43 protein-coding genes and 2 pseudogenes are annotated in these 52,359 nt (G+C 70.6%); 23 read left to right on the top strand and 22 right to left on the bottom strand.

What is annotated here, in order from left to right:
• The 4 genes and pseudogenes from ABZT49_RS09045 to ABZT49_RS09060 all read left to right on the top strand — a co-directional run.
• Positions 1 to 500: pseudogene (locus tag ABZT49_RS09045) on the top strand (hypothetical protein); the annotation flags it as partial.
• Between the two features lie 229 nt (positions 501 to 729).
• Positions 730 to 921, top strand: coding sequence for a hypothetical protein (locus ABZT49_RS09050; RefSeq protein WP_355285506.1), 192 nt, complete (start codon positions 730 to 732; stop codon positions 919 to 921).
• Positions 922 to 925: 4 nt separating this feature from the next.
• Positions 926 to 1,387 (top strand): YaiI/YqxD family protein, encoded by a 462-nt coding sequence (locus ABZT49_RS09055; RefSeq protein ID WP_109972616.1) that lies wholly within the window; start codon positions 926 to 928, stop codon positions 1,385 to 1,387.
• 80 nt (positions 1,388 to 1,467) lie between these two features.
• On the top strand, positions 1,468 to 3,801 hold the full coding sequence (locus tag ABZT49_RS09060) for an FdhF/YdeP family oxidoreductase (protein WP_355285509.1): 2,334 nt from the start codon (positions 1,468 to 1,470) through the stop codon (positions 3,799 to 3,801).
• A 549-nt stretch (positions 3,802 to 4,350) separates the two neighbouring features.
• Here the strand turns inward: ABZT49_RS09060 and ABZT49_RS09065 are convergent.
• From ABZT49_RS09065 to repA, 5 genes are all read right to left on the bottom strand, one after another.
• The gene (locus tag ABZT49_RS09065) at positions 4,351 to 4,815 is read right to left on the bottom strand and encodes an MgtC/SapB family protein (protein WP_355285511.1); all 465 of its coding nucleotides are present in this window, start codon (positions 4,813 to 4,815) and stop codon (positions 4,351 to 4,353) included.
• An 8-nt stretch (positions 4,816 to 4,823) separates the two neighbouring features.
• A complete protein-coding gene (locus tag ABZT49_RS09070) occupies positions 4,824 to 5,048 on the bottom strand; it encodes a hypothetical protein (protein WP_355285513.1) in 225 nt (74 codons plus the stop codon).
• Positions 5,049 to 5,108: 60 nt separating this feature from the next.
• The gene (locus ABZT49_RS09075) at positions 5,109 to 5,312 is read right to left on the bottom strand and encodes a hypothetical protein (RefSeq protein ID WP_355285515.1); all 204 of its coding nucleotides are present in this window, start codon (positions 5,310 to 5,312) and stop codon (positions 5,109 to 5,111) included.
• An 80-nt stretch (positions 5,313 to 5,392) separates the two neighbouring features.
• Entirely contained in the window at positions 5,393 to 6,388 is a 996-nt protein-coding gene (repB, locus tag ABZT49_RS09080) for a plasmid partitioning protein RepB (protein ID WP_407943472.1), read from the bottom strand.
• A gap of 92 nt (positions 6,389 to 6,480) precedes the next feature.
• On the bottom strand, positions 6,481 to 7,689 hold the full coding sequence (gene repA, locus ABZT49_RS09085; protein WP_355285519.1) for a plasmid partitioning protein RepA: 1,209 nt from the start codon (positions 7,687 to 7,689) through the stop codon (positions 6,481 to 6,483).
• A gap of 642 nt (positions 7,690 to 8,331) precedes the next feature.
• On the opposite strand from repA, the gene ABZT49_RS09090 reads away from it, so the two are divergent.
• The 5 genes from ABZT49_RS09090 to ABZT49_RS09110 all read left to right on the top strand — a co-directional run bounded on the left by ABZT49_RS09090 (position 8,332) and on the right by ABZT49_RS09110 (position 14,491).
• Positions 8,332 to 8,586 carry an acyl carrier protein gene (locus ABZT49_RS09090; RefSeq protein WP_093567728.1) on the top strand — a complete coding sequence of 85 codons (255 nt, stop codon included), beginning with the start codon at positions 8,332 to 8,334 and terminating at the stop codon, positions 8,584 to 8,586.
• Between the two features lie 2 nt (positions 8,587 to 8,588).
• Positions 8,589 to 9,797 (top strand): acyl-CoA dehydrogenase family protein, encoded by a 1,209-nt coding sequence (locus ABZT49_RS09095; RefSeq protein WP_355285565.1) that lies wholly within the window; start codon positions 8,589 to 8,591, stop codon positions 9,795 to 9,797.
• Positions 9,797 to 10,759, top strand: coding sequence for an amino acid--[acyl-carrier-protein] ligase (locus ABZT49_RS09100; RefSeq protein WP_355285521.1), 963 nt, complete (start codon positions 9,797 to 9,799; stop codon positions 10,757 to 10,759). The genes ABZT49_RS09095 and ABZT49_RS09100 overlap by 1 nt, the downstream gene beginning before the upstream one ends.
• 7 nt (positions 10,760 to 10,766) lie before the next feature.
• Positions 10,767 to 11,753, top strand: a complete 987-nt coding sequence (locus tag ABZT49_RS09105; RefSeq protein ID WP_355285523.1) for a DUF1839 family protein — start codon at positions 10,767 to 10,769, stop codon at positions 11,751 to 11,753.
• Positions 11,754 to 12,061: 308 nt separating this feature from the next.
• The gene (locus tag ABZT49_RS09110) at positions 12,062 to 14,491 is read left to right on the top strand and encodes a glycosyl hydrolase 2 galactose-binding domain-containing protein (RefSeq protein ID WP_355285525.1); all 2,430 of its coding nucleotides are present in this window, start codon (positions 12,062 to 12,064) and stop codon (positions 14,489 to 14,491) included.
• A gap of 245 nt (positions 14,492 to 14,736) precedes the next feature.
• Here the strand turns inward: ABZT49_RS09110 and ABZT49_RS09115 are convergent, their stop codons facing one another.
• Complete coding sequence (locus ABZT49_RS09115; protein WP_355285526.1) at positions 14,737 to 17,049, bottom strand: PAS domain S-box protein; 2,313 nt, start codon at positions 17,047 to 17,049, stop codon at positions 14,737 to 14,739.
• Between the two features lie 77 nt (positions 17,050 to 17,126).
• Positions 17,127 to 17,531, bottom strand: a complete 405-nt coding sequence (locus ABZT49_RS09120; protein WP_355285528.1) for a DUF1236 domain-containing protein — start codon at positions 17,529 to 17,531, stop codon at positions 17,127 to 17,129.
• A gap of 283 nt (positions 17,532 to 17,814) precedes the next feature.
• Here ABZT49_RS09120 and ABZT49_RS09125 point away from each other — a divergent pair, with 283 nt between their 5' ends.
• Positions 17,815 to 18,894 carry a replication initiator protein A gene (locus ABZT49_RS09125; protein ID WP_355285566.1) on the top strand — a complete coding sequence of 360 codons (1,080 nt, stop codon included), beginning with the start codon at positions 17,815 to 17,817 and terminating at the stop codon, positions 18,892 to 18,894.
• Between the two features lie 1,289 nt (positions 18,895 to 20,183).
• Here ABZT49_RS09125 and hutU read toward each other — a convergent pair.
• The 3 genes and pseudogenes from hutU to hutI all read right to left on the bottom strand — a co-directional run bounded on the left by hutU (position 20,184) and on the right by hutI (position 24,741).
• Positions 20,184 to 21,848: a urocanate hydratase gene (hutU, locus tag ABZT49_RS09130; protein ID WP_355285529.1), complete on the bottom strand. Its 1,665-nt coding sequence runs from the start codon at positions 21,846 to 21,848 to the stop codon at positions 20,184 to 20,186.
• Between the two features lie 139 nt (positions 21,849 to 21,987).
• Complete coding sequence (gene hutH, locus ABZT49_RS09135) at positions 21,988 to 23,523, bottom strand: histidine ammonia-lyase (RefSeq protein ID WP_355285531.1); 1,536 nt, start codon at positions 23,521 to 23,523, stop codon at positions 21,988 to 21,990.
• A pseudogene (hutI, locus tag ABZT49_RS09140) lies at positions 23,520 to 24,741 on the bottom strand (imidazolonepropionase). Before hutI ends, hutH begins: the two are co-directional and overlap by 4 nt.
• A 109-nt stretch (positions 24,742 to 24,850) precedes the next feature.
• Here hutI and ABZT49_RS09145 point away from each other — a divergent pair.
• From ABZT49_RS09145 to mqo, 4 genes are all read left to right on the top strand, one after another.
• Complete coding sequence (locus ABZT49_RS09145) at positions 24,851 to 26,209, top strand: formimidoylglutamate deiminase (protein WP_355285532.1); 1,359 nt, start codon at positions 24,851 to 24,853, stop codon at positions 26,207 to 26,209.
• Between the two features lie 253 nt (positions 26,210 to 26,462).
• Positions 26,463 to 27,206, top strand: coding sequence for a histidine utilization repressor (gene hutC / locus ABZT49_RS09150; RefSeq protein WP_355285533.1), 744 nt, complete (start codon positions 26,463 to 26,465; stop codon positions 27,204 to 27,206).
• 137 nt (positions 27,207 to 27,343) lie between these two features.
• Positions 27,344 to 27,850 carry a CYTH domain-containing protein gene (locus ABZT49_RS09155; protein WP_355285535.1) on the top strand — a complete coding sequence of 169 codons (507 nt, stop codon included), beginning with the start codon at positions 27,344 to 27,346 and terminating at the stop codon, positions 27,848 to 27,850.
• 459 nt (positions 27,851 to 28,309) lie between these two features.
• Positions 28,310 to 30,010, top strand: a complete 1,701-nt coding sequence (gene mqo, locus ABZT49_RS09160; protein ID WP_355285537.1) for a malate dehydrogenase (quinone) — start codon at positions 28,310 to 28,312, stop codon at positions 30,008 to 30,010.
• 216 nt (positions 30,011 to 30,226) lie between these two features.
• On the opposite strand, the gene ABZT49_RS09165 is transcribed toward mqo, so the two are convergent.
• A complete protein-coding gene (locus tag ABZT49_RS09165; protein ID WP_093569794.1) occupies positions 30,227 to 31,078 on the bottom strand; it encodes a LysR substrate-binding domain-containing protein in 852 nt (283 codons plus the stop codon).
• Between the two features lie 165 nt (positions 31,079 to 31,243).
• Here ABZT49_RS09165 and ABZT49_RS09170 point away from each other — a divergent pair, with 165 nt between their 5' ends.
• Together ABZT49_RS09170 and ABZT49_RS09175 are read left to right on the top strand one after the other, a co-directional pair.
• On the top strand, positions 31,244 to 32,278 hold the full coding sequence (locus ABZT49_RS09170; RefSeq protein WP_355285539.1) for a bile acid:sodium symporter family protein: 1,035 nt from the start codon (positions 31,244 to 31,246) through the stop codon (positions 32,276 to 32,278).
• Between the two features lie 271 nt (positions 32,279 to 32,549).
• Positions 32,550 to 33,785: an O-antigen ligase family protein gene (locus ABZT49_RS09175; RefSeq protein WP_355285541.1), complete on the top strand. Its 1,236-nt coding sequence runs from the start codon at positions 32,550 to 32,552 to the stop codon at positions 33,783 to 33,785.
• Between the two features lie 6 nt (positions 33,786 to 33,791).
• Here the strand turns inward: ABZT49_RS09175 and ABZT49_RS09180 are convergent, their stop codons facing one another.
• The 3 genes from ABZT49_RS09180 to ABZT49_RS09190 are packed head-to-tail and all read right to left on the bottom strand — an operon-like array spanning position 33,792 to position 34,551.
• Positions 33,792 to 34,235: a hypothetical protein gene (locus ABZT49_RS09180; protein WP_355285543.1), complete on the bottom strand. Its 444-nt coding sequence runs from the start codon at positions 34,233 to 34,235 to the stop codon at positions 33,792 to 33,794.
• Positions 34,236 to 34,246: 11 nt separating this feature from the next.
• Positions 34,247 to 34,405 (bottom strand): hypothetical protein, encoded by a 159-nt coding sequence (locus ABZT49_RS09185; RefSeq protein WP_355285545.1) that lies wholly within the window; start codon positions 34,403 to 34,405, stop codon positions 34,247 to 34,249.
• A complete protein-coding gene (locus ABZT49_RS09190) occupies positions 34,390 to 34,551 on the bottom strand; it encodes a hypothetical protein (RefSeq protein ID WP_355285546.1) in 162 nt (53 codons plus the stop codon). Before ABZT49_RS09190 ends, ABZT49_RS09185 begins: the two co-directional genes overlap by 16 nt.
• 186 nt (positions 34,552 to 34,737) lie before the next feature.
• On the opposite strand from ABZT49_RS09190, the gene hisS reads away from it, so the two are divergent.
• The 4 genes from hisS (at position 34,738) to hisG (ending at position 38,907) form a co-directional block, all read left to right on the top strand.
• Complete coding sequence (hisS, locus tag ABZT49_RS09195) at positions 34,738 to 36,273, top strand: histidine--tRNA ligase (protein WP_355285548.1); 1,536 nt, start codon at positions 34,738 to 34,740, stop codon at positions 36,271 to 36,273.
• Between the two features lie 258 nt (positions 36,274 to 36,531).
• A complete protein-coding gene (locus ABZT49_RS09200) occupies positions 36,532 to 36,690 on the top strand; it encodes a hypothetical protein (protein ID WP_355285549.1) in 159 nt (52 codons plus the stop codon).
• Between the two features lie 91 nt (positions 36,691 to 36,781).
• Positions 36,782 to 37,909: an ATP phosphoribosyltransferase regulatory subunit gene (locus ABZT49_RS09205; protein WP_355285551.1), complete on the top strand. Its 1,128-nt coding sequence runs from the start codon at positions 36,782 to 36,784 to the stop codon at positions 37,907 to 37,909.
• Entirely contained in the window at positions 37,909 to 38,907 is a 999-nt protein-coding gene (gene hisG, locus ABZT49_RS09210) for an ATP phosphoribosyltransferase (protein ID WP_355285552.1), read from the top strand. The genes ABZT49_RS09205 and hisG overlap by 1 nt, the downstream gene beginning before the upstream one ends.
• A 49-nt stretch (positions 38,908 to 38,956) precedes the next feature.
• Here the strand turns inward: hisG and ABZT49_RS09215 are convergent, their stop codons facing one another.
• The 4 genes from ABZT49_RS09215 to hemA form a co-directional block, all read right to left on the bottom strand.
• Complete coding sequence (locus ABZT49_RS09215; RefSeq protein WP_355285553.1) at positions 38,957 to 40,663, bottom strand: TadE/TadG family type IV pilus assembly protein; 1,707 nt, start codon at positions 40,661 to 40,663, stop codon at positions 38,957 to 38,959.
• On the bottom strand, positions 40,647 to 41,273 hold the full coding sequence (locus ABZT49_RS09220) for a TadE/TadG family type IV pilus assembly protein (protein ID WP_355285554.1): 627 nt from the start codon (positions 41,271 to 41,273) through the stop codon (positions 40,647 to 40,649). Before ABZT49_RS09220 ends, ABZT49_RS09215 begins: the two co-directional genes overlap by 17 nt.
• Positions 41,267 to 41,923 (bottom strand): TadE/TadG family type IV pilus assembly protein, encoded by a 657-nt coding sequence (locus ABZT49_RS09225; RefSeq protein ID WP_355285555.1) that lies wholly within the window; start codon positions 41,921 to 41,923, stop codon positions 41,267 to 41,269. Before ABZT49_RS09225 ends, ABZT49_RS09220 begins: the two co-directional genes overlap by 7 nt.
• 573 nt (positions 41,924 to 42,496) lie before the next feature.
• Positions 42,497 to 43,777 carry a 5-aminolevulinate synthase gene (gene hemA, locus ABZT49_RS09230; protein WP_355285557.1) on the bottom strand — a complete coding sequence of 427 codons (1,281 nt, stop codon included), beginning with the start codon at positions 43,775 to 43,777 and terminating at the stop codon, positions 42,497 to 42,499.
• A gap of 150 nt (positions 43,778 to 43,927) precedes the next feature.
• Here hemA and ABZT49_RS09235 point away from each other — a divergent pair, with 150 nt between their 5' ends.
• Both ABZT49_RS09235 and murA read left to right on the top strand, forming a co-directional pair.
• Positions 43,928 to 44,212, top strand: coding sequence for a hypothetical protein (locus ABZT49_RS09235; RefSeq protein WP_407943470.1), 285 nt, complete (start codon positions 43,928 to 43,930; stop codon positions 44,210 to 44,212).
• Positions 44,213 to 44,324: 112 nt separating this feature from the next.
• Positions 44,325 to 45,614: a UDP-N-acetylglucosamine 1-carboxyvinyltransferase gene (gene murA, locus ABZT49_RS09240; RefSeq protein WP_093569782.1), complete on the top strand. Its 1,290-nt coding sequence runs from the start codon at positions 44,325 to 44,327 to the stop codon at positions 45,612 to 45,614.
• A 217-nt stretch (positions 45,615 to 45,831) separates the two neighbouring features.
• Here murA and ABZT49_RS09245 read toward each other — a convergent pair whose 3' ends face one another.
• From ABZT49_RS09245 to ABZT49_RS09260, 4 genes are all read right to left on the bottom strand, one after another.
• Complete coding sequence (locus ABZT49_RS09245; protein ID WP_355285558.1) at positions 45,832 to 46,875, bottom strand: PAS domain-containing protein; 1,044 nt, start codon at positions 46,873 to 46,875, stop codon at positions 45,832 to 45,834.
• Positions 46,876 to 47,007: 132 nt separating this feature from the next.
• On the bottom strand, positions 47,008 to 50,427 hold the full coding sequence (locus ABZT49_RS09250; protein ID WP_355285559.1) for an acyl-[ACP]--phospholipid O-acyltransferase: 3,420 nt from the start codon (positions 50,425 to 50,427) through the stop codon (positions 47,008 to 47,010).
• A gap of 145 nt (positions 50,428 to 50,572) precedes the next feature.
• Positions 50,573 to 50,845 (bottom strand): YiaA/YiaB family inner membrane protein, encoded by a 273-nt coding sequence (locus tag ABZT49_RS09255; protein WP_048436865.1) that lies wholly within the window; start codon positions 50,843 to 50,845, stop codon positions 50,573 to 50,575.
• A gap of 44 nt (positions 50,846 to 50,889) precedes the next feature.
• Entirely contained in the window at positions 50,890 to 51,603 is a 714-nt protein-coding gene (locus ABZT49_RS09260) for a PspA/IM30 family protein (protein WP_355285561.1), read from the bottom strand.
• Positions 51,604 to 51,742: 139 nt separating this feature from the next.
• On the opposite strand from ABZT49_RS09260, the gene ABZT49_RS09265 reads away from it, so the two are divergent.
• Positions 51,743 to 52,359, top strand: a 617-nt coding sequence (locus ABZT49_RS09265) for a TetR/AcrR family transcriptional regulator (protein ID WP_355285563.1), incomplete at its 3' end; no start/stop codon positions are given.

Consider the following 52,359-nt stretch of genomic DNA (forward strand, 5'->3'; position numbering starts at 1 on the left):
CGGCGCTGCGGCCGACGCCACCACGTCAGGACAAGCTGCGCCGTGCGCACCAGACAGAACCTGTCGTTTGTGATCAGGCCATTGAGGAGGTGTTCCGCGCCCTCAAGCGCGATGGGCTGGGCCTGGACGAGACCCAGGTGCGGGTACCCGACAAGCTGTTCCGGCTGAGTGCCTTGGCGTTGGGGGCGGCCGTACGGATCCTACAGTTGGTGGATGCGCGCGACGGCAGCCGGCGACCGATGACGGACGTGCTGGACGAGGCCTGTCAGCCCGTCGTCGCAGAGTTGGGCCGGGCGTGCGAGGGCAGCACGGCCCGCCTGCGCAACCCACACCCCGCGGGTAGTCTGAGCTGGCTGGTGTGGATCGTCGCCCGCCATGGCGGCTGGAATGCCCCCAACACGCCACCCGGCCCCAAGGTCGTCGCGCGCGGTTGGGAACGCTTCTCCGCCATGCTCGCTGGAGCCCTGATCGCCCGCGACGCAATTCCGTCAAGGCCGTAGCCCGCAGAGGGGGGAGGGTTCAGGCGTCGAGCCCTCATCAACACACCGTTAACCCTCATCCGCGACCCTGGCCGGGCCGCGCCGGCTGCACGCCGGGGCGGCGAGAGCGGTGGTTCGGCGCGAGCCCCCTTCCAGCAGAGGACCACCACCCTCCCCTCCCCTGCTCGGGTACTCGCCGCGCCGCGCGAAAGCGTGCGATAAGTGCCTCCCCGCCCGCACAAGGATGACAATGCATCTCGTCGTGACCGCCCACACCGCCACCGGCCCGCTCTCGCACCAGCGCACCTCGCCGGAGGACGCCCTGGAGAAGGCGCAGGAACTCGAGGCCGAGGGCCACGACCGCGTTGTCATCACCGACATCACCGGCCGGGACTACGCGCCGCCGGAATTCGACAGCCTCTTCCTCAATCCCGGCACCTGACCCGATGATCACCGTCTACGTCGACGCCGATGCCTGCCCGGTCAAGGACGAGGTCTACCGCGTCGCCGGGCGGCACGGCGCGCACGTCGTGGTGGTGTCGAACAGCTTCATCACGATCCCCCGCGAACCATGGATCGAGCGGGTGATCGTCTCCGACAAGTTCGACGCCGCCGATGACTGGATCGCCGAGAGGGCCGGACCGCAGGCGGTAGTCGTCACCGCCGACGTGCCCCTTGCGAGCCGCTGCGTGAAGGCGGGCGCGAGCGTGCTCGCCCCCACCGGCAAGGCCTTCACCGATTCCTCGGTCGGCATGGCGCTCGCCACCCGCGACCTGATGCAGTCCTTGCGCGAGGCGGGCGCCGTGACCGGCGGCCCGAAGCCGTTCTCGGCCAAGGACCGCTCCGCCTTCCTCGGCGCCCTCGACCGGGCCCTGGTCCGGCTGCGGCGCAACGCGCAGGGCGGCTGAGACCGCTCCTTTCGAACTTACCCAAGCCCTGCGGGTTCCCTGTCCACGGCGGCCTTCGCCCGCCGCAGGGGAGAGCCGGCATGTCGGTCGAGGAGAACACGGTCCATTACGACAGCCCGGCCGGCGGCTGGGGCTCGGTGCGCGGCATCGCCGAGGTGTTCGGCAAGGAATGGGCCACGCCGCTCGCCACCGAGACCCTGTTTCGCCAGAACAAGCCGAAAGGCTTCATGTGCGTGTCCTGCTCCTGGGCGAAGCCGGCGAACTACCATCCCTTCGAGTTCTGCGAGAACGGCGCCAAGGCGACCCTGTGGGAGCTGACCACGCGGCGCTGCACCCCGGACTTCTTCGCCAAGCACACGCTCACCGAGCTGCGCGGCTGGAGCGATTACGACCTGGAGCAGACGGGCCGCCTGACCCATCCCTTGCGCTACGACCGCGCCAGCGACCGCTACGTCCCCTGCGGCTGGGACGAGGCGTTTCGCGAGATCGGTGCGGAACTCCGCCGGCTCGACCCGAAATCGGCGGTGTTCTACTCGTCGGGCCGCGCCAGCCTCGAGACCTCGTATCTCTACGCCCTGTTCGCCCGGCTCTACGGCAACAACAACCTGCCCGATTCCTCCAACATGTGCCACGAGACGACCTCGGTGGCGCTGAAGAAGGTGATCGGCGCCAGCGTCGGCACGGTCGTGTTCGACGATCTGTCGAAATGTGACGCGATATTCTTCTTCGGCCAGAACACCGGCACCAACTCGCCCCGCTTCCTGCACCCGCTGCAGGAGGCCTCGAAGCGGGGGGTGAAGATCATCACCTTCAATCCCGTGCGCGAGCGGGGCCTGGAGAGCTTCACCAACCCGCAGAGCCCGGTCGAGATGCTGACCCGCAAGGCGACGCCGATCAGCACGCAGTACCATCAGGTCCGGCCCGGCGGCGACATCGCGGTGATGCTCGGCCTGTGCAAGCACGTCTTCGCCGCCGACGACGCCGCCAAGGCGAAGGGCACCCGCGTCCTCGACGTCGACTTCATCGCTCAGCACACGACCGGGCTCGACGCCTTCGAGGCGAAGGTCCGGGCGACGTCGTGGGAGGAGATCGAGCGCGAATCCGGGATTGCCCGCGCCGATATCGAGGCGGCGGGACAGGTCTACGTCGAGGCCGAGCGGGTCTGCACCTTCTACGGCATGGGCCTGACGCAGCACGTGCACGGCTTCGAGAACGTCGCGATGGTCGTCAACCTCCTGCTGCTCAGGGGCAATATCGGGCGCGAGGGCACCGGGGTGTCGCCGGTGCGGGGCCATTCCAACGTGCAGGGCCAGCGCACCGTCGGCATCTCGGAGAAGCCGGAGCTGGTGCCCCTCGACCGCTTGGCCGAGCAGTTCGGCTTCACGCCGCCGCGGGAGAAGGGCGTCAACACGATCGAGGCCTGCGAGGGCATCGTCTCGGGCGAGATCAAGAGCTTCATCGGGCTCGGGGGCAACTTCGTGCGGGCAATCCCCGACCAGGACCGGATGGAGAAGGCCTGGACCGGCATGCGCCTCACCGTGCAGGTCGCGACGAAGCTCAACCGCTCGCACCTCGTCAACGGCGAGATCGCCTACTTGCTGCCCTGCCTCGGCCGCACCGAGGAGGACCGGCAGGCGAGCGGCCCGCAGGCGGTGAGCATCGAGGACACATTCAGCTGCATCTACGGCTCGCAAGGCCGCCGCACCCCGGCGAGCGATTTCCTGAAGTCCGAGGTCGCGATCGTGGCAGGGCTCGCCAAGGCGACGCTCGCACCGAATCCGAAGGTTCCTTGGGATTCCTGGGTCGGCGATTACGGCCTGATCCGCGACGAGATCGCCAAGACCTACCGGGAGGAGTTCCACGACTTCAACGAGCGGCTCTGGATTCCCGGTGGCTTCTACCGGGGCAACTCGGCGCGCGAGCGGATCTGGAAGACCGAGAGCGGCAAGGCGGAGTTCACCGCGCCCGAGGTGATGTCCGCCACGGGCTTCGAGGACGCGCCCGGCCGCTACCGGCTGATCACCATGCGGTCGAACGACCAGTTCAACACCACGATCTACGGCTACAGCGACCGCCTGCGCGGGATCGAAGGGACCCGCGACGTGCTTCTGATGAACCCGGAGGAGATCCGCCGGGCGGGCCTCCACGAAGGCCAGGTCGTCTCGCTGGTCAGCGACGCCGGCGACGGGATCACCCGCGAGGTGACGGGCCTCACGGTGACGCCGTTCTCGCTGCCGGACGGGTGCCTGGGGGCCTACTACCCCGAGATGAATCCCTTGGTGGCGCTCTCGCACCACGACATTCAATCGGGGACCCCGGCGGCGAAGTCGGTGCCGGTGCGGATCCGGCCCGAGGCCGGCGGCCCGAAGACGGACCGGCGCGAGCCGACCGGGCACGGGGCGCATCCGATCTGAGAGGCCCCTACCTGACAGGATGGTTTCGCGATTCCGATGGTGCGCGCTCGCCCTTTTCCCGAAGTCGATCGATGCATTCGGGAGAGATGCGCGAACGATATCGGAGCGCGGGATCCCCTCTCTCACACCTTGCAGCGATACCGGGCATGCCCGGTATCGCCTGGAGAGGGGAACGCGTCTCATCTTGCATCGAACAGAACAACGTGCGCGGGGTGAGGAGCGAGCCCGCGCCTTTCCGGTTGAACCGAACCGCCCTCCCCTCCCCCGGGCCACCCGCCGCTTGCGCACGAAAATGCCAGATGCCCGCGAATGACGCACAATTGTGCTTGTGCGGGCGCACATCGCCGGATACCAGTGTGATCACAGACACGAAAAAGGCCGCCCTTGAGAGCGGCCCGAAGTCTGGGGAGGAAGGCCCTCGTTGAGGGCGAGCACCGCCGCGACGCCATCGCGGCGGTGCTCGTATGTTGTCCCATGCCGGCGCAAGCGGCGCAATCCGTCCAAAAGGACGAGACCCTTGAGGCCGAGACCTTTGGGGCACCCCGCCGGTCACTCCTCCTCGCGGCCCGGCAGGCCGAAGCGGTCGAGCAGCCGCAACACGATCAGGATCGTCAGGCCGAACCCCATCGCAACCGCGAGCAGCGTGAATTGCGCCGCCCCGGCGACGATGCCGGCGGAGGCCGAGAACCAGACGCTCGCGGCGGTGGTCAGGTTCTTCACGGTGCGGCGGGCGACGAAGATCGTCCCGGCCGCGATGAAGCCGATGGCCTGCGCCAAACCCTGGATCACCCGCAGCGGATCGGCGTCGCCCCCTTCCTGCCGCACCACCGCGTAGAGGCTGAGTGCCGAAGTGGTGATGACCGCCGCGCTCAAGGCGACGAGAGCGTGGGTACGCAGGCCCGCATCCTTGCCCCGCCACTCCCGCTCGAACCCGAGAATCAAGCCGCACAGGGTGGCGGCGCCGAGGCGTGCGACGATCTCCCCGAGGGTGAAGGCGGTCGCGTCGGGCGGCATGGCACCGGTCAGGTCCCCTGCCCCGAGTCTGGCGGGTCCGGGAACGGCGTCCAATGGGTGAACGCGTCCGGCGCGTAGCCGTAATCGGTGGTGGCGACGTGCCAGGGCCGGCCGTCCCCGAGCCGCCCGGGATCCCAGCGGATCACGGCGCGCCGGTCCGGCTCGTCCCGGTGGATGGCGATGATCCAGCGCCCGTCCTGGGGCGCGCGGTCGATGGGCCGCCAATCAGTCATCGGATGCTCCGCCGCGAGTGCCTGTACGGCAACAACGCACCGGGCCGGCCGCCGTTCGCCTCAGCGAGGCGCAGGCCCCTGCTTCAGGCGCTCGCCAGCCTCGCATTCGCGCAGATACGTCGCGCGACTGTCGCCGGTGATCCCGCTGCTTTCGGCCTTGGCCTCGCAGGTCCGGCGCCCCTCGGCGGGGGCCGGATCGGGTGCGGTCCGGGCGGTCGCGACGACGGGCGCGAGCAGGGCGAGGAGCAGGAGGACGAGGCGCATGGCGGGTCTCGGGGCGGACGGGAGGACTTGTCCGGAGACAGGCCCGGCCGGGTGCTTCGGTTCCCGGCCGGGTACACCCGTCACGGCCGCGCGCGGCCGGAACGGTAGGCGGCCAGGATCTCCGGCAGCCGGTCGAGGACGTAATCGGCCAGTCCCGGCTCCAGGCTCTCGTCAAAGGATAGGGCGACCCGGTCGGGACTGCGCTCGATCCGGGCGATGCCGCGGCCGGCCTCATCGCTCCAGACCTGCGGCGCCGGCCGCTTCGCGGCGGGGGGCGCGAGCGCGGTCAGCACGGCGGCGAAGCGCTCGTTGGTCGGCTTCTCCCGGAAGCCGGGCTCGGCGAGGAGGCCGTCGATCCGGCCGGGCTTGGCCGTCTTGACCCGCTCGGCGAGCAGCATCCAGCGCGGGCGCCCAGCGGCCGGCGCCGGGCCGATCGCCCGCACGATCTCCGCCGGCACCGTGCGCGCCACCGAGATCAGGGTCGAGAGGTCACCCTTGCCGACGCCCATCGCGGCGGTGATCGTGGCCCGGGGAAATCCGTGCTCCTCGAGCCGGAGCGCGAAGAAGGCGCGCTCGATGTAGCTCAGATCCTGCCGCTCCAGGTTCTCCTTGCCTTGCGCCACCACCAGTTCGGCATCGCTGAGTGGGCGCACCACGGCGCGCACCGGCCGCGCGAGACGCCGCGCCGCCTGGATGCGGCGGCGGCCATAGGCGACCTGGTAGCGCTCCGGGTTCTCGGGGTGCGGCCGGACCAGGATCGGCACCTGCTGGCCGCTCTCGCGGATGCTCTCGACCAGGGCCGCGAGGCCTGGATCGTTGGCGTCGGCGACCCGGTCGGCGATGAAGGAATCGTCGATCCGCTCCGGCTCGATCTCGACGACGACGGTGCCGGCCTCGATCTCCGCCGCGGCGTCGGCCCGGGCGGCGAGCCCGCGCAGGGTGCTGCTCATCGCCCGCACTGGGCCGCTGCGGCTGCGCTCCGGAGCCCGGCTGTCCGGGTTACGGACCTCCGGAGAGCCGGCGTTTGCAGCTGCAAACCCGGGCTCGGGCGGCGGGGGGTTTGCAGCTGCAAACACCTCGGTCTCCGGCGCCGGCGGGGCCTCGGGGGCGGGTGCCGGCTTCGGCTGAGGCCGGGCGCCGAACAAAGCGTCGAGGTTCGACTTGCGGCTCATGGCCGACCCCAGGCGCGGCGGATCAGGCCCTCGATCTCGCCGTTGACCGCCTCCAGCGATTCGAGCGCACGGTCGTAGGTCGACCGGGTCACGCTCTCGCGGCCGATCTCGTAGAGGGTCTGCTTCGACAGGCCGGCGTCGGAGACGGCCGACGACTTCAGCATCGGCGCGGTCAGCACCGCGTCCTCGAACAGGGTGCGCAGCATGCCGACGATGCGGGTCTGCGGCGCGTCCTGCTGCTCGTAGCGGGTCACGAGGTAGCGCAGCCAGTCGTATTGCAGCCGCCCGCCGGATTCCGCCACGACGCCGAGCAGGTCCTCGGTCATCGCCAGGAACTGGCTCATCGAGGCGACGTCGAGCATCTGCGGATGCACGGTGATCAGCAGCGAGGTCGCGGCGCAGAGCGCCGAGAGTGTCAGGTAGCCGAGCTGCGGCGGGCAATCGATGACGACGACGTCGTACGACTCGGCCACCGTGTCGATCGCGTGGGCGACCCGGTCGAAGAACAAGGGCTCGCCGGCCCGGCGGCGGCTCAGCGCGCGGGGCGTCTCGTGCTCGAACTCCATCAGCTCAAGATTGGCCGGAACGAGGTCGAGACCGGTGAAGTAGGTCGGGCGCACCACGTCGCGGAGCGGCTTGGCGTCATCGTAGCGGATCGCGCCGTACAGGGTCTCGTCGGCCCCGACATCGAGTTCGGGCTGCACGCCCAGCAGGGCCGAGAGGCTGGCCTGGGGGTCGAGGTCGATGGCGAGCACCCGGTAGCCGCGCAGGACCAGCGACTGGGCGAGATGGGCGGTGGTGGTGGTCTTGCCCGACCCGCCCTTGAAGTTCGCCACCGCCACGACCTGCAGGTGCTCGGCCGCCGAGCGCCGCGGCTGATAGCGCCGGCCGCCCCGGGTATTCTCGTCGAGATAGGCGCGCAGGCCGTGAATGTCGGCCAGCGTGTAGGAGCGGCGCCCGTTGGCCGAGACCTCCGGCTGCGGCCCGAGCCCGTCGGCGGCGAGCTGCTGCAGCCGCGACACCGTCACGCCGATGATCCGGGCGGCCTCGGTCGACGTGAAGCGGCGCAGGCCCTTGGCAGCGGTGGGCGGAAACAGCCCGGAGGAGATCGCCTGCAGCTGCTCGCGGAGCGTCGCCGCGTGGGCGCCGATCATCGCGGCGGGCGCGACCGGTGCAGGGGGTTGCGGCGGCCGGTGCTGATTCATCCTCGCTGGCCCTGTTTGCAGAAAATTCGCCGGTTCGGCGTTGAAACTGCAATTGGCCCGTTTCCCACCCGATTCGCAATCGCCCGACCGGATGCGACGCAAGCCCCGCGCAAGCCAAACGCGCCTGTGACGTGCTTGGGGCCTCCCGCCGATGGGCCGTGCCACCGGCGGGGGAGGGGGGTTCCAGGCGTTGCTTTTCCACCCGGAGCGGCAGCGGCCCCCCCGGACGGGCAGGCGGACTACCTCGAAGTGGGGCAGCGGCGGCCGCTTCATCGCGGGTCCTGCCGGGTCTAGGGTCCGGATCGGCGCCAATCGACAGCCACCGAAACCAGCCCGCTCCACCCCGCCACCGGACGGCGGCACGACGCGAGATCCTAAGCCGCGCGGGGGGGCATCGAGCCCTCTTCCGACGAAATCCGTAAGCTTGACGAAATCCTGTCGCGCCATCGCCCCGGCGGTTTGCCGGCCGTTAAGCTGTTCAGAGTTTAGTGTCTCGCATCCACTCGGCTCCACTCCCCGCCGCCGCAATGGATCAGATCTTTCTCTAAAATAAACATCAGAAAATTTACCAAGCCTTGCGCCCGAGATTGCATCCTCATCTGCCAGATGCGACTCGTGCCTCAGACAGGAAGGTGGTGCCTCATGGTCGAGATCTCTGACATCCGGGACGTGCTGAAGTCGCTCGAAGCACTCAAGAACGTGGTCGATACGCTCTCGGACGACGACGACCTGTTCGAGAAGGGGCTGGATTCGTTCGGCTCGGTGCAGCTGATGCTGGCCCTCGAGGAGCGGTTCGACATCGAGTTCCCCGATTCGGCTCTGGGCCGGCGCTCGTTCTCGACCATCCGCATCATTCGCGACACCGTCGCGGGCCTTCGCCAGCAGGAGGCCGCATGAACATGCACGTCGAGGTCGCGGCGGCTCTGCCCGTCGCGGCACCTCCGGCCGGCGCCCTCGACGCGCGGGCCAAACGGGTGGCGGAGATCGCGGCCCGCCATGCCGACGCGGTCGACCGCGAGGGCCGGTTCCCGGCCGAGGCGGTCGCGGCCCTCAAGGCCGAGCGACTGCTCGGCATCCAGGTCCCGTGCTCCCTGCGAGGGGAGGGGGCCTCGATGAGCGAGATCGCCGAGCTCTGCGCCATCCTCGGGCGCGCCTGCTCGGCCTCCGCGATGGTGTTCGCGATGCACCACATCAAGCTCGCCAGCCTCGTCACCCACGGCGTCGACAGCGCCTGGCATTGCGGCCTGATGGAACGGATCGCCGACGAGCAGTTGCTCATCGCCTCCTCGACCACCGAGGCCGGCATCGGCGGCGACCTGCGCAACAGCCTCTGCGCCGTCGAGGCTGACGGCAACACCTTCCGCCTCACCAAGGAGGCGAGCGTCATCTCCTACGGCGCGCAGGCCGACCTGATCCTCGCCACCGCCCGCCGCCACCCCGAGGCCGCGACCTCCGACCAGGTGCTGGTGGCGTTGCTCGCCGACCAGATCACGCTGGAGCGCACCAGCGTGTGGGACACGCTCGGCATGCGCGGCACCTGCAGCGACGGCTTCCTGCTCAAGGCCGAGGGCCTGCCCCTGGTCCAGGTACTGCAGAAGCCCTTCGCGGAGATCGCCGCGCAATCGATGCTCGCCGCCTCGCACCTGCTCTGGGGCAGTGTGTGGTTCGGCATCGCCACTTACGCTGTCGACCGCGCCCGCGCCTTCGTGCAGGGCGAGGCGCGCAAGAAGCCGGGCCAGGTGCCCCCGGGGGCGCTGCGCCTCGCCGAGGCCGCCAACGCACTCCAGGCGATGAAGAGCACGGTCGTCGCCGGGCTCGAGCGCTACGAGGCCGCCAAGGGCGACCCCGACGCTTTGAGCGCGATCGGCTTCTCGATCATGCTCAACAACGTCAAGACCACGGTCTCGGCCCAAGCCGTCGACATCGTGCAGCGCGCCCTCTCGGTGGTCGGCATCCTCGGCTACAAGAACGGCACCCCGTTCAGCCTCGGCCGGCAGCTGCGCGACGTCCTCTCGGCGCCGCTGATGATCAGCAACGACCGCATCCTCTCCAACACCGCCAACCTCCTGCTGGTGCAGAAGGGCAGCGGCAAGCTCCTGAGCGCGTGATGGACCAGAGCCTCTCCTCCGACCTCCTCCCGGCCCTCGACGACGAGACCGACGCGCCTGCACCGCGCTCGTTCCTCGATCGCCTGTTCGACCGCGGCCTGCTGATCCGCACCGGGGTCGACGGCCTCTACGGCCGCTCCGGCGCCTTCGAGAGCGTGGTCGAGGCCCTCGACCGCCTCGTCTCGCGCATCGGCGGCGGCGACGGCGCCGAGGCCCTGCGCTTCCCGCCCGGCATGGCCCGCTCCAGCTTCGAGCGCAGCGGCTACCTCAAGGGCTTCCCGCATCTCGCCGGCACGGTACACAGCTTCTGCGGCAACGAAGCCGACCACGCGCGTCTGCTCGCCTGCCTCGATGCCGACGAGGACTGGACCGCCAAGCAGGCCGCCACCGACATCGTCCTGACCCCGGCCGCCTGCTACCCGCTCTATCCCGTCGCCGCCGCCCGCGGCCGGCTACCCGAGAACGGGCTGCTGTTCGACCTGCAATCCTACTGCTTCCGGCACGAGCCCTCGCTGGAGCCGACCCGCATGCAGCTGTTCCGCATGCGCGAATACGTCCGCATGGGCACCCCCGAGCAGGTGCTGGCCTTCCGCGAGCTGTGGCTTGCGCGCGGCACCAAGATGATGAGCGACCTCGGCCTGCCGCTCGCCATCGATCCGGCCAACGACCCGTTCTTCGGCCGCGCCGGCAAGATGCTCGCCAACAACCAGCGCGCCCAGGCGCTGAAGTTCGAGCTGAACGTGCCGGTCAACAGCGTCGAGAAGCCGACCGCCTGCCTCAGCTTCAACTACCACCAGGACCATTTCGGCTCGACCTGGGGCATCGACCAGGCCGACGGCTCCGTCGCCCACACCGCCTGCGTCGGCTTCGGGCTGGAGCGGATCACCCTGGCGCTCCTGCGCCATCACGGCCTCGACCTCGACGCCTGGCCGGCGAGCGTCCGCGACCAGCTCTTCGGCTGAGGCGGCGATGTCGGCCGCCCTCGCCCTCTCGATCGATGCGCCGCGGACTGAGACGTCCGCGGCCCTCCATCTCCCACACGCGCTCCACGGCGCCGACCGGACCTGGCCGGAGACGAATTGCTACGTCGATCTCTGGATCGAGCTTCTGCACCTGCGGGGCCTGAACCCTGAGGCGATGCTGGGCTTCACCCTGCGGCAGGATTTCGAGGGCGACCAGTTCACCTTCTTCAAGCCGAAGGCCGCCGATATCGAGGCGCTCTACGGCCTGGAGATCCTGGAGCTGGCGCTCTACGAGACCCTGGAGGGCCACAGCCTGGTCCAGGCGGCGCGGGGCCTGCCGGTGCTCGTCGAGGTCGACGCCTTCTACCTGCCGGACACCGCCGGCACCACCTACGGCCGCGAGGCCTCGAAGACCACGATCGCGATCCTCTCCCTCGACCCGGAGCGGCGCTTCCTCGACTACCTCCACAATGCCGGGCGCTTCCAGCTCGACGGCGCCGATTACGACGGGATCTTCGCGAAGGGTCGGCTCCTGCCCTACGCCGAGTTCGTGAAGCCGTGCGGCCCGGCGCTCACCGGATCCGCGCTGGCGGACGCCGCCCTGGCGCTGCTGCGGCGCCACCGCGCCCACGCTCCCGAGCGCAACCCGGTCACCGCCTTCCGCGAGACCCTGGCGGGGAAGCCCGACGCCTTCGTGCAGCGCCCGCTCTCGGCCTTCCACTCCTACGCCTTCAACACGACCCGCCAGCTCGGGGCCAATTTCGAGCTGTTGGGCAGCCACCTCGCCTGGCTGACGGCGCAAGGGGCGGGGCCGTTCGGCGAGGCGGCGGAGGCAGCAACAAGGCTGGCGCAGGAGGCCAAGGCGTTCCAGTTCCAGCTCGCCCGCGCCTTCGCCCGCGGCAAGCTCGCGGGGCTGCCCGAGCGCCTGGCGGCCGCCGAGGCGACCTACGCGGCGGTGTTCGCAGCGCTCGACCGGGCGCTCGCGGCGGGCTGAGAGCCTGTTTGATCGGCTGCTACGGAGGCGACACCCTCCGCGTCATCCCGGGGCCGCGCAGCGGAACCCGGGATCCATAACCGCTGACGATGCAGGGAGAGGCGGAGCGCGCTCCGACTTTTTCCGAGATCTCGGCGGTTATGGATCCCGGGTTCTCGTCTGCGGCGAATCCCGGGATGACGTGGAGGGACGTCAACCTGTGTGCCAGATCAATCATCGACCTATGAGCCCCATCAAACAGGTTCTCAGGATGGAGCCGTGGATGGGATAGCATCGACCCAATTCCTCACACAGGCACCGACACCAGCATGGCCCTTCTGCGGACCGTCGACCGGACCCTCGACGGTCCGTGGGAGATGATCGTGACCGCCCCCGGCGCCTGCGTCGGTCCCGGCGACCTCGACGGCCTCTCGGGCTTCTTCCCCGCGCCGGTGCCCGGCACCGCCGCGGGCGCGCTGCGCGCCGCCGGCCGATGGTCGGACCGCGAGCCGACGCCGCTGCACGGCTCCGACATCTGGTACCGCACGCCACTCTCAGGAATGGGCCGCGAGATCCTGCGCTTCGAGGGGCTGGCGACGCTCTGCGAGGTCTGGCTCGACGGTCATCTCCTCCTCACCTCGCGCTCGATGTTCCTCGCCCACGAGGTTGCGGTCGACCTCGACGGCCACCACAGGCTCGCGCTCGCCTTCCGCTCGCTGGCGCAGGACCTCGCCCGGCCGCACAAGCGCGGCCGCTGGCGGCCGCAGCTCGCCACACCCGGATCGCTGCGCCACGCTCGCACGACGCTGCTCGGATTCATGCCGGGCTGGTGCCCGAGCGTCGACGCCGTCGGCCCGTACCGGCCGATCACCCGGAGAGGGGAGGGGGGTCGGCCGACCGGGATCGACCTGCGGGCGAGCGTCGAGGACGGGACCGGGATCCTCGACCTCGCCTTGAGCCTGCCCGAGGCCGGCGGCCCCGTGACGCTCTGCTGCGACGGCCGCGAGACCGTGCTGGCCGAGACCGCGCCCGGCCGGTTCGCGGGCCGGCTCGCCCTACCGGACGTCGCCCTGTGGTGGCCGCACAGCCACGGCGAGCCGCGGCTGCACGCCGTCGCGGTCGAAGCCGGGGGCGAGACCTTCGATCTCGGCCGGGTCGGGTTCCGCACCATCACGATACTTCGCCCCTTCGCGGAGGGCCTGAGCCTCGCGGTCAACGGGGTGCCGGTGTTCTGCCGCGGCGCCTGCTGGACTCCGGCCGACCTCGTCGGGCTCCCGGGCGACCGCGCGTCGTACGCCCCGCTGCTCGCGCTCGCCGCCGAGGCCGGCATGACCATGCTGCGGGTCGGCGGCACGATGCTGTACGAGGCGCAAGCCTTTCACGACCTCTGCGACGAGCTCGGCATCCTGGTCTGGCAGGACCTGATGCTGGCGAATTTCGACTATCCGACGGACGATCCGGCCTTCCGGGCGGCGTTGGAGGCCGAGATCGCGCAGTTCCTCGACCGGTGCCAGGCCTCGCCCTCGCTCTGCGTCGTCGGCGGCGGCAGCGAGGTCGAGCAGCAGGCCGCGATGCTCGGCTTTCCCGAATCGGCCTGGCGAGCGCGGGCGGTGGAGGCGATGCTGCAGGAAGGTGTTGCCGCGCGCCGGCCCGACCTCGTCGTGGTGCCGAACTCGCCCTCGGGCGGCGACCTGCCGTTCTCCACGAATGCCGGCGTGACCCATTATTACGGCGTCGGCGCCTATTGCCGGCCGTTCGAGGATGCGCGCCGGGCCGAAGTGCGCTTCGCCTCCGAGTGCCTGGCCTTCGCCAACGTTCCCGACCCCGTCTCCCTGGACGAGGTGGGCCTGAGCGACCCGCGCGATCCCGCCTGGGCCCGAGGCGTCCCGCGAGACCGCGGCGCCGACTGGGATTTCGAGGACGTGCGCGACCACTATGTCGGCGCCCTCTACGGCGTCGATCCGGAAACTTTGCGCCGCGACGATCCGGAGCGCTACCTCACCCTGGGACGGGCTGCCGTCGCCGAGGTGATGGAGGCGACCTTCGCCGAGTGGCGCCGCGCCGGCTCGCTCACCGCCGGCGGCCTGGTCTGGCTCTGGCGCGACCTCGCGCCGGGGGCGGGCTGGGGCGTGGTCGACGTGGCCGGGCGGCCGAAATCGGCCTGGTACGCCCTCAAGCGCGCCTTCCGGCCGGTCCAGGCCCTGCTCTCGGACGAGGGGCTGAACGGCCTCCACGCCCACGTGGTGAACGAGACCGCCGAGGCCCTCGACGTCACCCTGGCGCTCACCTTCGCCACCGCCGCCGGCAAGGTCGCCGCCCGGGCGGAGCGGGCCCTGTCGCTGGCAGCCCGCGAGACGATCACCCTGTCCTCGGCCGCTTTGCTCAGCCGCTTCTTCGACGCGACCGCATCCTACCGCTTCGGCCCGGCGGCGCACGATCTGGCGCATCTGCGGCTCGTCCGCGCCGACGGGATGCTCCTGGCCGAGGCGTTCCATTTCCCGGCCGGCCGGGACGCGACGCCGCGGGAGATCGGTCTCTCGGCCGCCCTGGTGGAGGATCGGGACGACCTCGTGCTGCGGGTGGCGGCGGAGCGGCACGCGCTCGGCGTGCACGTGGCGCTCGACGGTGCGGGGCACCCGACCGACAACTGGTTCCATCTGGCGCCGGGGGGAGAGCGCCACCTCAGGCTCACCGGGACGGCGGGACGGCCGAGCGGGGTGGTGCGGGCGGTGAACGGGAGCGAGGTGGTGCGGTTCTGAGGGGCCACACGATAGTATGACGTCAGTGACTCCCGTGCATCCACTGACCACTCTCCACGTCATCCTGGGGTTCGACGCAGTCGAGAACCCGGGATCCATAACCGCTGACGATGCAGAACCCGGCGGTGACCGTTCCGCCTCGTCCTGAACCGCCGGCGGTTATGGATCCCGGGTTCCGCTGCGCGGCCCCGGGATGACCCGGAGGGAATGAATCCCGTGGGGCAACCGCGTCGAACCCGCGTCCCTCACTCCCCCCGCCGCAGCTCCGCCAGCGGCGCCGTCAGCGTGCATACCACCCCCTCGGGCGGGTAATGCGTGGCGACCTCGCCGTCGACGGTGCCGGCCAGCCCCCGTTCGATCAGGCGCGACCCGAACCCCTTGGCGGTCGGCGGGGTCACCGGCGGACCGCCATGCTCCTGCCAGCGCAGGGCCAGGACCGGCGCGTTGGTGCTATCGACCGTCCAGTCGAGGGTGACGTAACCCTCCGGCGTGCGCAGGGCCCCGTACTTGACCGCGTTGGTGGCGAGCTCGTGCGTCATCAGGGCGAGGGAGAGGGCCGCCGGCGCCCCGCACGGCACCGGGGGCCCGCTGAGCCGGAACCGGCCGGGCCGGCCGTCGTCGTGGATGGCGAGCGCGCTCGCGAGCACCGCCCGCAAGGAGGCGCTCTCGCCCTCGCCGGTGAGCAGGATGTCGTGCGCCTTGCCGAGCGCCACCAGCCGGGCCACCAGCGCCTCGCGGGCGGCCGCCGGGTCGGTGGCGTTGCGCAGGGTCTGCACGGCGATGGCCTGCACCATCGCCAGGGTGTTCTTGAGCCGGTGGCTCAGCTCGCGGTTGAGGATCTCCTGCTGCGCCTCCGCCGCCTTGCGGGCCGAGATGTCGTGGCTCACCGCCGCGAAACCCTCGAAGGCGCCGCCGGGTCCGCGCAGGGGAAACAGGCTGTAGCGCACCGGCGTGACGGCCCCGGTGGCGAGGTTGCACAGGCGGAACTCGCCGCTCCAGCTCCCGCCGGCCCGGATGGCGGGCAGGATCGTTCCTTGCGCGAATGGCAGGTCGTCGGGCGGGAAGACATCGGTCAGGCGCGCCCCCGACGCTGCGTCCTCGCTCAGCCCCACCAGGGCCCGGCCGGCCGGGTTGACGTAGTCGATGACCCCGTCGGCATCCGCGATGGCGATGAAGTCGCTCGATTGCTCGGCGACGAGGGCGAGGCGGCGGAGCGCCGCCTCGGATTCGCGCTGCTCGGTCACGTCGAGGAAGACCGTCACCGCCGCGCGGATCGTCCCGTCCTCATCCCGCACCGGGCTGCTCGAGACTTCGAGCAGGCGAAGCGCCCCGGTCGCGGCGTGGCGATAGCGCATCGCCTCGGCGGTCACCACCGCGCCGTGCCGCAGGGCGCGCAAGGACGGGTAGTCGTCCGGTGTGTAGGCGCGCCCGTCGGCGTGCAGGGCGCAGAAGGATTCGTAGCGGGAGAGCCCGGCCTCGCCGAGGGCGTGGCCGAGGATCGCCTCGGCCTGGGCGTTGATCAGGTTCGGCGCGCCCGGGCCGAGGCCGGCGACCGAGATGCCGACCGGCGCCTGCCGGAACACCGCTTCGAGCAGGCCGCGCTCCAGGTCGAGCCGGCGCTCGGAGTCGCGCCGCTCGGCCTCGGCGCGCCGGCGCTCGGTGAGGTCGAGCATCGCGCCGATCATCCGGACCGCCCGGCCGGCCTCGTCGCGGATCACCGAGCCGCGGTCGAAGACGTGGGCGAACGTGCCGTCGGCGCGCCGGAAGCGGTACTCGTCGCGCCACGCCGTCCCGGTCCCGTCGATGACGGCGTGGATCGAGGCGTCGATCCGGGCGCGGTCGTCGGGATGGATGTGGTCGATCCACCACGCGCCGGTCGGCTCGACCTCGGCGAGCGTGTGGCCATAAGCCGCCTCCAGCGCCTCGTTCCACAAAACGTGGTCGGTGGCAAAATCCCAGTCCCAGATCGCGTCGCTCGTGGCCTGCGCCGCCCGGCGGTAGCGTTCCTCAGTGGCCCGCGCCGCCCGCAGGGCCGCTTCCTGCTCGGCATTGGCCCGGCGAAGCGCCAGTTGGCCCATCACCTGGCGCGCCAGCGCCCGCAGGTCGTCGGCCTCGCTCGGCGTGAGGCCCTCCGGCCGCGGGACGTAGTCGATCACGCAGAGCGTGCCGAGCACGTGGCCCTCGGGCGTGCGCAGGGGCGCCCCGGCATAGAACCGGATGCCGGGCTCGGCGGTGACGAGCGGGTTGTCGCGGGTGCGGGGATCCCGGGTCAGGTCCGGGATGACGAGGAGCGACTCTGGCTGCGCCAGGGCGTGGGCGCAGACCGAGCGGCCGAGATCGGTCTGCGGCAGCGGAAAACCCGTCCGCGCCTTGAACCATTGCCGGGTACTGGCGACCAGGCTCACCAGCGCGATCGGTGCATCGCAGAGCCGGCCCGCCAGGCGCACGACGTCGTCGAACCCCCGCTCGGGCAGGGTGTCGAGGATCGCGTAGGAGTCGAGCGCGGCGAGGCGATCGGGATCGCACAGGGCGGTCGGCGGATCGGGAGGGCGTGACATCGCGAACCGGGGAGGGTGACCCCGGCTCTTAGCCCGAATACGCCCCTCGCGTCACGGACGATCGCGCGCCGCACATCTCAATCGATCACCTCGACGACGCGGCGCGTGCCCGGCTCGACCAGGACCGGGTGGTCGTTGACGATGGTGTAATTGAACCCCTTGAGGGCGAATTCGGGCGGCACGTCGTAGTAGATCACGCCCTCGGGCGGCAGCACCGTTCCGACGCGCACAGGCCCCTCGTGGCGGAAGGACGGCCGGTGCTCGCCGGCGGCGTAGATGCGGAAGCGCTCGCGCCGGTCGATGCCCAGGATGCTGTTGGCCGTGCCGACCGCGGCGCCGATGGCGCCCCCCACCACCGCACCGACCGGCCCGGCGATCGCCTCGCCCCGCGCCGCGCCGTCCTGCGCCCCGCGGGCGGTGCCCTGGGCGTGAGCGGTGGTGACGCCGGTGGCGAGGAGGAGGGCGGCGAGGGCGAGGCGCATGGCGGAGTCTCTGGTCGGAATCTCGAGAAGGCAGCTTGGCTGTTGCGGGAGAACGGCGGGCCGGCGGCGGAGGTTCCGGGGCCGGATTCTCGGATTCGACGTTAACCGCGATTGAAGAGGATTGGGGACGAGATCCGAAAACCCTGTTCCGTCCACGATTTGGAAGGCGGGCGGTCCCTAGCGTCGGCGCCATGAGAGTGATGCGGAACGACGGGACGGCAGGGGGCGGCACGGCGCGGGGACGGGCCTGCATGCCGGCCAGGGATGCGACACGGGCGTGACGATGAGCCATCGGCGCAACGACCAGATCGACATGGTGGTGCCCTTCGTGCACTTCCGCGACCAGCGGGAGACGATGGAGCGGCCGTTCTTCTCGATCGCCAAGCAGAAGCGCCTGAAAGAGATTGACTATACGAGCCCCGACGGCTCGGTCTGGGTGCGGGTGCTGCCGAACCAGGCCTACGGCATGGCGACGATCTGGGACGCCGACATCCTGATCTGGGCCGCCTCGACGATCTGCGAGATGAAGAAGCGCGGCCGCAACGACATCCCGCGCAAGCTCCACTTCATGCCCTACGACCTCCTGAAGGGGATCGGCCGCGAGACCGGCGGGCGGCAGTACAAGCTCCTGCGCGACGCCTTGTTTCGCCTGCAATCGACCTCGGTGCGCACCAACATCCGGGCCGAGAAGGCCAAGCGCAAGGAGCGCCAGTTCAGCTGGATCGACTCGTTCGACGACACGATCGACGAGGAGACCAATGCCAGCCGCGGCATGTCGATCACCCTGTCGGACTGGTTCTACGAGGGCGTGCTGATGGATGGCGGGGTGCTCGCCATCGACCCGGCCTATTTCGGCATCACCGGCGGGCGCGAGCGCTGGCTCTACCGCATCGCTCGCAAGCATGCCGGCGGGGCGGGGGAGGGGGGGTTCGCCATCAGCCTGCCGACCCTGTTCGAGAAGTCGGGCGCGGAAGGGACGTACCGCCGGTTCAAGTTCGAGATCGCCAAGATCGCCAAGGCGGACGAGCTGCCGGGCTTCGTCCTGCGGCTCGAGGAGAAGGAGCGCGGCGAACCGCACCTGCGGATGATCCGCCGCGACCTCGTCACCGACGAAATTCTGATCGAGGCGGCTCCGAAGCCGAAGCGAACCCGCAAGCCGAAGGCCGCACCAGCGCTACCGCTCTTCCGCCACCTCTCCGACGAGACGATCGCGCTCTGCCGCAAGGCCCATCCGGGCTGGGACGTATACGGGCTGAAGACCGAGTTCGACCACTGGCTCGAGGGCGACGCGACCCGCGAGCCGAAGCACTACGAGAGCGCCTTCTTAGGGTTCGCCGAACGCTTCGTGCGGGACGCCCATTGATCCACAGGCCCACCCGTTCCCGATGTACGAGGGAGACGGCGGACGGCAGGGGCGGCTCCGAGGGGAAATCCCCGGAATCCCTGTGAATGACTCAGGCTCAGTCGGCACTTCGGGAACGCTCCGGGGCCGGAACGGCACTTCGGGAACACCCACCGTGCGATCGGGAACGCCGGCACGGTACTTCGGGGACAGAAGGCGCGGTACTTCGGGGACGAATCCTCGGTACTTCGGGAACGGCCCACCCGCATTAAGCATTTGGGCGAGTTCCAGGAATCGCCGCCGCCCGAGCGCCTAAATCGATAAAGATTCCTGTAACACTCTAAGCGGTGCATTCTGGGGAAAAGCCGGACGGCGAGTCCGACCCCGAGTCGGAGACCGCAATCGCGAGTCGAGCCGGGGTCCACAGGGCACCCACAGGAGTCCACCGGACTCGCCGGAACGAATCACCCGCCCACGGCATCTGTCGAACGGGGGCGAGCGAGCTGGACTCGACTCGCGGAAGCTTTCCTGTGGGACTCTCCGGGGTGGAGGATCGGGATCTCGACTCGTCTGACCTCGCATCGTACGAGCGGATTCAGGGGATTGGTTGGATCGGTCGGCGTTCGCACGGGCGGGAGATCGGCGGGTTTCGCCAGGGTGGAGCGTTCGTGAAGTACGCCCCGGCGGGCGGTGACGAGTCGGATCGGCGATCGGGAGGCACAGCGGAGCGGGGAATGGTCGACGGTCACGATCCCGGTTCACGGGCGACGGCCTGCGCGTTGCCCGGGGTGGCGGGACGGGCGCGGCGCTACGCGGACGTATATCGGGAACAGCGGGGAGAACGACCGATCGGCGGGGGGGGTGCGCACGGTCTCCCCGCAATCCCGAACGCGGCGGGTGTGGACGAGATGGGCGCAGGACGGGCGATTGCAGGTCGGTGCGAATGAATTCGAGGTTCTGCGGATCTGGCATGTCCCGGAGCCTCCTGAAGCAATCGAGACGAGCAGACGCCAAGTTCCCGAAATACGTCGAGCAGGGTGCGGACAGCTCCTCCAAAACGATGGAGCTACGCCAACACCAGTTCCTTGGTTGTCTTAGAAAACTGGCAAATAGATCGACATCCCTCGATGTCATCCCGGGGCTCGCCGCAGGCGAGAACCCGGGATCCATAACCACTGACGGTGCCGGACGAGGCGGCTCGCGTTCCGACCTTTTCTGAACTCGCAGCGGCTATGGATCCCGGGTTCCGCTGCGCGGCTCCGGGATGACGCGGAGGGTCCGGACTCGGGTCGACCCGATCGACAATTCGCTCAGCCGAGCGACGGCAAATCCAGCCCATGTTCCCGGGCGCAATCCACCGCATCCTCGTAGCCGGCATCGGCGTGGCGCATCACGCCGGTGGCAGGGTCGTTCCACAAAACCCGCTCCAGGCGCCGGTCGGCGGCCTCGCTGCCGTCGCAGACGATCACCATGCCGGCATGCTGCGAGAAGCCCATCCCGACCCCGCCGCCATGGTGCAACGAGACCCAGGTGGCACCGGACGCGGTGTTGAGGAGGGCGTTCAGGAGCGGCCAGTCGGAGACCGCGTCGGACCCGTCGCGCATCGCCTCCGTCTCGCGGTTCGGCGAGGCGACCGAGCCGGAATCGAGGTGGTCGCGGCCGATGACGATCGGGGCCTTCAGCTCGCCCTTGCGCACCATCTCGTTGAAGGCGAGGCCGAGGCGGTGGCGGTCGCCGAGACCGACCCAGCAGATCCGCGCCGGCAGGCCCTGGAACCGGATTTTTTCCCGCGCCATGTCGAGCCAGCGGTGGAGATGGTGGTTGTCGGGCAGCAACTCCTTCACCTTGGCGTCGGTGCGGTAGATGTCCTCCGGATCACCCGAGAGGGCGCACCAGCGGAACGGGCCGACGCCGCGGCAGAAGAGCGGGCGGATATAGGCCGGCACGAAACCCGGGAAGGCGAAGGCGTCCTCGACGCCCTCCTCCAGCGCCATCTGGCGGATGTTGTTGCCGTAATCGACCACCGGCACGCCGGCGCGGTGGAAATCGAGCATCGCCCGCACATGCACCGCCATCGAGCGTTTCGCCGCCGCCGCGACGGCAGCGGGGTCGGTCTCGCGCCGGGCTTCCCACTCGGCGACCGTCCAGCCCGCCGGCAGGTAGCCGTTGACGGGATCGTGGGCCGAGGTCTGGTCGGTGACGCAGTCGGGGCGCACGCCGCGGGCGTAGAGTTCGGAAAAGATCTCGGCGGCGTTGCCCAGCAGCGCGACCGAGCGCGGCGTCTTGGTACGGCAGGATTCCTCGATCAGCGCGAGGGCGTGGTCGAGGTCGCGGGCCTGGACGTCGACGTACCCGGTGCGCAGGCGGAACTCGATGCGCGAGGCCTGCGCCTCGACCGCGAGGCAGGAGGCGCCCGCCATGGTGGCGGCCAGCGTCTGCGCGCCGCCCATGCCCCCTAAGCCCGCCGTCAGGATCCAGCGGCCCGCCAGGTCGCCGGCATAGTGCTGGCGGCCCATCTCGACGAAGGTCTCGTAGGTGCCCTGCACGATGCCCTGGCTGCCGATATAGATCCAGGAGCCGGCCGTCATCTGGCCGTACATCATCAGGCCCTTGCGATCGAGCTCGTGGAAATGCTCCCAGGTCGCCCAGTGCGGCACGAGATTCGAGTTGGCGATCAGCACGCGGGGGGCGTCGGCATGGGTGCGGAACACCCCGACCGGCTTGCCCGATTGCACCAGCAGGGTCTGGTCGTCGTCGAGGTCGCGCAACGCCGCCACGATACGGTCGAAGCTCGCCCAGTCCCGCGCCGCCCGGCCGATGCCGCCATAGACCACCAACTCGCCCGGCCGCTCGGCGACGTCGGGATCGAGGTTGTTCATCAGCATGCGGAGCGGCGCCTCGGTGAGCCAGCTCTTGGCGGTGAGGTCCGGGCCGTGGGGCGCGCGGACGATGCGGGCGTTGTCGATGCGGGTCATGGGCGGGGGCTTTCGGGTGGGAGGCTATCTTTGTTTCAGCGAGCAGAAGTGAAGTCCTCCATCGTCATCCCGGGGCCGCGCAGCGGAACCCGGGATGACGCGGAGGGTGTCAGGTCTGTGAGATCACCGGCATGGGTGATCAGCCGAGAACGGGCAGCGGCACGCCGTCCGCCGCCGCGACGAGACTCCCATCCCGCACCAGCGCCAAAGCCGCCGCGATGTCGGGGTGGAAATGCCGGTCGTCGCCGAGAGGAGGCACCTCCGCCCGCAGCCGCGCCCGCACCGCCTCCAAAGCCGGGCTGGAGGTGAGCGGCGCGTGGAAATCGCACCCTTGAGCCGCCGCCAGTACCTCGATCGCCACCACCGCGGCGGCGTTCTCGGCCATCGGCATCAGGCGGCGGGCGCCGTGGGCGGCCATCGAGACGTGGTCCTCCTGGTTGGCGGAGGTCGGGATCGAATCGACGCTCGCCGGCATCGCCCGCTGCTTGTTCTCGGAGACGAGGGCCGCAGCCGTCACCTGCGGGATCATGAAGCCGGAATTCAGCCCCGGCTTCGGCGTCAGGAAGGCCGGCAGGCCCGAGAGCGCCGGATCGACCAGCATGGCGATGCGCCGCTCGGACAGGGAGCCGATCTCGCACAAAGCCATGGCGATCATGTCGGCGGCGAAGGCCACCGGCTCGGCGTGGAAGTTGCCGCCCGACAGGGCCTCGTCGGTCTCGGGGAAGATGAGGGGATTGTCGGAGACGCCGTTCGCTTCCGTGGCGAGCGTCTCGGCGGCCTGGCGCAGAAGGTCGAGGCAGGCGCCCATCACCTGCGGCTGGCAGCGCAGGCAGTAGGGATCCTGCACCCGCTCGTCGCCGACGAGATGCGAGGCCCGGATGGCGCTGCCGGCCATCAGCGCCCGGAGCGCCGCGGCGGTCTCGATCTGGCCGCGATGGCGGCGAAGCAGGTGGATGCGCGGATCGAACGGCGCGTCCGAGCCCCGCGCCGCATCGGTGGCGAGCGCCCCGGCGACGAGGGCGGTGCGCAGCAGGATCTCGGCCTCGAACAGGCCGGCGAGCGCGTTGGCGGTCGAGAACTGGGTGCCGTTGAGGAGCGCCAGGCCCTCCTTCGGCCCGAGCGAAGCCGGCGCGAGGCCGGCCGCGGCCAGGGCCTCGGCGGCGGGCAGGCGGCCGGCGGGCGTGACGGCCTCGCCGACGCCGATCATGACGGCCGCCATGTGGGCGAGCGGCGCGAGGTCGCCCGAGGCGCCGACCGAGCCCTGGCACGGCACGACCGGGATCACGTCGCGGGCGAGCATCGCCCCCAGCAGGTCGAGGGTCGCGGGCTGCACGCCCGACGCGCCCTGCGCCAGGCTCGCGAGCTTGAGCGCCAGCATCAGCCGCACCACCGGCACCGGGCTCGGCTCGCCGACGCCGGCGGCGTGGGAGAGCACGATGTTGCGCTGGAGGGTGGCGAGGTCGGCGGCGTCGATCCGCACGCTCGCCAGCTTCCCGAATCCGGTATTGATGCCGTAGACCGGCTCGCCCCGGGCGAGGATGCGCGCGACCGAAGCCGCGCTCTCGGCGACCGCCGGGGCGCAGGATCGATCGAGGGTGGCGGGGGCGCCGCGATAGACCGCGCGCCAGCCGGCGAGCGGCACCGCGCCCGGCACGAGGGTGATCGTCTCGGTCATCGTGTCCCCCGGATGCGGGCGTGGAGCGGGTTGAAGCCCATGCGGTAGACGAGCTCGGCCGGCCGCTCGATCGACCAGACCGCGAGGTCGGCGCGCTTGCCGGCTTCGAGGGTGCCGGTCTCAGGCAGGATCCCGAGGGCGCGGGCGGCCTCGCGGGTGGTGCCAGCCAGGCACTCGTCGACCGTGAGGCGGAACAGGGTCGCGGCCATGTTCATGGCGAGCAGCAGCGAGGTCAGCGGCGAGGTGCCGGGATTGGCATCCGTCGCGACCGCCATCGGCACCCCGTGCTGGCGAAAGAGCGCCACCGGCGGCAGCCTGGTCTCGCGGATGAAGTAGTAGGCGCCGGGCAAGAGCACTGCGACGGTGCCGCTCCGCGCCATCGCGGCGGCGCCGAATTCGTCGGTATGTTCGAGGTGGTCGGCCGAGAGGGCGCGGTAGCGCGCGGCGAGCGCGGCGCCGCCGAGATTCGAGAGCTGGTCGGCGTGGAGCTTCACCGGCAGGCTTAAAGCCTGCGCTCGGTCGAACACCCGGGCGACCTGGTCGGGCGAGAAGGCGATCCCCTCGCAGAACGCATCGACCGCATCGACGAGGCCTTGCAGTCAGCGCCGGCAGCATCGTGTCGGCGACCTCCGCGATGAACGCGTCCTTGTCGCCGCCGGCCTCCGGCGGCAGGGCGTGGGCGCCGAGGAAGGTGGTGCGGATATCGACCGGCCGCATCTCACCGAGCCGCCGGGCCGCGCGGAGCGCCTTGCGCTCGCTGGCGAGGTCGAGGCCGTAGCCCGACTTCACCTCGACCGTGGTGACGCCCTCAGACATCAGCGCGTCGAGCCGCGGCAGGGTCTGGCGCACGAGGTCGTCCTCGCTGGCCTGACGCAGGGCGCCGACCGAGGAGACGATGCCGCCGCCGGCCCGCGCCAGCTCCTCGTAGGAGGCCCCGGCGAGACGCAGCTCGAATTCGTGCGCCCGGTCGCCGGCCCAGACGAGGTGGGTGTGGCAGTCGATCAGTCCCGGGGTGATCCAGCGGCCCTCGCCGTCGATCACCTCGGCCCCGGCGAGCGCCGCCCCCGGCAGGTCGGCCTCGAGGCCGGCGAACAGGATGCGGCCGTCGCGGATCGCGAGCGCCGCACCCTCCACCGCGCCGATGCCGGGGAGGCCGCCTGCGAAGGTGGCGAGCCGGACGTTGCGCCAGACCTGCGGCACGCCTTCACTCCCGCTCATGCGCGTCTCCTCCGTGATTCGCCGCATATGTATAGACATGAGCAATGCGGCTTGTATAGACATGATGGGACGCGCTGGAGCGCGACAGGCCCATGCAGGAGACGCGCCGATGACCGTACTGCACGCAGCGCAAGGTCTCACGCCCACGGGCTGGCAGGCCGATCTCCGGTTGACCGTCGAGGCCGGCCGGTTCGCCGCTGTCGAGGCCGGCCGGAGCCCTGAACCGGGCGACACGCGGGTGGCTTTGCTGGTGCCGGGCCTGCCCAACCTGCACAGCCACGCCTTCCAGCGCGGCATGGCGGGGCTCGCCGAGCGGCGGGGGCCGTCCTCCGACACGTTCTGGACCTGGCGCGAGACGATGTACCGCTTCGCCCTGCGGATGAGCCCGGACGAGGCCGAGGCGGTGGCGGCGCAGGCCTATGTCGAGATGCTCGAATCCGGCTTCACCCGGGTCGGCGAGTTCCACTACCTGCACCACGCCCCGGACGGGCGGCCCTATGCCAACGTCGCCGAGATGGCCGAGCGGATCGCCGCCGCCGCGTCTCTCACCGGGCTTCGCCTGTCGCTGCTGCCGGTTCTCTACCGCTGGTCGAATTTCGGCGGGCTCGCGCCCACGGAAGGCCAGCGCCGCTTCATCAGCGACCTCGACCTGTTCGCCCGCCTCGTCGAAGAGTCCCGCGCCGCCCTGGCGGCTCTCCCCGGGGCGACGCTCGGCGTCGCGCCCCACAGCCTGCGGGCGGTGACGCCGGAGGACCTGAACGCCGCGGTGGCGCTCGCGGGCAGCGGGCCGGTCCACATCCACGCCGCCGAGCAGGTGCGCGAGGTGGAGGAATGCGAGGCCTGGTCCGGCGCCCGGCCGGTGCAGTGGCTCCTCGACCATGAGGGCCTCGACTCCCGCTGGTGCCTGATCCACGCCACCCACATGAATGCGGACGAGACCGCCCGGTTCGCGCGGAGCGGCGCCGTCGCCGGCCTTTGCCCGGTGACCGAGGCGAGCCTCGGCGACGGCATCTTCCCCGCCCCCGGCTTCGTCGCGGCCGGCGGGCGCTACGGGGTCGGGACCGATTCGAACGTGCTGGTCGGCGCCGCGGACGAATTGCGCCAGCTCGAATACGCCCAGCGCCTCGGCAACCGGCAGCGCAACGTGCTCGCGGCGCCGGGCGCCTCGACCGGGCGGGCCCTGTTCGAGGCCGGCCTCGCCGGCGGCACCCAGGCGCTCGCCGCGGAGAGGGGAGGGCTCGCGGCCGGGGCGCCGGCCGATTGCGTGGCGCTCGCCGGGGCGGACCCGGCCTTGATCGAGCGACGCGGCGACGCCCTCCTCGATGGCTGGATCTTCGCCGCGGGCTCGCGGGCGGTGGAGTCGGTATGGGTGGATGGCCGCCAGGTGGTCGCGGGCGGGCGGCACGTGGCGCGGGAGGCGGTGGCGGCGCGCTATGCGGGGGTGCTGCGGCGGTTGATGGCGGAGTGAGTCGTCGTCGCCGGTTCCAATTCGCTCAGCTTTCCCAAGTCGAGCGCCTCTCCCCTTTCCAGGTGATGCCGGGCAAGCCCGGCATCACCTGGAAAGGGGATCCCGCGACTTTCCGTTGTCGCGTCGAGCCAAGTCGGAATCTCATGCGGCTTCCGTCGCCAAGCTCGGGTATGAGAGGCAGCCGGCCCTCCAGCAGATCGTCGGCAGGAGAAAGCGTGCGCGAGCGAGATCCCTTGAGCGGACCTGATCCCCGATGACCGCGCACGATCCCGCCCGCCGCGAGGCCCGGCCGGTCTCGCTGCACCAGCAGATCCTCTCGGAGCTCCAGGGCCACATCCTGTCCGGCCGCTGGCCCCCCGGCCACCGCATCCCGTTCGAGCACGAGCTGACGGCGCAGTTCGGCTGCTCGCGCATGACCGTCAACAAGGTGCTGACCCAGCTCGCCGCCGCCGGGCTGATCGAGCGGCGGCGCAAGGTCGGCTCCTTCGTGCGCCAGCCGCACTCGCAATCGGCGGTGCTGGAGATCCCGGAGATCCGCAGCGAGGTCGAGGCGCTCGGTCTGCCCTACCGCTTCGTCCTGCTCCAGCGCCGCCGCCGGCGCAGCACGCAAGCCGACCGCGCGGCGCTCGGGCTCGACGCGCCGGCCCCGGTCCTGGCCCTCAGCGGCCGGCACGAGGCCGGGCCGCGGCCGTTCTGCCTGGAGGAGCGGCTGATCCACCTCGCGGCGGTGCCGGAGGCCGAGGCGCAGGATTTCTCCGTCGAGCCGCCGGGGGCGTGGCTCGTCCACCACGTGCCCTGGAGCGCGGCCGAGCACCGCATCCGCGCCCGGAGCGCGGACGCCGACCTCGCCGCCACGATGGCCTGTCCGCCGGGGACGCCCTGCCTCGTCGTCGAGCGCCGCACCTGGAGCGCCGGGCGCCCGGTCACCGTCGTGCGGCTGACCTATCCGGGCGAGGCGCACGAGCTCGTCGCCCGTTTCGCACCGTCACGGAACTGACGTAACGGCCCTAGCCCTCACAGGCCCGATCGGCTATCAGCCGCCGCGCCCCGGCAACGGCCGGGCTTATCGGGCGTTCCGTACGGTCACCGCCCGGCGCCCGTCGCCGCGCGGCGGGGCACGAACGGTCGAGGGTGATGCGGTACGAGGTCGAGCGGAAGTTCCTGGTCGCCCATGCGGGATGGCGCGAGCGGGCGGTGAGCCGGCACCGGCTCACGGACGGGCTCGTGGGCGAGTTCGCCGGCGGCAAGGTCCGGGTGCGGCTCGACGACGAGCGGGCCTGGCTCACCGTCAAGGGCCGGCGTGAGGGCCTGTCGCGGCCGGAATTCGAGTACGAGATCCCGCGCGATGAGGGCGAGGACATGCTGCGCCTCGTCTGCGAGACCTGCCTGATCGAGAAGACGCGCCACTGCGTGCCGCATGGCGGGCTGCTCTGGACCGTGGACGAGTATGGCGGCTCCCTCGCCGGCATGGTGCTCGCCGAGATCGAGCTGGAGCACGAGGCGCAGGTCGTCGCCCTGCCCGACTGGCTCGGCCGCGAGGTCACGGCCGACAGCCGCTTCCGCCAGTCGACCCTGCTGCGGCTCGCCCGCGAGGCCGGCCGCCCGGTGACCCTGACCGAGGTGATCGCCGCGCGCCTGTGAGGATTCCGGCGCATCCGGGCGCCGGCGGGACATCGACTCGTCACCGAATCGGATCTGCCGGTGAGGAAATACCGGCATTCCACAGCACGGCCCCGCGATGAATGCTGCGGCCGGGCCCATTGCCGGGCGGTCGTTGTCCTTTGCCCGGGCATCGTCTATGAGGCGGCGCCAGAATCATCGAACCAAACCAGCCTGCGTCTTCCAAAGAGCCCCCGAGGCGGCCGTCAGGCCGCCGTGAAGAGCGGGCGAAGCGGACGCCGCCCCGCCCTCCGGCCGGTCCGGACGCGCAGGGGCGTGAGGCCGCGAGGGACCGACAGCGTCGGGGTACCGCGGCCGACCCTCGAGGAAACCACCCGAAAAGGCCTTGTGCGGCGAGCCGGCGGCTCGCCCGCGATCGGACGCCTGTCACGGCCGGGGGCGCGCGCGCCCGCCGGTCCTGTACCAGAACGGGGTTTGGCCATGCGTGCCGATGACAAGACCACCAGCGCGACCGGCGTGAGCCGGCGCCAGATCCTCGGCGGCGCGGCCGCCGGCCTCGCAGCGTCGGCGCTGCCCGATTCGCTCGCCCTGGCGCAATCGGCCGACAAGGTCGACGTGCTGCTGATCGGCGGCGGCGTGATGAGCGCGACGCTGGGCGTGTGGCTGAACGAGCTGGAGCCGGGTTGGTCGATCCGGATGCTCGAGCGCCTCGACAAGGTCGCGATGGAGAGCTCGAACGGCTGGAACAACGCCGGCACCGGCCACTCGGCCCTCGCCGAGCTGAACTATACCCCCGAGAAGAAGGGCAAGATCGAGATCGCCAAGGCGGTCGAGATCAACGAGGCGTTCCAGGTCACCCGCCAGTTCCTGGCCTGGCAGGTCAAGAACGGCGTGCTGAAGGATCCCAAGACCTTCATCAACTACACGCCTCATATGAGCTTCGTCTGGGGTGACGATAATATCGAGTTCCTCAGGAAGCGCTACGAGGCGCTGAAGGCGAGCCCGCTCTTTGCCGGGATGGAGTTCTCGACCGATCCCGAGCAGCTCAAGAAGTGGGTCCCCCTGATGATGGAGGGGCGCGACCCGAACCAGAAGGTCGCCGCCACCTGGTCGCCGCTCGGCACCGATGTCGAGTGGGGCGAGGTCACCCGCCAGTACGTCGCCCATCTCCAGCGCCAGAAGAGCTTCCGCCTCGACGTCTCGACCGAGGTCCAGGGCATCACGAAGAACGCCGACGGCTCCTGGCGGGTCACCGCGCGCAACCTCAAGGACGGGTCGCGCCAGGCGGTCGACGCCAAGTTCGTGTTCATCGGCGCCGGCGGCGGCGCCCTGCACCTGCTCCAGGCCTCCGGCATCCCGGAGGGCGAGGATTACGCCGGCTTCCCGGTCGGCGGCTCGTTCCTGATCAACGAGAACCCGGACGTCGCGACGCTCCACCTCGCCAAGGCCTACGGCAAGGCCTCGGTCGGCTCACCGCCGATGTCGGTGCCCCATCTCGACACCCGCGTGCTCGGGGGCAAGCGCGTCCTGCTGTTCGGCCCCTTCGCGACCTTCTCGACCAAGTTCCTGAAGGAGGGCTCATATTTCGACCTGCTCACCTCGACCACGACCAGCAACGTCTGGCCGATGATGCGGGTCGGCCTCGACGAGTTCCCGCTGGTGGAATACCTCGCCGGCCAGCTGATGCTCTCCGACGACGACCGCCTGGCGGCGCTGAAGGAATACTTCCCCGACGCCAAGAAGGGCGAGTGGCGCCTGTGGCAGGCCGGCCAGCGCGTGCAGATCATCAAGCGCGACAAGGACAAGGGCGGCGTGCTGAAGCTCGGCACCGAGATCGTCAACGCGAAGGACGGCAGCATCGCGGCACTGCTCGGCGCCTCCCCGGGCGCCTCAACGGCGGCGCCGATCATGCTCGAGGTGCTCCAGAAGGTCTTCGCCAAGAACGTCGCCACGCCCGAGTGGCAGGCGAAGATCCGTCAGATCGTCCCGAGCTACGGCCAGCGCCTCAACGACGATCCGGAGAAGGTGGCTCAGGAATGGGCCTATACCAGCGAGCAGCTGCAGCTGCCGACCCCGCCGGCGATCGACCGCGGCCCGCTCAAAGCCACGCCCGTGAGCGACACGGTGCTCAACAGCAGCGATACCCCGGTGACGGCGCCGGTGCACGATCTGGCGCCGTGAGCGTACCCGGGCGGCGGGGCTGCCCGGGGTAAGGAAAAGGCGCTGGATTTCTCCTCTCCCCGACAGATCCCGGGCTTGCTCGGGATCTGCAATCAAGGGACGAAGTCGGGCAAGCCCGACTTCTTGCGGGGAGAGGAGGAACCTGCGCTTCTTCTCTCTCCGGTCGTTCACGCCGCAGGCGAGGAGATCTCAGCCCCGGCCGCGCGGGAGACCGGATCAATCCCAGATATCCGCGTTCAGGATCTCGTGCGCCAGCGCCCGGCTCGGCTCGCGGTGGAGGCCGGGGCCGGACAGGACGAACTCGACGTCGGCGAGGCGCGGCAGGTCGGCGTGGGAGAGTTCCTGCAACCCGTCCGGGATCAGGCTGCGCGGCTGCGCCATCAGGCCGACGCCGGCGAGCGCCGCGGCGCGCAAGCCACTGAGGCTGGCGCAGGTGCAGGTGATGCGGAAGGCCCGCCCCTCCTGGGTGAGTGCCGCGAGCGCCACCGCCCGGGTGATGCTGGGGGCCGGGAAGCTCGCGAGCGCCACCGGCTCGCCCCGCTCCGGCAGCGCCGTGGGGAGACCGACCCAGACCAATCGGTCGCGCCGCACCAGCATGCCCTGCGTCTCGCCGACATGGCGCTTGCCGAGAACGAGGTCGAGCTCGCCCCGCGCGAGCGCGTCGTGCAGGAAGCCGGTCAGCGCCACGCTCAGTTCGAGGTCGACCGACGGATAGGCCTCGCGGAAATCGCGCAGCACCTCCGACAGCCGGCTCTGCACGAAATCCTCCGAGGCGCCGAACCGCACCTTGCCGCGCACCGGGCCGCCGGCGAGCGCCCGCTCCAGCCGCTCGTGCGCGTCGAGCACCGTGCGGGCGAAGCCGAGCACCGTCTCGCCCTCCGGGGTGAGGGCGACCGAATGGGTGTCCCGCGCCACCAGCCGGCGCCCGACCTGCGCCTCCAGGCGCTGGACGTGCTGGCTCACCGTCGACTGGCCGAGGCCGAGCTGCTCAGCCGCCCGGCTGAAGCTGCGGCTGCGCACCACCGCCGCCAGGGTGCGCAGCAGCACGGGATCGATCAGGCGGGTCATTTCAGGCGGGTCATTTCAGGGAGGATCATGGCGGCTCTCCGCATCCTGCATGAGCGGAGGCCATGCTATCGCATCTCACGATAACTGTAATCCTGGGCGCTGGCGTACCCATCCGACGCCGGCCCGATTAGGTAGGCGGGACCCTTCCAGACCATCCGGCCCGCCATGCTCTCGCGCTTCCGTCCCGATACCTTCACGCTGATGATCGTCGGCGCCCTGATCCTCGGCTCCGTGCTGCCGGTGCAGGACCAGGCCGCCGAGTGGCTCAGCGTCTTCGCCAACGGCATGATCGCGCTCTTGTTCTTCCTGCACGGCGCGCGCATCGACCGGCAGACGGCCCTGGCCGGGCTGGTGCATTGGCGCCTGCACCTCGTGGTCTTCGCCTCGACCTTCGTGCTGTTCCCGATCCTCGGCCTCGCCGCGGGCCTCCTCAGCCCGACCCTGCTGACCCCGGCTTTGGCCGCCGGCGTGCTCTTCCTCTGCGTGCTGCCCTCCACGGTGCAATCCTCGATCGCCTTCACGTCGGTGGCGGGGGGCAACGTGCCGGCGGCGATCTGCTCGGCCTCGGCCTCGAACATCCTCGGCATGTTCATCACCCCGCTCCTCGTCGCGGTGCTGCTGAACACGCAGGGCGGCCACCACGAGTTCGACTGGGGAGCGGTGGGCAAGATCATGGCGCAGCTGCTGCTGCCCTTCGCCCTCGGCCAGCTCTTGCAGCCGCGGCTCGGCCCGTGGCTGACCCGGCACAAGCCGCTGACCATGGTGGTCGATCGCGGCTCGATCCTGCTCATCGTCTACATCGCCTTCAGCCACGCGGTGGTGACCGGCCTGTGGAGCCGCACGCCCCTGCCGGCGCTGGCCACCATGCTGGTCGTCGACCTGATGCTGCTCGCCGCTGTGCTGGCGATCACGACCGCCGCGAGCCGCCTCCTCGGCTTCTCGAAGGAGGACGAGATCACCATCGTGTTCTGCGGCTCGAAGAAGAGCCTGGCCTCCGGCGTGCCGATGGCGAACGTGATCTTCTCCGGCCAGGATGTCGGCGGGATCATGCTACCCCTGATGCTGTTCCACCAGGTCCAGCTGATGGCCTGCGCGGCGCTGGCCCGCCGCTACGCCGCGCGCCTGCAAGCGGTGACGGCCGCCGGGGAGGGCCCGACCCGGGCCGGCGTCGCGCCTGCCGCCAAGCTCGCGGTGCGCTGAGCGGCGGACGGCGTTGACGAAAGATTCACGCCGTCGCGCCATTCTCAACGAGAGCCAAGTTGCGTACCGGCTCTGTTGAGTGTCCGGCCCCGTCGCGCGTTCCGCGGCGGGGCCGCGCCGTTTCTATGAGACGCTATGACAGGATGATGGTGAGAGATCATCCGGGAAGCGTTCGCCGATCGTTTTAAGCTTTCATTCACTCTGTCGCTTCAGCCGGCGCACACCATCCCGCCGCTAACATCCCGGGTGCCGTCACCCGAGGAGGCGCCCGATGGCCACGTTCGTCCTGCCGCGCCGCCATCTCGCTGCGGTGCCGGTCCTGTCGCTGCTGCGCGGCTTCGGCCACGCCCTGATGGCGGCGTTCATCTTTTTCGCCTGCTTCGCCTTCTCGGACACCTCGCCCTACGACATCGTGGCGATCCCGACGATCGTGCTCTGGGTCCTGCTCGGCGTGCGGCTCTACCGCGGCGCCGTGCCCGTGGTCCTGGTGCTGCTCGTCTTCGTCGGCGCCACGGTCGTCGCCCTGATGCCGTATCTCGATGAGGACCTCTCGGCGATCTGGACGGTGCAGCTCTGCTACCTCGCGATCACCGGCATCTTCTTCACGATGTTCTTCTCGGACGAGTGCGACCGCCGGGTCGAGGCCGCCCTCAAGGTCTACACCGCCAGCACGCTGCTCAGCGCAGTGCTCGGGATCGGCGGCTACCTCGAGCTGATCGGCAACGAGGACCTGTTCGCCAAGTACGGCCGCGCCGCCGGCACCTTCCAGGACCCGAACGTGTTCGGCTCGTTCCTGACCCTCGGCGCGCTCTACCTGATGCACAACCTGCTCACCGGGCGCGCCCGGCGCCCGCTCCTGTCGGGGCTCGGGCTCGGCATCCTGCTCGCCGGCGTGTTCCTGTCGTTCTCCCGCGGCTCCTGGGGCGGCACCCTGGTGGTGGCCGGCCTGATGGTCCTGATGGTCTACCGCACCAGCGCGCCGCGTTTACGCCGCCGCATCGTGCTGCTGGCGGCGCTCACGGCGGGGTTCGGGGCGGTGGCCCTCGTCGGCCTGCTCTCGGTCGGCAATGTCGGCGAGACCTTCGCCAAGCGCGCCGCCGTCACGCAGGATTACGACGAGGGCGAGACCGGCCGCTTCGGCAACCAGCTGCGCGGCATCGGCATGCTGATCGAGGACCCGCTCGGCATGGGGCCCCTGCGCTGGCGCCGCACCTTCAACCTCGAGCCGCACAATTCCTATATCGGCGCCTTCTCCAACGGCGGCTGGGTCGGCGGCGTCGCCTTCGTGTTTCTGGTGCTGATGACCGCCTGGGTCGGTTTCCGGCTGATGAGCCAGGACACGCCCTACCGGCGCCACGCCCAGATCGTCTTCCCGGCCCTCCTGATGTTCTTCCTCCAGGCGGTGCAGATCGACATCGAGAAGTGGCGCCACGTCTACATGATGCTCGGCATCGTGTGGGGGCTGGAGGCGGCGCGGGTCAGGTGGCTGGCGACCGGGGAGGAATGAGGCGCCTCACGCCGCGAGCGTCCAGCCCCGCTCGGTCTCGCGCAGCCGCAAGTCCGTCCGCGGCTGAGGCTCCAGGCCGGCGAGGCGCTCGACCATGCGGCGCACCGAGCCGTCGCCGCCGACGTATTCCGCGTAGAGCGCCCGCAGCAGGTGATCGACCGGCCCGGGCACCGCCTGGCCGCGGGCCTTCTCGTAGCGGCGCAGGGTCTGTTCCGTCGTGCCGAGGAGCCCGGCGAGCGACCGTTGGCTCAGCTCCATCTCGATGCGCAGGAAGCGCAACTCGGCACCCGTGAGTGGCGCGCTCGCGTCGATCAGGCAGCGGCCGATCGCGGCGTGCAGGCCGTGCACATCCTCGATCGATACGGCGGTGCCGTGGCTCGTCTCCAGCAGGTTGAAGCCGTTCTCGAGGTGGACGTTGTCCAGGCCGCTCTCGACGTAGTGGTAAGCCATCGCGAACTCCTTCAGAACACGGTCACGACCAGCAGCCGGCGCGGCAGATCGAATTCGACGACGCAGGTCATCTCCTCACCGGTGGCGTGCCGCGAGACGTTGCAGCGCCAAGCCCCGTTCGCGACCTGATACGGCCCTTCCGAGATCGAGCCCTTCAGCAGGCAATCCACGATCTGCTTGAACGAAATCGCGCGTTGACGACCGCGCTTGCGGCCGTGCGGCCGTGCGGCAGAACGAAGACGCGGGCGCTGTCCTGCGCGATCTCACGGATCAGCGCACGGGCGGCCGGGGCGGTGCGCAGCGCAGTGTCGTTCATGAACCTATCAACATGATAGGTCATTGCCTCGGTCAACGCGAGCCTTGGAAAGGGACCATCCGCCCCGGCGGGGCTGGAGCCCAGGCGGATATGGGCCTATGTGGGCGCGAGCCCACGAAACCCACGCGCGCTTGCCCCTGCCGCCCGGCGGGCCGCGCGCTGACCGATTCCTGCTTGCGAGACCCGATGTCCAAGCCCGCGAAGGCCGAGAAGGCCGCCACCCTCAAGCCCCGCCTGCCGCGCGGCCTCGTCGACCGCGGGCCGGCCGAGATCGCCGCCACCAACCGGATGCTGGACAAGATCCGCGAGAGCTTCGAGCTCTACGGCTTCGAGGCGGTGGAGACCCCGTTCATCGAGTACACCGAGGCACTGGGAAAATTCCTGCCCGACCTCGACCGGCCGAACGAGGGCGTGTTCTCGTTCCAGGACGACGACGAAGCCTGGCTGTCTCTGCGCTACGACCTGACGGCGCCGCTCGCCCGCTACGTCGCCGAGCATTTCGACTCCCTGCCCAAGCCCTATCGCAGCTACCGCGCCGGCTACGTCTTCCGCAACGAGAAGCCGGGCCCGGGTCGCTTCCGCCAGTTCATGCAGTTCGACGCCGACATCGTCGGGGCGCCGACCGTCGCGGCGGATGCCGAGATCTGCATGATGGCCGCCGACACCCTGGAGAAGGTCGGCATCGGCCGCGGCGACTACGTGGTGAAGGTCAACAACCGCAAGGTCCTCGACGGCGTGATGGAGGCGATCGGCCTCGGCGGCGACGACCAGGCCGGCCGGCGCCTCACCGTGCTGCGGGCGATCGACAAGCTCGACCGCCTCGGGCCCGACGGCGTGCGCCTGCTGCTCGGCCCCGGCCGCAAGGACGAGAGCGGCGACTTCACCAAGGGCGCCGGCCTCTCGGATGACGCGATCGAGCGCATCCTGCGCTACGTCGCGTTCCAGGCCGCCCCCACCGAGGGCGGCGACCGCCTCGCCTTCTGGGAGAACTTCTTCGGCGGCTGGAGCGAGGTGGTCGGGGAGTCCGAGACCGGGCGCCAGGGCATCGCCGAGCTGCACACGATCATGAAGCTGTGCGAGGCGGCGGGCTACGGCCACGACCGGGTGCGGGCCGATCCGTCGGTGGTGCGCGGCCTCGAATACTATACCGGCCCGGTCTTCGAGGCCGAGCTGACCTTCCCGGTCGTCAACGAGGACGGCCAGACCGTGCGCTTCGGCTCGGTGGCCGGCGGCGGACGCTATGACGGCCTCGTCGGCCGCTTCCGCTCCGAGCCGGTGCCGGCGACCGGGTTCTCGGTCGGCGTCTCGCGCCTGTTCTCCGCCCTCCAGGTGGTCCGCAGCCCGATCGTCTCGGGTCAGGCCGCCCCCGGCCCGGTGGTGGTCCTGGTGCTCGACCGCGAGGAGACCGCCGCCTACCAGGCCCTCGTCGCGGCCCTGCGCCAGGCCGGCATCCGCTCCGAGCTCTATCTCGGCGCCTCCGGCATGAAGGCCCAGATGAAGTACGCCGACCGCCGCGGCGCGCCCTGCGTCGTCATCCAGGGCAGCGACGAGCGGGCGAAGAGCGAGGTCCAGATCAAGGACCTGATCGAGGGCGCCAAGGCCGCCGAGGCGATTGCCAGCAACGCCGAGTGGAAGGCCGCTCGGCCGGCCCAGTTCTCGGTGCCGGTGGACGAGATGGTCGCGCGGGTGCGCGAGGTGCTCGGGCGGCATTACGGGGGGTGAGGGCCCTCGCTCGTCTTCGAAGGCGGCCCGGGTTCTTCGGCAGACCGACACCCTCCATCGTCATTCCGGGGCCGCGAAAGCGGAGCCCGGAATCCAGACACGCAGGTAGGAGCGGACAAAGCGGGACGGTGTGTGCTCATTCCTGAACCGTCGGCGGCTCTGGATTCCGGGCTCCGCTGCGCGGCCCCGGAATGACGCGGTGGGTCTTGATCCCATGGTGCTGGTTCTGACAGATCCTCTGACTGTGACGAGGTCGCGATGACCAGGGATCTCCTTGAACGCGTGCTCTCTGCCTTGCAGGAAGCCGAGGCCCATGCTCAGGGCGAAACGCCGCCCGGTATGGTCGTCCATGTCCCCGATGCGCCTCGACCGTCCGAGCCGGCGGACGGCCACGAAGAAGACGACCACGGAGAGTGAGGCTCGCTTGCCGCCTCCGCACACCCCCACGGTCGCCAAGCCCGGCTGGTGCTGCTACACGGCCGTCCAAGAAATTTGGATGTTGGGACCAATGACGGGTAACGGAGCCGCGGCCCCCCGGCCGGCGGCGGCGCACGAGGCGCTCCTGGCGCTGTTCGAGGACCGGGGCTACGCGCGGGTCGAGCCGCCGGTGCTGCAGCCGGTCGAGCCCTTCCTGGAGCTGTCCGGCGAGGACATCCGCCGCCGCATCTTCATCACCCAGGACGGCGCCGGGGCGGAACTCTGCCTGCGGCCCGAATACACGATTCCCGTCGGGCGCCATCACCGCGCCGTCGCCGACGGGCAGGCGGCCGATTACAGCTATCTCGGGCCGGTCTTCCGCCTGCGGGCGGCCGAGCCCGACGAGTTCCACCAGGCCGGCATCGAGTCGATCGGCCGGACCGACGTGCCGGCGGCCGATGCCGAGATCCTCGGCCTCGCCCTCGACGGGCTCGACCGGCTCGGGCACCGCGACCGGCAGGTGCGCCTCGGCGATATGGGGCTGATCACCGCGCTCCTCGACGCGCTGAACGTCCAGCCGGCGGCCAAGCGCCGGACGCTCCGGGCGGTGGCGGCCGGCCGCTCCCTCGACGAGATCGCCACCCCCGTCGCAGTCGACGCGGCCCATGCCGGCCTCCTCTCGGCGATCCAGGGCCAGGACCCGCAAGGGGTGCGCGCCTTCGTCGAGGACGTGCTCGCCATCGCAGGCATCAGCCGGGTCGGCGGCCGCACCGCCGGCGAGATCGCCGAGCGCTTCCTCGCCAAGGCGGCGGCGCATGCCGAGGGCGGCGTCGGCCTCGGGGCCAAGGCCCGCGAGGTGCTCGATTCCTACCTCGCCCTCACCGGCGACCCCGATGCGGCGGCGCTCGCCGCCCGCGACCTCGCCCGCCGGGCCGGGCTCGACGATCCCCGGCTCGAGGCGGCGCTCGCCCTGTTCGAGGAGCGCAACGGCTTCATCGCCGCCCGCGGCCTGCCGCTGGAGCGCTTCGCGTTCACCGGCAGCTTCGCCCGCAACCTCGACTATTATACCGGCTTCATCTTCGAGGTCGCGCAGGACGGCGAGAAGCCGGTGGTCGGCGGCGGGCGCTACGACGGCCTGCTCCAGCATCTCGGCAGCCCGGACGCCCTGCCGGCGGTGGGCTGCTCGTTCTGGCTCGAACGCCTCGAGGGCCCGCGCTGATGACCGACACGACGAAAGCCGCTCCCCTCGACGGTCCTCTGGTCCTGGCGGTGCCCTCGAAGGGCCGCCTGCAGGAGAACGCCGCCGCCTTCTTCGGCCGCGCCGGCCTGACCCTCGCCCAGACCAGCGGCGCCCGCGACTATCGCGGTCGCCTGAAAGGCGTGGACGGGGTCGAGGTGCGCTTCCTCTCGGCCTCCGAGATCGCCGGCCAGCTCGCCTCGGGCGCCGCCCATCTCGGCATCACCGGCGAGGACCTGATCCGCGAGACCTTGCCGGACGCCGCCGGCCAGGTCGAGCTCCTGACGCCGCTGGGCTTCGGCCAGGCCACCGTGGTGGTGGCGGTGCCGCAGGCCTGGATCGACGTGCGCTCGATGAGCGACCTCGACGAGGTGGCGAGCGACATGCGGGTGCGCCACGGCAAGCGCCTGCGCATCGCCACGAAGTACGTCAACCTGACCCGTCGCTTCTTCTACGAGCACGGCGTCGCCGATTACCGCATCGTCGAGAGCTTAGGGGCCACCGAGGGCGCGCCGGCTTCCGGCAGCGCCGAGATCATCGTCGACATCACCACCACCGGCGCCACCCTCGCGGCGAACGCGCTGAAGATCCTCGACGACGGGGTGATCCTGCGCTCCGAGGCGAACCTCGTCGCCTCGCTCGCCGCCTCCTGGAGCGAGACGCCGCGGCGCGCGGTGCAGGCGGTGCTCGGCCGCATCAGCGCCGAGGAGCGGGCCCGCACCACCCGCGAGGTAAGGGCGGGGATGCCGGTGTCGGGCGAGATCGACCTCGCAGGCCTCGCCGCCCTGCACGAGGCCGAGCTGCCCTACGGCGCACCGGAGGGGCGGGGGGAGATCGTGCTGCGCTGCCCCGCCGACGCGGTGTTCGGGCTCGCCGACGCGCTGGTCCAGGCTGGCGCTGAAGCCGTGAGCGTGCGGCGGATTGATTACGCCTTCGCGGCGGAGAACCCGCTGGTGGAACGGCTACTCGGGCGGCTCTGACGCCTCAAGCGCAGCGGGAGGCCCCCTCCCGCTGCGGCCCGGCAGCGCACTATTGCGTCAGCCGCAGCCTGCCGATGCTCGCCGCGATCGCGTTGAAGGCGCCGATGAGGCTGCTCGAATCGTTGGCCTGGAAGTACTGGTTCTGCGACGCGCAGGCCTTGAGCAGGTCGATGCCCTGCTGGTCGATCGGGTCCGACGAGACGCTGAAGCCGATCGTGTAGATCGCGACGTTGGCCGGATCCGCCTTCGCGTTGGCGCAGGCGAGCTTCGTCAGGGCGTCGAGCGCGTTGCGGGCCTGCCCGCCGGTCGACACGTTCTGGTTGGTCGCCGGGAAGTGGATGTCGGAATCGCTCCCATCCGCGTTGAGGAAGTAGCCGTTCGACGAGATCAACGACTTGCTGGAGGAGGCGCCATTCGCGATCCACGTGTTCGCGCCGTCCGTCATAAGCACGATGATCTTGTTGGTCGTGCCGCTGCCGTAGGCGGCACCATCGGCGAAGACGCTCCTGGGCGAGAGGGTGCGCCAGCCCCACATCAGGCCCTCGTGAATGTTTGTCGTGCCGCCGGCAGTCATGTTGTCGATCAGTCCGGTGAGTACGGTCGCGTTTCGCGTCAACCGCTGCAGCGGTTGGGTCGTGCATCCGAAATTGGGGCCGATCGCGCCGAGTTCGCCCAGGCTGCCGGTGCGCGCGTTGCGGGGGGAACTGTACTTGCAGGTGCGGCTCAGGGCCGTGGCATACGTATCCTTGCTGGACAGCTTGGGACAGGTTCCGTCGCTCGTCCCGTCGTCGTCGTCGATGTAGCTATTGAGGCTGTAATTGCCGTTCCAGACGGCGTAAGTGCCGGCCGGCGTCCCCGCGCCGCCCTCGTCGGGCGCGAGGTAGGGCATGTAGAGCGTGGCGTCGCCGTTCGTCGCCATGTCGCTCACGTTCTGCGGATAGGGCAGCGATTCGAAGCAGCCGGCCCATTTCCAGCCCGGCACCGCACCCTGCAGCTTCGCGAACAGGTCGAACCGGCTCTGGAACCCGGCCGCGGCGGCTCCGGAGAAGTTCGTCCAGTGATAGGGAGACTTGCCCTGCGTATCGACCCAGCCGGCATTCCTGTACGTGGCGGCGTCGAGCGCGACCGCGGAGGAGAACGGGACGATCGCGATCCTGGTATCCGCGGCGAAACTCTTGTTGTTGAGCACGTAGGTGACGAATTTCTTGGCGGCTGAGCGGAGCGCGGAGATCTTCGACACGCCGTCGTTGCCGGAGCTGTTCATCGAGCCGGTATTGTCGAGGACGAGGGCGATCTCGAAGGTCCGCGGGATCGGCGTGGCACATTGGGCCCGGGCGACCGGGTTCATGCTGGACGTGCCGGTGATCCGGCCGAAGAACGTCGTCGAGAGCTTGCGGGCCGTCAGCGTGATCTGGCGCGGGTTGCTGGTGATCGCCAGCGGATCGACCACGAGGCCGTCCGCCCCCATCTGTCCGATCAGGGTCGCGCGGGCGAGGGCGTCGAGGTCGCCGTTCGTCGTGGCGAGCGGGGTCTGGCACAGGAGGAGCGAGGTCGCGTCGGTCGCGGCCTGCAGCCTGGTCTCGAGCCGCATCGCTGCCCCATAATCGATCGCCGCGCCGGCGAAGATCAGCATCGGCGGCAGGAGGAAGGCGAACAGGATCGTGAGATTGCCCCTGCGGTCGCTGGGAAAGCGGCGTGCCCGACATCCGGCGCGCCGCCACGCGGGCCGGGCCGCGGCGTCAGGGCGCGGAGCCATCGCAGGCCTTCGGGTTCGCGCCGGGCAGGACGACTTCCGTATAGGTGTTCGTTCCATAGGTCTGGCCGCCTCGGACCGGCCACGGGATGCTGGCGGAGAGGGTGATCTGGTTGCTGATGCCGGTGACGAGCCGGACCAGGGCGCCGCCGATCATCGGGGTGTAGGTGCCCCGCACCTCGACGAGGACGTAGCGCATGCCCTCGGTGCGGTAGCCGGCCGGCACGGTCAGGTCGTTGGCGGGGCCGAGCGCACGCGCCGTGGTCCCTGAGGCCGTGGCCGAGCAGACCTGCGGGACGAGCTGGAGCTTGGCGGGATCGACGCCGAGCGCGCTCACCGCGATCTGCACGCCGGAGGCGTCGAACGGGCGCAGCACCCGCGGCGCGACGGCGAGGATGTCGGTCATCGCGCTCGCGGCGAACGGGCTCTGCGCGTCGCCCTGCGACACGAGGTCGGCGACGGTCCGGGCGAGCAGCGTGAGCTTGCGCCAGTGATCGAAGGCGCGCGACAGCTCCGACATGCCGGCGAGCAGGGCCAGCATGACGGGCAGCAGCAGGGCGAATTCGACCATGGCGCTGCCGCGCCGGTCGCGCAGGAAGGCGGATCTCAGCACGCGCCCGCCCCGGTCACCTGGTAGGGTTCGGTGCGCAGCACGGCCGTCGAGGTCAGGAGGCTCGATCCGGCGTCGGCCCCGCTGGTGAACTGCCGGGTCGCCAGGCCGAGCAGGTTGAAGAAGGTCGGGACCGGGACGGCCACCGTGACGACGACGATGGTCCCGGGCTTGGCGCAGGCATAGTTGGTTCCGAAGCTGGTGCTCCAGGTGCCGGTGCCGATATCGAGCGGCTGGACCGGCGCGCCGCCCGCGAACCCGCCCGCGGTCGCCACCTCGATCCGCACCTTCCGGCAGTCGAAGACGGTCACGACATTGGCCGAAGCCGATCCGCACATGGTCGCCCTGAGATTGGCGAGCAGCGTCGCCGCGTCGGTCCGCCCGGCATTGGCGAGCTGGAACTGGCCGGTGAGGATCGTCCGGACGCCGTTCTGGACGGCGCGATCGAAGTTCTGGGCAGCCCAGATCTGGAACGCGACCTGGATGATCGCCCCCACGATGCCGAGGAAGGGCAGCGCCACCAGGGCGAACTCGACCGCGGCGCTGCCTCCTCCGTCGGCGGCGAAGCGGCGGACCTGGCGCCGGTCCGGAATCGTTCGGCGTCCCCCCCGTGGCTGTCCCGCGCGGAGGAGTGCGATCGCGTGTTGCGGCATCCGGACCTGCTGCCCGCCGTTGCAATGTCGATGGGGGGAACGGTTCCGGCCCGCACCGCCGGGAGGCATGGCGCGGAGCATTTTTCGCTCTGCACCATCACCCGGCGGCCGATACAATTGTCATCAATAGCAAACTAGAAAGTAAACATTCCTATATCTAAGAGTTGATAGTATGTATCTTTTGCAACTTATAATAGAATAATTTTGAGAAAGACCCATAAATGGTCAGGACTGTGGTGAGGATCTGTCCGTTCGGTGCCGGCGTGTGATGGTTGCGGCAAGCCTCGGTCCGGCGTGGAAGCGACATCGGGCCGCGCGGGACGCAAGTGTGAGATCTCACGCCCGCGTCGCCGGACCTCCGGCAGCGCTCGAATCGGCCACCGCGGAGTCCTTCTGACGAACCATGGATCGCGGATGGCGGACCCTTCGCGAGGATCCGCGCCGCACTCCGCCTCCGTCCCGGACGACAAGGCACTGTGTCGGCCGCGCGAACCCGGCCGGTGCCGCGCGCTCTTTTCCGCGTCGCACCGCCGGAGCTTCGCCGGCAGACGATTGCCTCGCGGCGGCAGGAGCCTATTCCGCCGCCTCGACGAACACCGTCCCGGCCCGCGGCAGCGAGAGCGCGTCCCACACCTCGATCAGGGCTTCGCGAAGCGCCGCGATCTGCGCCTCGCCGTGGAACGGGGAGGGGGTAATGCGCAGGCGCTCGGTGCCGCGCGGCACGGTCGGGTAGTTGATCGGCTGGATGTAGATGCCGTGGCGCTCCAGCAGCCGGTCGGCCGCCGCCTTGCAGGCCTCCGCATCGCCGACCATCACCGGCACGATGTGGGTGTCGGTGGCGAGGACCGGCAGGCCGGCATCGAGGAGGGCGGCCTTGGTCCGGGCGGCCTGGCGCTGGTGCGCCTCGCGCTCGGCACCCGACCGCTTCAGGTGGCGGATCGACGCGATGGCGGCGGCGGCGATCGCCGGGGGCAGCGCGGTGGTGAAGATGAAGCCGGGGGCGTGGCTGCGCACCGCGTCGCAGAGCGCCGCCGAGCCGGTGATGTAGCCGCCGACGCAGCCGAAGCCCTTGGCGAGCGTGCCCTCGATCACGTCGACCCGGTGCATTACCCGGTCGCGCTCGGCGATGCCGGCGCCGCGGGGTCCGTAGAGGCCGACGGCGTGGACCTCGTCGAGATAGGTCATGGCGCCGTAGCGGTCGGCGAGGTCGCAGATCTTCCCGATCGGCGCCACGTCGCCGTCCATCGAGTAGACGCTCTCGAAGGCGATCAGCTTCGGCCGGTCGCCGGCCGCGATCAGCAGCTCCTCGAGGTGGGCGAGGTCGTTATGGCGAAAAATCTGCTTGTCGCAGCCCGACTGGCGCACGCCCTCGATCATCGAGTTGTGGTTGAAGGCGTCGGACAGGATCAGGCAGTCCGGGATCAGCTTGGCGATCGTCGAGATGCCGGCCTGGTTCGAGACGTAGCCGGAGGTGAAGACGAGGCCCGCCTCCTTGCCGTGCAGGTCGGCGAGCTCGCGCTCCAGGTCGACGAGCGGCGAGTTGTTGCCGGCGATGTTGCGGGTGCCGCCGGCGCCGACGCCGCAGCGCTGCGCGGTCTCGGTGAGCGCGCTCACCACGGCGGGGTGCTGGCCCATGCCGAGATAGTCGTTCGAGCACCACACGGTGATCTCGCGGGTGCCGGTGCCGCTGCGCCACAGGGCGGTGGGGAAGCGGCCGTTGATGCGCTCGATGTCGGCGAAGACGCGGTAGCGGCGCTCGTCGTGCAGGCGCGTCAGCGCACCACGGAAGAGGGCCTGGTAATCGGTCGCGCCGTGACGGATCGCGGGGCGGGTCTCGGGCCGGGTCTCGGGCATCGTGGTCCTTCGCGGTCTGGCCGGACATGCATCCGGGGGCGGGACCGGGCCTGACCCCCCGGGGAGGAGCCGGTCCGCGCGGCGGATGGCCGAATCGCCGATCCACCGCTGGTCGCGCCTTGATCTCGCTCAAATGCGACGGCTTTGTCTTTGGAAAAAGTCGAGGGCGAGGCGGGCGTTCTGACTCCTCCCGCACGGTCACGGAAGCAGGAAATTGGTCATGGCGACGAAGGGTCGCGCGCGATGAGCGGCAATGGCGAGGGAACCCGGCAGGGCGACCGGCAAGGGGCTCGCGACGCGACCCGCGACGAGCGGCTGAAAGCGGCGCTCCGCGAGAATCTGCGCCGCCGCAAGGCGCAGGTGCGGGGCCGCGAGGCGGCCGAGCCGGCACCGGACGCGGCGCCCGCGGATCGAAAAGCCGGGGATGAACGTTGACGCCCAAGCGTAGCGGTAGCATCGCTGCGGTGCAATAAAACAGGTTTCGGAATCACGAGGCGCGCCGGTCCGGCGCGCGGGACGCGCCGCGGGCGCGAGGGACGTTGTCACCATGGATCGCATCCACATCGTCGGCGGCCAGCCGCTTCACGGCATCATCCCGATCTCGGGCGCCAAGAACGCGGCCCTGCCGCTGATGATCGCCAGCCTGCTCACCGGCGAGACGCTGGAACTGTCGAACGTGCCCCGGCTCGCCGACGTCGCCTCGCTGTTGCGCATCCTCGGCAATCACGGCGTCGACCACATGGTGGTCGGCAAGCGCCCGGGCCAGACCACCGAGGCCGGCCAGACCATCCGGCTCACCGCCTCGAACGTCATCGACACCACGGCGCCCTACGACCTCGTCTCGACCATGCGGGCGAGCTTCTGGGTGATCGCGCCGCTGCTCGCGCGCTTCGGCGAGGCGCGGGTGTCGCTGCCGGGCGGCTGCGCCATCGGCACGCGCCCAGTCGACCTGCTGCTGATGGCGCTGGAGACGCTGGGCGCCACGATCGAGATCGACGGCGGCTACGCGGTGGCGCGGACGAAGAACGGGTTGCGCGGCGGCGAGATCAAGTTCCCCAAGGTCACGGTCGGCGGCACCCACGTCGCCCTGATGGCGGCGGTGCTCGCCCACGGCACGACCGTGATCGAGAACGCCGCCCGCGAGCCGGAGGTGGTGGACCTCGCCGCCTGCCTGTCGCGGATGGGCGCGCGGATCGAGGGCGCCGGCACGCCCCGCATCGTGATCGAGGGCGTGTCGCGTCTCTCGGGCGCCCGCCACGCCGTGCTGCCCGACCGGATCGAGACCGGCACCTACGCCATGGCGGTGGCGATGACCGGCGGCGACGTGACGCTTGAGGGGACCCGCGCCGACCTCCTGCACAGCGCCCTCGACATCCTGGCCACCACCGGCACCGAGGTGACGCCGCTGGACCACGGCATCCGGGTGCGCCGCAACGGCCACGGCGTGGCGGCGGTCGACGTCACCACCGATCCGTTCCCGGGCTTCCCGACCGACCTCCAGGCCCAGTTCATGGCCCTGATGACCAAGGCCAAGGGCCAGTCGCGCATCCGCGAGACGATCTTCGAGAATCGCTTCATGCACGTGCAGGAGCTGGCCCGCCTCGGCGCGAAGATCCGGCTCGAGGGCGACGTCGCGGTGGTCGAGGGCGTCGAGCGCCTGAAGGGCGCGCCCGTGATGGCGACCGACCTGCGCGCCTCGGTCTCGCTGGTGATCGCAGGGCTGGCCGCCGAGGGCGAGACCCAGATCAACCGGGTCTACCACCTCGACCGCGGCTTCGAGGCGCTGGAGGCCAAGCTCGTGCGCTGCGGCGCCGAGATCCGGCGCGAGCGGGTGTGAGAGATTGTTCGACTGATCGGGAGAATCTTCTCCCATTCACCACCTCATCCTGAGGTGCGAACGCAGTGAGCCTCGAAGGAGGCCTCCAGAAGTCTCCGAGATACCTGGAGGCCTCCTTCGAGGCCATGCGATCTTCGATCGCCCGGCACCTCAGGATGAGGTCGCGGGTGGGATAGGGACAATGCCGCGGCCCCCGACGGGCCATCGCCGGCGGCGGCTACTTCCGGTAGACCGCCACCGCGTTGCCGTCGGTCAGCAGGAACACGATCCCGGCCTCCCGAAGCGCCGCGACGGCGGTCCGGCGGGTGCGGGAGGTCAGGGCCTCGCCGTCATCCTCCAGGCGGCGGACCGAGGAGAGCGAGAGGCCGCTCCGGGCGGCGAGATCCTGCATCGACCAGCCGAGCAGGCCGCGGGCGGCGCAGAGGTGCCGGCCGCCGATCCCGCTCTCGAGCCCCTCCCGCACCGGCTCGTCGAGGGAGACGGCCATCGGGCCGTCGAGGCGCGAGGCCATGATCGCCCAGTTCTGAATCGTACCCTGCTCGTCGCGCAGGGGCGCGTAGGCGAAGCGGAAGCGGGCCTCCCCGCCCTCGGCGAGGCGCAGCACCTTGCCCATCACGAAGGGCCGGCCGGCCTGCAGCAGCGTGCGCACCTGCTCGCGCGCCCGCGACCGGTCGCCTGCGGCGATCACCCGGCAGCAATCCTCGCGGTACTCCTCCTGCGTCAGGCCGGTCAGGGCCAGCACCTCCTGCGAGCCGACGCGCTGCCCGGGATCGTCGATCGCCGCATGGGTCCAGGACTGGGTCTGCTCGAACAGGGCCCGGCGGCGGCGGCGCTCCTCGGCCTGCAATGCGGCCAGGCGCTCGCGGTCGGTGACGTCCAGCACGGTGCCGGCGGCGGCCCGCGGCCGTCCGTCCGGGTCGTGGTAGACCTCGCCGCGCAGGGACAGGACCCGCAGCGACCCGTCCGGCCGGATCACCCGCACCGTGCCGTCGGGCAGGGTTCCGCTCTGGATCGTCTGCGCCGCCGTGGCGAGGTCGAAGCGGTCGTCCGGGTGCACCATCGCCAGGAGGTTGGCGTAGCTCGGACGGATCGCGCCGGGGTCGAGGCCGAGCAGGCGGTACAGGCCGGGCGACCAGACGTGCTCGTCGGTGGCGAAGGTCCAGCCCCAGCTGCCGGTCAGGCCGTGGATCTCGAGCAGCCGCAGGAAGTCCCGCGACGAGAAGACGGGCCGGTCCGGCGCACCGGGAAGAGAAGGGGACATGTGGCGATCCTGACAGCCGTGCTCGGAGTCAAGTCGACTCCCCGGCAGAGCGGCGTCCAGGCCAGACCAGCCGGCCACGACGCCACGTCACCGCAAGACTGACGAGCACGCTGCCTGCCTGTCGCCGTTAGGTCAAGCCGCCGCCTCCGCCGGCCGCGTCCGCTCGGCGGCGAGCCGGGTCACCGCGGCGAAATCGACCTTGCCGGAGCCGAGCTGCGGCAGCTTGTCGACCGTCACGATCTCGGCCGGCACGGCGAGCTCGCTCATCCCGCTGGCGCGGGCACGGGCCTGGAAGGCGGCGCGCGTCGCGTCCGCCTTCTCGGTCACGAGCACCAGGCGCTCGCCCTTGCGCGCATCCGGCAGGGCCGCGACGGCGCTCGCAGCCTCCGGGTAGAGCTCGGCGGCCAGGGCCTCGACGGCCGACAGCGAGATCATCTCGCCGGCGACCTTGGCGAAGCGCTTGGCCCGGCCGCGGATGGTGACGAAGCCGTCCGCGTCGATCGTCACGATGTCGCCGGTGTCGTGCCAGCCCTCGGGCGGGGCTTCGAGCACGCCGGGATTCTCGGCCCTGAGATAACCCAGCATGACGTTGGGACCGCGCACGAACAGGCGCCCGCCTTCCGCGACGCCGGGGACCGGCTCCAGCCGCGCCTCCATCCCGGGCATGATCCGCCCGACCGTGCCGAAGCGGTTGAACATCGGGGTGTTGAGGGCGAGCACCGGCGCCGTCTCGGTGACGCCGTAGCCCTCGAGGATCCGCAGGCCGAATTTTTCGGCGTAGGCCTTGCGGGTCGCCGGCTTCACCGGCTCGGCCCCGGCCAGGATGTAGCGCAGGGAGCGGAAATCGTAGGCGTGGGCGACGCGGGCATAGCCGGCGAGGAACGTGTCGGTGCCGAACAGGATGGTCGCGTTCGAGCCGTAGACCAGCTCGGGCACGATCCGGTAGTGCAGCGGCGAGGGGTAGAGGTAGACCGGCACGCCGGAGACCAGCGGCAGCACCAGACCGACCGTCAACCCGAACGAGTGGAACACCGGCAGGACGTTGAACACCTTGTCGGTGCGGCCGAAATCGATCCGCGCCTGGGCCTGGGCGGCGTTGGCCAGCATGTTGCGGTGGGAGAGCACCACGCCCTTCGGCGTGCCCTCGCTGCCCGAGGTGAACAGGATCGCCGCCGGGTCGTCGGGCTGGCGCGGGTGGAGCGCCTGGCGCCAGCCGACGAGGCCGCGCAGCTTGTCGAGCCGGCCGACCTGCCCGCGGACATCCTCCAGGTAGACGATGGTCAGGCTCTCAGCGATCGCCTCCAGGAGCGCGTCGAGGCGGCCCTTCTGCACGAAGGCCCGGGAGGTGACGATCGTGTCGACCTCCGCCGCCTTGCAGGCGTTGAGGATGTTGGTCGCGCCGGCGGTGAAGTTGATCATCGCCGGCACCCGACCCGCCGACATCAGCCCGAGCACCGTGACGGCGGCGGCGTTGGCGTTCGGCAGCATCACGCCGATCGCTCGGCCCCGCGGCGCGAGCGGCCCGAGCTTGCCCCCGAGCACCCGGGCGCCGATCAGCAGGCGGCGATAGGTGAGCGTGCCGGAGACCGGATCCTCGACGGCGACTCGGGCCCCGCCCTCGCGCTCTGCCGCCTGGACCACCGCGTCGAACACCGTGCGGTCGATCGGCGCGGTGCGGAAGATCAGGTCCGACATCACCCCGTAGAGCGCGGCGCCCGCGGCCTGGCGGCGGGCCTTGCCCTTGAGGGCGGGATCGACGTCGAGCCGCACCGGCTCCAGCACCGTCACGGTGAATTTCGGCCACCAGCGCCGGCGCACCTGGGCCCGGGACAGGCGCGAGAACGCCGTCCGCTCCGGCCCCTCGATCTTCACCGGTACCACCGGCACGCCGGACTTGTCGGCGATGAGGCCGGCGCCGTCATAGACCTTCATCAGGCTGCCGGTGACGGTGAGCCGTCCCTCGGGGAAGATGATCAGCGTCTCGCCGGACTTCACGGCGTTGATCAGGGTGCGCGTCGCCATCGGCTTCGTCGGGTCGAGGGGCAGCGCCCGGGTGAGCCACAGGAACGGGCGCACCCACCATTTCTGCGCGATGGTGTGGTCGATGGCGAAGGTCGGGTCGCGCTCGGTCAGCGACAGGGCGAGGCCCGCATCCAGGAAACTGACGTGATTGAGGGCGATGATGGCGTTCGGCCCCGCCTTCTCGACGTTCTCGATGCCCCGCACCTCCAACCGGTAGAAGGCCCGGAACAGGATCGACAGGAAATCGCGGAAACCGCTGGTCGGCAGGACCAGGAGGATCGCGATGCCGGCGAGGATGTTGGCGATGCCGACGATCAGGAACTGGCCCGCCGAGGACAGGCCCGCCTTCTGCAGCACCGCGAGACCGACGGCGCCGAGCACGATGAGGGCGGCGGCGAGCACGTTCGAGGCGGCGATGACCCGGGCGCGGCGCTCCTTCGGGGTCCAGGCCTGGAGCGCGGCGAAGGACGGCACGATGAACAGGCCGGCGGCCGCGGCCAGCAGCACGAAGTCGAGGGCGATCCGGGCGCCGCGCCAGGAGCTCAGGAAATCGAGGGCGCCGACCGGGGACGGCGGCGGCACGCTGGTGGCGGCGACGTGGGCCAGATCGAGGGAGACGAGGCCCATGATGAGCGCGGCGATCGGCGTCGGCAGCATCACGATCCGCCCGGCGCAGAGCCAGGAGGCGAGGCCCGAGCCGAGCGCCACGCCGACCGAGAACATCGCGAGGAGCGCCGTCACCACGGTCTCGTCGCCGCCGAAGGTGCCCTTCACCAAAGCCGGCAGCAGGGCCAGCACCACGGCGCCGACGAGCCAGAACCAGCTCGTGATGACGCCGGTGCGCCACAGCCTCGTATCCTCGTAGAGGTCGCGCATCAGGCTGCCCGTCGAGCGCAGCACGTTGCGGTCGACGGTGAGATAAGGAGCCGCCTCGCCGGTCTTCGGGATCGCCAGGCTGGCGAGCCAGCAGAGCACCGCGAAGCCCATCACCAGGAGCCCGAAGGCGTGCGCCCCGCCATGGGTGACGGCCAGGCCCCCCGCGATGGTGCCGGTGAGGATGGCGAGGAAGGTCGCGGCCTCGATCAGCGCGTTGCCGGCCGGCAGTTCGGACCGTGCGAGGTGATCGGGCAGGATGCCGTACTTGATCGGCCCGAACAGGGCCGCGACGATCCCGAACAGGACGAGAGCCACGAACAGGATCGGCACCGAGGCGAGCCAGAAGCCGAGCACTGCGACGCCCGCCGCCACGATCTCGGCCGCCTTGAGGCGGCGCGCGATGAACGCCTTGTCGTAGCGGTCGGCGAGTTCGCCGCCTAACCCTGAGAGGAAGAAGAACGGCGCGATGAAGGCCGCGCCGGCCAAGGTCACCAGGGCCGCCGAGCCGCCATCCGCCCCGCCGCCGACCCCGCCCGCCCCGAACATGATCAGGAACACCAGGGCGTTCTTGAGGAAGTTGTCGTTGAAGGCGGAGAAGAACTGGCACCAGAACAGGGGCGCGAAGCGCCGGCTGGCCATCAGCTTTCCGGACATGGAGGGCGTTCCTCGCTCGGTGACGGGTGGGCGGATTGGCCGGGCGCCGCCGCGGCAGGAGACGGAGCCTTTAGCCGGTAAACCCTAACCGGCTTTGCTGCCGCGGTCTCGTGGCGATCCGATGTCGGAGACCGGGGAGGACCGGCTACTCCTTGCCCATCTCCATCAGCAGGCGTTCGGCCCGGGCATCCTCGATGCGGTTGACGAGGCGCTTGCCCTCGTGGACGTCGCGCACGGTCTTGACCAGGGTGATGCAGGATTGGACCAGCATCGTCACCCCCATGGCGAGGTAGGCCTTGGTCCAGAGATCGAGGGGCAGGAACAGGATGCCGCCGGCCACCATGGTGGCGGCGCCGATGAAGGAGGCGTAGGTGAAGGCCACCCAGGCTGAGGTGTGCTGCGGGGTCTGCGGGGTCATGGATGGGGTTTCCTCAGGAGCGTGAGACGGGGGGCGGGTCGCGGTCAGGCGCCGGCCTGGGACTGGGCGTTGGTCCGGGCCTCGGCTTTCGCCCGCAAGCGCTCCATCACGCGGCCGGCACTCGGCCGGGTGCGCGGGCCGAAGCCGGCCTCCTCCAGGCGCTCGCTGAGGGATTCGGGCGCCGCCGCCTCGATGATCGCCAGGGCCTCGTCGGAGGCGGCGTCCGCGGCCTGGGCCTCGCGCAGGCGCCGCAGGGTGGCCTGTGCCTCGGCGAGCGCCGCCGGGCTGCCGAGGCCCTGCCCGCGCCGGGCCCGCAGGCGGTGCACCGCCTCCGCCGCCCGGGCGATGCGCTGGCCGCGCTCCAATTCGGCGAATTGCCGGCTGCCCTGGCGCACGGCCCGGCGCAGGGCCGCGACCTCCGCCGCGTAGGCCGCGCGGCTCGCCTCGAGGGCTTGCGCCTCCTCCTCCATCTCGGCCAGGGCCTCGGCGGCCTCGGCCGCCAGGTCCTCGCGCCCGCCGGCGAGCGCCGCGACGGCGCTCCCCTCCAGTTCGGCGATCCGGGCGGCGAGCGCGGCCTGCCGCTTGGCGTCGGCCGCCTCCTGGGCGAGGGCGCGCCCCAATGTCCGGCGGCTGTCGTCGAGGGCGGCGGCCGCGTCGCGCAGCTGCTGCTCCAGGATCAGGAAGGCGTGCTGGTCGTGAAGGTCCTCGGCGGCCCTGGCGGCGGCGCCCCGGACGAGGGTGGAGAGGAGGTTGAGCATCTTTGGCTCCGCTGGCGTGAACGTTGTTCACGAACGCAGGTTTCCACAGCTCTGAACGGTGTTCAAGCCTAAATCTGAACACCGTTCACGAGCCTATTCCAGGCAGGTGCGAAACCGCACGCGAGAGGCGACAGACGGCATGCGCAACGACGAGAGGCGGGAGTGGCTGCGGGCGGCCCTGATCGATGCCGCGGAGGCCGCCATCGCGGCCGAGGGCCTGTCAGCCCTGAAGGCGCGCGACCTCGCCCGGGATGTCGGCTGCGCGCTCGGCACGATCTACACGGTGTTTCCCGACCTCGACGCCCTGATCCTCCGGGTGAACCTGCGCACGCTCGCCCTGTTCGAACGGGCGATCACCGCGGTGCCGATCGCGCCCGAGCCGGAGGGGAAGGCGACGCCGGCCGAGCGGGACACGGCGGTGGAGACCCTGGTGCGGCTGGCAGTGGCCTACCTGCACTTCGCCGCCGAGCACCCGGCGCGCTGGCGCGCCCTGTTCCAGCACCGGGTCACGCACGCGCTGCCGGACTGGTACCTCGTCGAGCAGGTGCGCCTGTTCCGCTACATCGAGGCGCCCTTGCGGGTGTTGCGGCCCGATCTCAGGGACCGCGAGCGGGCGCTGCTCGCCCGCTCGCTGTTCTCCGCCACCCACGGCCTCGTCAGCCTCGGCCTCGACGAGAAGCTGATGGTGCTGAGCGAGCCGGTCCTGCGCGGGCAGATCGAGATCGTGGTGGGTGCGTTGGGGCGGGGTTTGGCGGG

The organism is Methylobacterium sp. EM32 (genome assembly GCF_040593685.1).
Taxonomy (GTDB): domain Bacteria; phylum Pseudomonadota; class Alphaproteobacteria; order Rhizobiales; family Beijerinckiaceae; genus Methylobacterium.

Bases quoted from the DNA above. Each gene is read 5' to 3' on its own strand.
- ABZT49_RS09050 (WP_355285506.1), top strand. From the start codon at position 730: ATGCATCTCGTCGTGACCGCCCACACCGCCACCGGCCCGCTCTCGCAC.
- hemA (WP_355285557.1), bottom strand. From the start codon at position 43,777: ATGCCCGAGACCCGGCCCGAGACCCGCCCCGCGATCCGTCACGGCGCG.
- ABZT49_RS09100 (WP_355285521.1), top strand. From the start codon at position 9,797: ATGGACCAGAGCCTCTCCTCCGACCTCCTCCCGGCCCTCGACGACGAG.
- ABZT49_RS09205 (WP_355285551.1), top strand. From the start codon at position 36,782: ATGACGGGTAACGGAGCCGCGGCCCCCCGGCCGGCGGCGGCGCACGAG.
- ABZT49_RS09180 (WP_355285543.1), bottom strand. From the start codon at position 34,235: ATGGCTTACCACTACGTCGAGAGCGGCCTGGACAACGTCCACCTCGAG.
- ABZT49_RS09175 (WP_355285541.1), top strand. From the start codon at position 32,550: ATGGCCACGTTCGTCCTGCCGCGCCGCCATCTCGCTGCGGTGCCGGTC.
- hutH (WP_355285531.1), bottom strand. From the start codon at position 23,523: ATGACCGAGACGATCACCCTCGTGCCGGGCGCGGTGCCGCTCGCCGGC.
- ABZT49_RS09250 (WP_355285559.1), bottom strand. From the start codon at position 50,427: ATGTCCGGAAAGCTGATGGCCAGCCGGCGCTTCGCGCCCCTGTTCTGG.
- murA (WP_093569782.1), top strand. From the start codon at position 44,325: ATGGATCGCATCCACATCGTCGGCGGCCAGCCGCTTCACGGCATCATC.
- ABZT49_RS09055 (WP_109972616.1), top strand. From the start codon at position 926: ATGATCACCGTCTACGTCGACGCCGATGCCTGCCCGGTCAAGGACGAG.
- ABZT49_RS09065 (WP_355285511.1), bottom strand. From the start codon at position 4,815: ATGCCGCCCGACGCGACCGCCTTCACCCTCGGGGAGATCGTCGCACGC.
- ABZT49_RS09225 (WP_355285555.1), bottom strand. From the start codon at position 41,923: ATGCCGCAACACGCGATCGCACTCCTCCGCGCGGGACAGCCACGGGGG.
- ABZT49_RS09060 (WP_355285509.1), top strand. From the start codon at position 1,468: ATGTCGGTCGAGGAGAACACGGTCCATTACGACAGCCCGGCCGGCGGC.
- ABZT49_RS09120 (WP_355285528.1), bottom strand. From the start codon at position 17,531: ATGCGCCTCGCCCTCGCCGCCCTCCTCCTCGCCACCGGCGTCACCACC.
- ABZT49_RS09260 (WP_355285561.1), bottom strand. From the start codon at position 51,603: ATGCTCAACCTCCTCTCCACCCTCGTCCGGGGCGCCGCCGCCAGGGCC.
- ABZT49_RS09190 (WP_355285546.1), bottom strand. From the start codon at position 34,551: ATGAACGACACTGCGCTGCGCACCGCCCCGGCCGCCCGTGCGCTGATC.
- ABZT49_RS09145 (WP_355285532.1), top strand. From the start codon at position 24,851: ATGACCGTACTGCACGCAGCGCAAGGTCTCACGCCCACGGGCTGGCAG.
- ABZT49_RS09090 (WP_093567728.1), top strand. From the start codon at position 8,332: ATGGTCGAGATCTCTGACATCCGGGACGTGCTGAAGTCGCTCGAAGCA.
- hutU (WP_355285529.1), bottom strand. From the start codon at position 21,848: ATGACCCGCATCGACAACGCCCGCATCGTCCGCGCGCCCCACGGCCCG.
- ABZT49_RS09070 (WP_355285513.1), bottom strand. From the start codon at position 5,048: ATGACTGATTGGCGGCCCATCGACCGCGCGCCCCAGGACGGGCGCTGG.
- ABZT49_RS09245 (WP_355285558.1), bottom strand. From the start codon at position 46,875: ATGTCCCCTTCTCTTCCCGGTGCGCCGGACCGGCCCGTCTTCTCGTCG.
- ABZT49_RS09215 (WP_355285553.1), bottom strand. From the start codon at position 40,663: ATGGCTCCGCGCCCTGACGCCGCGGCCCGGCCCGCGTGGCGGCGCGCC.
- ABZT49_RS09170 (WP_355285539.1), top strand. From the start codon at position 31,244: ATGCTCTCGCGCTTCCGTCCCGATACCTTCACGCTGATGATCGTCGGC.
- ABZT49_RS09110 (WP_355285525.1), top strand. From the start codon at position 12,062: ATGGCCCTTCTGCGGACCGTCGACCGGACCCTCGACGGTCCGTGGGAG.
- ABZT49_RS09165 (WP_093569794.1), bottom strand. From the start codon at position 31,078: ATGACCCGCCTGATCGATCCCGTGCTGCTGCGCACCCTGGCGGCGGTG.
- ABZT49_RS09200 (WP_355285549.1), top strand. From the start codon at position 36,532: ATGACCAGGGATCTCCTTGAACGCGTGCTCTCTGCCTTGCAGGAAGCC.
- ABZT49_RS09125 (WP_355285566.1), top strand. From the start codon at position 17,815: ATGAGCCATCGGCGCAACGACCAGATCGACATGGTGGTGCCCTTCGTG.
- ABZT49_RS09255 (WP_048436865.1), bottom strand. From the start codon at position 50,845: ATGACCCCGCAGACCCCGCAGCACACCTCAGCCTGGGTGGCCTTCACC.
- ABZT49_RS09105 (WP_355285523.1), top strand. From the start codon at position 10,767: ATGTCGGCCGCCCTCGCCCTCTCGATCGATGCGCCGCGGACTGAGACG.
- ABZT49_RS09155 (WP_355285535.1), top strand. From the start codon at position 27,344: ATGCGGTACGAGGTCGAGCGGAAGTTCCTGGTCGCCCATGCGGGATGG.
- ABZT49_RS09115 (WP_355285526.1), bottom strand. From the start codon at position 17,049: ATGTCACGCCCTCCCGATCCGCCGACCGCCCTGTGCGATCCCGATCGC.
- mqo (WP_355285537.1), top strand. From the start codon at position 28,310: ATGCGTGCCGATGACAAGACCACCAGCGCGACCGGCGTGAGCCGGCGC.
- ABZT49_RS09075 (WP_355285515.1), bottom strand. From the start codon at position 5,312: ATGCGCCTCGTCCTCCTGCTCCTCGCCCTGCTCGCGCCCGTCGTCGCG.
- hutC (WP_355285533.1), top strand. From the start codon at position 26,463: ATGACCGCGCACGATCCCGCCCGCCGCGAGGCCCGGCCGGTCTCGCTG.
- hisG (WP_355285552.1), top strand. From the start codon at position 37,909: ATGACCGACACGACGAAAGCCGCTCCCCTCGACGGTCCTCTGGTCCTG.
- repA (WP_355285519.1), bottom strand. From the start codon at position 7,689: ATGAATCAGCACCGGCCGCCGCAACCCCCTGCACCGGTCGCGCCCGCC.
- hisS (WP_355285548.1), top strand. From the start codon at position 34,738: ATGTCCAAGCCCGCGAAGGCCGAGAAGGCCGCCACCCTCAAGCCCCGC.
- ABZT49_RS09095 (WP_355285565.1), top strand. From the start codon at position 8,589: ATGCACGTCGAGGTCGCGGCGGCTCTGCCCGTCGCGGCACCTCCGGCC.